This window comes from Ciceribacter sp. RN22 (assembly GCF_024054295.1).
In the GTDB taxonomy this organism is placed as follows: Bacteria; Pseudomonadota; Alphaproteobacteria; order Rhizobiales; family Rhizobiaceae; genus Allorhizobium; species Allorhizobium lividum.
Map to the genome: position 1 here is coordinate 176,587 of NZ_JAMXLD010000001.1, position 57,469 is coordinate 234,055.

Below are 57,469 nucleotides of genomic sequence, written 5' to 3' on the forward strand. Positions count from 1 at the left end.
ATGCCGAGCATCAGGCCTTCGCCGCGGATCTCCTCGACGACATCGGGGAAGCGGTCATGGAGTGCCGCCAGTCCCTGCCGGAAGACCAGCGCCACGTCGCGCACATGCTCCAGAAAACCATCGGCGAGAATGACGTCGAGTACGGCATTGCCGACGGCCATCGCCAGCGGATTGCCGCCGTAGGTGGAACCGTGCGTGCCGGCCTTCATTCCGGAAGCAGCTTCCGCCGTGGCAAGGCAGGCGCCCAGCGGAAAGCCGCCGCCGATGCCCTTGGCAACGGCCATGATGTCGGGCGTGATGCCCGCCCACTCATAGGCAAAGAGCTTACCCGTGCGACCGACACCCGACTGAACTTCATCAAGGATCAGGAGAAGCCCCTTGTCGTCGCAGAGCTGGCGAAGTGCCCGCAGGAACTCGTTGGACGCAGTACGGATGCCGCCTTCACCCTGCACCGGCTCGATAAGGATCGCGGCCGTGTTCTCGGTAATCGCCTCCTTTACCGCCTCGATGTCGCCGAAGGGTACCTGGTCGAAGCCCGGTGCCTTGGGTCCAAAACCTTCGAGGTACTTCGCCTGCCCCCCTGCGGCGATCGTCGCAAGCGTGCGGCCGTGGAAGGCACCTTCGAAGGTGATGATGTGGAACTTTTCCGGGTGCCCCTTCGAGAAGTGATAGCGGCGCGCGGTCTTGATCGCGCATTCCAGCGCCTCGGCGCCCGAGTTGGTGAAGAACACCTTGTCGGCGAAGGTCGCCTCCGTCAGCCGCTTGCCGAGCGTTTCCTGGCCTGGAACCTCGTAGAGGTTCGACAGGTGCCAGACCTTTTCGGCCTGTGACGTCAGCGCATCGACGAGATGCGGGTGGGCATGCCCGAGCGCGTTCACTGCGACGCCGGCCGCGAAATCGAGATATCGCTCACCATTTTCCGCGATAAGCCAAACCCCTTCGCCGCGCTCGAAACGCAGAGGCGCGCGCAGGTAGGTTTCGTAAAGCGGCGTGGCTTCAGCCATGGTGGAACAGCTCCTTCGCAACCGATCGATGTGAACACGGACCTTCCGGCGTCCCGCAGAAAAGTCCCCGGAAAAATCAAAAATGCCGCCTTTCGGCGGCGGTTGGCACTATCGGCATTTCCCGCTGTGCTGTCAACAAAACTGCGACACGCAAAGGATTTTTGTGATGCGCGAGCGCCTTTCACAGCTTTGATTCTCGCGGCCGGCGAAAGCCAGCAAGTTGGGGAAAACTTGAAAATCGATTCCGCTTGATTCGTCCGACTCTTGTCACGGAGTCAGCGCCACACTAGGTTAAATTTACATTAAAAGATTGCATGCGGCAGAAGTAGTCACCGAAAGTATCGAGGAAGTCTTGTTTTGGATTCGTCCGAAGCAACGGAGACGGATTCTGCCGTTAATATCGCGATGGCGGAGATAATGGCATGAACTGGACAGATGAGCGCGTCGAAAAACTCAAGAGGCTCTGGGCCGAGGGCCTGAGCGCAAGCCAGATCGCCGCACAACTCGGCGGCGTCAGCAGAAATGCGGTGATCGGCAAGGTGCATCGCCTCAACCTGCCGGGACGCGCGAAGTCCGGCGGCGGCACGGCACCGGCTCGTACGCCGAAACGTCCGGCACCGGCCCCTCGTCCCTCAAACTTTGCTGCGCGCGTCCCCGCCCGCGCAAACGCCCGTCCGGTAGGCGGAGCGATGCTGAAGGAAGAGGGCCAGATCGATGCCCTGGAGGAAATCCGCGCCGTTCCGGCCTCGAACGTCGTGATACCGATTTCCCGCCGGCTTGGGCTCACCGAACTCACCGAACGCACCTGCAAGTGGCCGATCGGCGATCCGATGAGCGACGAGTTCCACTTCTGCGGCTGCGAGTCACTCGATTCCTCGCCGTACTGCAAGTATCACGCCAAGCTCGCCTATCAGCCGGTCTCCGAGCGCCGCAAGGCGGACCGGTAAGCTTCTGGCCGGAGAAAACGAAAACGGGCCGCGCGGCCCGTTTTTTTGTGCGTGATGTAATTGGAAATCAGGCTTCCATCGAGTATCCGGCGCCGCGCACGGTGCGGATGACATCCTGCATGTTCGAGAAGTTGAGCGCCTTGCGCAGACGTCCGACGTGGACGTCGACAGTACGTTCGTCGACGTAGATGTCGTGCCCCCAGACGCCATCCAGCAGCTGCGAACGGGAGAAGACACGGCCCGGCGAAGTCATCAGGAACTCCAGCAGTCGGAATTCCGTCGGCCCGAGGCGGACCTCGCGGCTCTTGCGATGAACCCGGTGGGTTTCCCTGTCGAGTTCAATGTCGCCGCAGCGAAGAACGCTCGAGAGCATTTCGGGACGGGCACGCCGCAGCATCGCCTTGACGCGCGCCATCAGCTCCGGCGTCGAAAACGGCTTGACGACGTAATCGTCGGCGCCCGTGGCCAGGCCGCGCACGCGTTCGCTCTCCTCGCCGCGCGCCGTCAGCATGATGACAGGCAGGCGTTCGGTCTCCGGTCGCATACGCAGCCTGCGGCAGAGTTCGATCCCCGAGACGCCCGGCAGCATCCAGTCCAGAAGCAGGAGGTCTGGAACCCTTTCCTGGAGGCGCAGCTCTGCTTCGTCGCCGCGCAGAATCGTCTCCACCTCGTAACCTTCGGCCTCAAGATTGTAACGAAGGAGTACGCTCAGCGCCTCCTCGTCTTCGACTACCACTATCCTTGGCTGCATCGCTCACTTATCCTCTGCAGCGGCATCATTCGGTGACCGCGCCGACGTCCGTCGTCAGGTCTTCCTTCGGACGCTCGCCTTCGGGCTGGGCCCCCGTGGTCATGTAGTAGATGGTCTCGGCGATGTTGGTGGCGTGGTCGCCGATCCGCTCGAGGTTCTTGGCGCAGAAGAGAAGATGCGTGCAGCTCGTGATGTTGCGGGGATCTTCCATCATGTAGGTCAGCAACTCCCGGAACAGGGAGGTATAGACAGCATCGATCTCGTCGTCGCGATCGCGGACGGACTTCGCCTTCTCCGCCGAACGCGTCGAGTAGACGTCCAGGACTTCCTTCAGCTGCACGAGGGCAAGTTCGGAGAGGTGCTCGATGCCGCGAGCGAGCTTGCGCGGGATGCCCGCGCTCTGCACCGCCATCGCCCGCTTGGCGTTGTTCTTGCCGAGATCGCCGACCCGCTCCAGGTCGCTGGCGATCTTCAGCGCGCCGATGATCTCGCGAAGGTCGCTGGCGACGGGTTGGCGACGGGCGATCGTGATGACGGCCTTGTCACCGATTTCGCGCTCGGCTGCGTCCATAATGACGTCGTCGGAAATCACCTTGTGCGCCAGAGCAGCGTCCCCGTGGACCAGAGCGCGGACGCTGTCGCCCACCATCTGCTCGGCGAGTCCGCCCATCTCGGAGATGCGGCGCATCAGGTATTTCAGTTCCTCGTCGAAGGCGGAGTAGATATGGGTCGATGACATGTCGTGATCCTCGAATGAGTGCGTCTGCGCGGTTGGACGGGGCGTCAGCCGAAGCGGCCCATGATATAGTCCTGCGTGCGCTGATCGTCGGGATTGGTGAACATCTTGTCGGTGTCGTTTTCCTCGACGAGTTCGCCGAGATGGAACATGGCCGTGCGCTGCGACACGCGCGCCGCCTGCTGCATCGAATGCGTGACGATCACGATGGTGTAGTTCGCGCGAAGTTCGTGAATGAGTTCCTCCACCTTTGCCGTCGCGATCGGATCGAGTGCCGAGCAGGGCTCGTCCATCAGGATGACCTCGGGACTGACGGCGACGGCGCGGGCGATGCACAGACGCTGCTGCTGGCCACCCGACAGACCTGTGCCAGGAGCGTCGAGGCGATCCTTCACCTCGTTCCAGAGGCCGGCTTTCTGCAGCGCCGACGAGACGATGTCGTCCAGATCCGATTTCTTGCGAGCAAGCCCGTGGATGCGCGGTCCGTAGGCGACGTTTTCGTAGATGGACTTCGGGAACGGGTTCGGCTTCTGGAACACCATGCCGACCTTGGCGCGCAGCTGAACCGGGTCCACCTTGGGATCGTAGATGTTCTCGCCGTCGATGGAGATGTGCCCCTCGACCCGGCAGTTGGCGATCGTGTCGTTCATGCGGTTGAGACAGCGCAGGAATGTCGATTTGCCACAGCCGGACGGACCGATGAAAGCGGTGACCGAACGCGGCGGAATCTCGATCTCCACGTCCTTGATGGCGTGCTTATCGCCGTAGAACACCTGGACCTTCCGGGCCGAGATCTTCGCTTCATTCATTGTTGCAGCCTTCGTCGTGATCGTCATTGTGGTCGGCATGTTACTCATTGTCAGCCCTCTTACCAACGGCGCTCGAAACGGCGGCGAAGAATGATCGCGATCAGGTTCATCATCAGGAGGAATACGAGGAGCACGATGATCGCACCGGATGCGCGCTCCACGAAGGCGGGGTCACCGCGCTGCGTCCAGTTGTAGATCTGCACGGGGAGAGCCGAGGCCGGATCGAAGAATCCCTCGGGCGGGGCGGCCGGAAATTCGCGCACGAACGCGACCATGCCGATGAGCAGCAAGGGAGCGGTCTCTCCGAGCGCGCGCGCCAGTCCGATGATCGTTCCCGTAAGAATGCCGGGCATGGCAAGCGGCAAAACATGATGAAACGTCGCCTGCATCTTCGAGGCACCGACGCCGAGTGCTGCGTCGCGGATCGACGGCGGCACCGCCTTGAGCGCAGCGCGCGTAGCAATGATGATGGTCGGCAGCGTCATCAGCGTCAGTACCAGGCCACCCACGACAGGCGCCGACTGCGGCAATCCAACGAAGTTTATGAGAACCGCCAGCCCCAGAATGCCGAACACGATGGAGGGTACCGCTGCGAGATTGGCGATATTCACCTCGATGAGGTCGGTGAACTTGTTCTGCGGCGCGAATTCCTCGAGATAGATCGAGGCTGCGACGCCGAGCGGCAACGAGAGCACGAAGACGATGAGCATCATGTAGGCGGAGCCGATGATGGCGACGCCGAGACCCGCTGCCTCCGGACGCGTGTCCGAGGCGTCCGGTGCCGTAAAGAAGGACCAGTTGAAGTTGGTCGTCAGGATGCCTGCTTCCTTCAGCCTGTCCGCCAACGCCAACTGCTCGGGCGAAATGTTGCGGTCGAGCTTGGCGCTCTCCATCGTCACGCGCCCCTTGTAGTAGCCGTCGATTCGCCCCGCAGCGAGAAGATCGAAGCGGACGGTCCGACCGATGGCCGAGGGATCGGCGAGAACGAACCTGCGCAAATCGGCCGGCGCCTCCTTGGAGATCAGCTCCGCGGCGGTCTTGGCACTGACCCCGTCACCGGCGATGCCCTTCTCGGTCATCGCATCCTGAAGAGCTTTCTGGATCAGTGGCGCATAACCGAAAGTCGATACCTTGGCGATCGCCTCCGGATTGCGGTCGCCCGCCTTGTCCAGCTTCGCGGGGTCGAGGAAAATGTCGAGAGAGACATATGTCTGCTGGAAGGAAGACATGCCGTTCGACAGGATCGACGCAAGCAACCCGACAAGGGCGACGATGCCGATGACAACGGCGATGCGGCCCATCATGCGGAAACGCGCTTCGGCGGCATTGCGTCGGCGGGTTCGTGCGTCGGCAGCAAACAGCGACTTGCTACAGGAATCGGCGGACGAGGCGCCGAATGCGGAAACGTCGGTCATTCGTACTGCTCCCGGTATTTGCGCACGATGTAGAGGGCCAGCACGTTCAGCCCAAGTGTCAGGACGAAAAGGGTGAGACCGAGGGCGAAGGCGACCAGCGTCTCGGGACTTGCGAATTCCGTGTCACCCGTGAGCTGGCTGACGATCTTCACGGTGACCGTCGTCATTGCCTCGAAAGGGTTGAGCGACAGTCTGGCGACGGCACCCGCGCCGAGCACCACGATCATGGTCTCGCCGATCGCGCGGCTTGCGGCCAGCAATACGGCACCGACGATCCCGGGCAGAGCGGCCGGAAAGACGACCTGCTTCACCGTTTCGGACTGCGTGGCGCCGAGAGCGTAGGAGCCGTCGCGCAGCGCCTGCGGAACAGCGTTGATAATGTCGTCGGACAGCGAACTCACGAACGGTATGATCATAATGCCCATGACGATGCCCGCCGTCAGCACTGAAGACGACGAAGTTCCGAGGCCGAGAGGCTGTGCGATCCAGTCGCGCAGAAACGGTCCGACGGTGACAAGCGCGAAGAGGCCGTAGACGATCGTCGGGATGCCGGCGAGGACCTCGATTGCGGGTTTCACCACGCTTCGCACGGAGGGCGCGGCATATTCGGCAAGGTAGATCGCAATCATCAGGCCAAGCGGCACGGCAACGACGAGCGCCACGAGGGAAATGTAGAAGGTGCCCCAGAGCAGCGGCAGGATACCGAGTTCCGAACCGCCACGAAATTGCGGATTCCAGACAGTCGAAAAGAAGAAGTCCTGCGCCGAATAAATCCTGAAGAAAGAATAGGTCTCGAAGAACAGCGAGGCGATGATGCCGATCGTCGTGAGAATGGCGATCGTCGACGCCGAAACAAGCACGGCGCGCACGAAGCGCTCGCTGATGTTTCGGGCGCGCAGATCCGGCGTGATGCGGCGATACGCCCAGAGAGCAAAGCCTATCGACAATGCAAGGGCCAAGGTGCCGGTGACGATGGTGCCGGTCTTCGCGATCTGACGATAGGTCTTCGCCGCTTCGAATACCGGCGGCGGCACGTCGCTGCCCAGCGCCACGCCGACTTCGGCCAGAAGAGTCCGTACGTTGGAGACATCCGCACGCATCTGCGAAAGCTCGCTCTCGCTCATCCCACCGCGTGCGAGCACCGCATCAAGACCGTCTGCGATCCGGCGAACGTCGGCCATGACGAGGCTACGCGCGCCACCTTCGGGGATAGCGCTGTCCGGGATCATGCCGGTGACGCGCGTTTCGATGAGGAGAGGCTGCACGACCAGCCATGCGATAAGCACGACCAGGGCGGGGAGGGCCGCAAAGAGTGCGACGGTCTGCCCATAATAGCCGGGAAGAGAATGGAGTCTGACACCACCCTTCGCCGCGAGATCCATCGCATGTCGCCGACCGAGAAAATAGCCGACGAAGGAAATCGCCGCCACGACAAGGATAATGATGCCCGGACTCATCTCGCCAGCAACCTCCAGAAAGAGCAAGACCGGTGGCGCGATCACCGCGCCACCGGTCGGTTTGGATTAGTTCAGGGCACCCATCGGCGTGCGGGCCTTCACGGCCGCCTGCGTCTTGGCGAGTTCCGGGTCGGATACCAGACCGTAGGCCGCCAGCGGACCGTCCGGGCCAGCCATCTCGTCGGAAACGAAGAACTCGATGTATTCCTGCAGACCAGGGATCACGTCGAGGTGGGCGTTCTTCACGTAGAAGTAGAGCGGACGGGAAACCGGATACTCACCCTTGGCGATCGTTTCAACGGACGGCATTACACCGGACATCGTGGCGACACGTAGCTTGTCGGTGTTGTTCTGGTAGAAGGACAGACCGAAGACGCCGATGGCGTTCTTGTTGGCATCGATACGAGCCAGCGTCTCAGTGTAGTCACCGTCGATATCAACCGAAACACCGTCGGTGCGCAGCGCCATGCAAGCCTTCTCGGCCGCCTTTTCATCGCCGCCATTGGCTACCTTGAGTGCTTCCAGGGCACCGTCTTCCTTGCAGCCGTCGACGATCACCTTCTCGTCGAAGACTTCGCGGGTGCCGTGCTTGGTGCCCGGAATGAAGGCAAGAATTTCCTGATCCGGCAGGTCAGCACGGATCTCGTTCCACTTCTTGTATGGATTGTCGACGAGCTGGCCATCCTTGACGACCTTTGCCGCCAGCGCCATGTGCCAGTCGGCCGGCGTGAAGGCGAACTCGGCACCATTGATGTCCGAAGCAAAGACGATGCCGTCGTAGCCGATGCGGACTTCCTGGATGTCCTTCACGCCGTTCTGGGCGCAGAGGTCGATGTCGGACTGCTTGATGCGCGACGAGGAGTTGGCGATGTCGATGGTGTTTTCGCCCACGCCTTCGCAGAGCTTCTTGCGGCCGGCACCCGAACCGCCGGACTCGACGACCGGGGTCGGAAAGTCGGTGTTTTCACCGAAGGCTTCGGCAACGATCGATGCGTAAGGCAGAACGGTCGAAGAACCGGCAATCTGAATCTGGTCACGAGCGGCAGCAGCGCCGGCAAAAGCAACCGAGGCGACCATGGCTGCCAGGGAAAGTTTCAGGGTGTTCATTTCAATCTCCCGTGAGTGGGCTAGTGTATGGATGCAGCCGCAAACGGCCTCACCGTCCCCGTGCATCAGCAGCACGTTCATACTCACTGTTACCCTTCCCTTTTATGTCACTTCGATGAAAGATTTGTGACATATTAAATGTTTGATATAAAAAGATATTTTTAGTGTTCCTCACCTTTCAGCCGTGCTTTTATGTCAAAAACGAACGGTGAAGTCGGTACCCTTGCCCATTTCCGAGCGAACGATCAGTCGCGCACGGTGGCGCGTGAGGATGTGCTTGACGATGGCAAGGCCGAGGCCAGTGCCTTTCTTGGAGCGGCTGTCCGCGACGCTAACCCGGTAAAAGCGCTCCGTCAGACGCGGAACATGCTCGACCGGGATTCCCGGGCCGTGGTCGACGACGCTCACTTCAACGGGAACGCCCTCACCGTGACGGAGGTAGACGTCGACGACCTTACCCTCTTGCCCGTACTTGCAGCCGTTCTCGATGAGGTTCTCGAACACCTGCACCAATTCGTCGCGGTCGCCGAGAACTTCGACCTTGCCCTCCGGCAAATGCAGGCGGATATCAACGCCGAGGTCCGTGGCGAGCGGCGCCAGCGAATCCCGCACGTGTCCCAGGACGGGGACGAGATCGACCTTCTGGTCCGGCGCGATATGCGCCTTGAGCTCCAGCCGCGAGAGCGACAGGAGATCATCGACGAGCCGGCTCATGCGTGTCGCCTGGTCCAGCATGATTGCAAGGAAGCGTTCCTGCGCCTTCGGGTCACCCCGGGCGGGGCCCTGGAGAGTCTCGATGAAGCCGCGGAGCGAGGCGAGCGGCGTTCGCAGTTCGTGGCTTGCATTGGCAACGAAGTCGCTGCGCATCCGATCGAGCCGACGCAGTTCGGAAACATCGCGAAACGACAGCAGGAAGAGTTTCGGCCGCGCATTGGCGAGGTTCTCGACCTGTGTCGAACGGACGATATAGACCCGTTCGGATGGCAGCCGTTCGGAATGTTCGATCTGATTTGGCTCGCCTGTCTCGATCGTCTCGCGGATCATGTCGAGGATGCCGGGCGAGCGCCAGCGGGTGGAAATGTGAAGACCCGGCGACAACGAACCGAACGCCTTTTCGGCGGCCTTGTTCTGGGCGAGCATGTTTGCATCACCGTCGATCACCACAACCGGCAGATCGAGCGCTCCGAGAACGGCCTCCATCTGCGGGAGTGTGGCTTCGCCCGCCTGAACCGGCTCTGCCTGCGTCTCCGGCAGACGTGGAGGAGAAGGCTCACGAAGGATTACCGACAAGAGCGAAACGAGCCAGAGGACGAGGGAAAACAACGGCTGCGCCCCGGCAAAATAGGAGGCCGCCGCGACCAGGGCCGCCGCAGCCAGGAAACGCCAACCGGCACGCAAACGCGACGCCACCACTTTCAAAGCACCGCGATCTTCAGCCACGCAGCCCTCGTCCACCACTTCCGGGAACACACAATGCCCCTGATAAATGCAATTCATGACAGATGTTTACGGGCTCTGCCACGGTCACCGGTGGATATCCCCCGCCGATGGCATCCGGCTGTCGCTTGTATTGGCGGCGCGAATATGTCCTCACTACAGCATCTCCGGTCGCGACGAAGGGAATGCCGATGATGACGCAAGCAGAAAGCCGTGCGGTAACGCTCAAGATCGGTGACAAGGAAAGGATCTTCGACATCGACGACCCGCACCTTCCAGACTGGATCGACGACAAGTCGCTCGCCTCCGGACATTATCCCTATGACAAGAAGCTCGACGAGGATGATTACGAGAAGGAGCTGCAGCTCCTGCAGATCGAGCTCGTCAAAGTGCAGTTCTGGCTGCAGAAGACCGGCAACCGGGTGATGGCCCTCTTCGAGGGACGGGATGCGGCCGGCAAAGGCGGCACCATCCATGTGACCCTCTCTTACATGAACCCCCGCTCGGCACGCTCGGTCGCGCTGACGAAGCCCACGGAGACGGAGCGGACCGAATGGTATTTTCAGCGCTATGTGCCGCACTTCCCGAGCGGCGGAGAATTCGTGCTCTTCGACCGGTCCTGGTACAACCGTGCGGTCGTGGAACCCGTCATGGGCTTCTGCACGGAAGGAGAATACGAGAAGTTCCTGAAGCAGGTGCCACATTTCGAGAAGCTGATCGCCGCCGACGGCATCCACTTCTTCAAGTTCTGGCTGGACATCGGCCAGGAGATGCAGATCGAACGTTTTCACGACCGGCGCCACGACCCGCTGAAAATCTGGAAGCTCTCTCCGATGGACATCGCCGCACTCGGCAAGTGGGACGACTACACCGACAAGCGCAACCGGATGCTCGAGGCAACCCATACCGATCATGCGCCGTGGACGATAATCCGAGCGAACGACAAGCGCCGCGCCCGGCTGAACGCCATCCGTCACATCCTCACCTCGATAGACTACGAAGGCAAGGACGAGGAGAAGATCGGCAAGATGGACAAGAAGATCATCGGCAAGGGGCCGGACTTCCTCGCCGGCTCCTGAAGAACGGCGCGCGGCGCCCGATGTTTTCGGCAATCACTGTCCCGGCAGGAGGCGCACGGAGTAGAGATTGATGCCTTCGCCACGCCCCCCGAGGCCGGCGTTCAGAAGGAGTCGGCCGGGGGTTGCCGGCGCCATGGACTTGTCGAAGCTTACACGGAAAAGCACGTCCATCTTCTCCGTATTGACAGTGAAGCGGTGACGGGCGCAGTCGCCCAGCCTTCCGAAATCGCATTCCACGGCGATCTGCACCGGCTCGTCGCCGGCCGCCTCGACAGTCAGCGCGAAGGTCGAGGTCTTGCCCGCCATTTCGCGAAGCGCGTCGGTCGGCACCGTGATCTCCACATTTCCGTCGGCATCCGCCGAACGCGAAACGACATTCATCGCCGTGCCGTCACGAGCGGTGACGACGTCGACTGCGGCATTGGCACGCGGCCGGATCGCATCAATACGCTTCGGCTCGAACACCTCGATCCATTCGTCGGAAAAGCCGTTGCGGGTCTCGAGCGGTTTCGGTTCCTGGGTGCCGGTGAAATCCTCCTCCACGGCCTGGGGCGGGGGATTGGGGACGCTGGTATCCCGCTCCGCCTCGCTCAACATGAGGCCAGAGGTGTACACCCACCATGCCCCCGTACCGATCGCTCCGAGGAGGACAGCGAACATGAAGAGCCGCGCAAAAAAGCCACGTCGCTTTTTCCGCGGGCGGATCGGCGCTTCGGGACGTATCTCCATCGCCGCACCCGCGGTCCGCACCTCTCCCCCGTCCATAGGAGTATCGACGCTTTCCGTCGTGCTATGCGGACGCTCGGCCCGCAAATCACCGAAATCCCCCGCTGCTGCGGGGCCATCGCGGCGCTCGCCCCAACCGGGCTCGACCGCGGGCGTTGCCGGCTCCCGGATTGCCTCCACCGTCGGAGCTGGTGAAGGTTGCGGCATGACGGCTGCTTCCGGTGGTTGCGGACGCCTCACATCGGAATCAACGGCCGGGAGCCGCCCGCGTTCCTCCAGCTCGATCGCGTGGATCGTCGCCTCGAGCTTGTGTCGCTGCTGGGCGATGATCTCGGGATCCGTGATGCCCTGCTTCTGCAGCCCGGTTTCCAGCGCGTGTCGCGCCGACTGATAGATCCGGGCACGCGTCTCCGCATTGGCGCGATCCGATCGCTCTAGAGCGTTCCTGATTGCCGCTTCCAATCCGTTCACTGGCATCCCTCATCGATCGGCAATCGGGGCCGGTCCCGTTGCTGTTGCATAGCGATTCGGTAACGGCTGCCCCGCCGATCTGCAAGGCCTCGCATCCTGCGGAGGAACGATACTCAGAAAAAAGTGGCTTAGTTTCGGCTAATGCGTCGTCGACGCTTCCAAGAAGGCACCAGCGCCACCTATGCCGCGGTCGGCGTCCATAGCGTGACGCTGGTGGCCCAGGATCAACCGCATGCAATGGTCTTTTCCATCTCTCCATCCTCTGCTAAGTAAATTGACGTTTCCGTAAACGTAAAACAATCCGAGGTTTTTCATGGCACTTCCCGCGGTCCTTTCCGAGAACCTTCGCCTCCCGGTGATAGCCTCGCCGCTCTTCATCATCTCGCATCCGGAACTGACCCTTGCGCAGTGCAAGGCCGGCATCGTCGGTGCATTCCCGGCGCTCAACGCCCGGCCCGAGAGCCAGCTCGACGAATGGCTCGCCATGATCACCGAGGAGCTTTCGGCCTACAACGCGGCACATCCGGATCAGCCGGCAGCACCCTTCGCGGTCAACCAGATCGTCCACACCTCGAACAAGCGGCTCGAACACGACCTGATGATGTGCGTGAAGTACAAGGTGCCGATCGTCATTTCCTCGCTCGGGGCAGTGCCCGAGGTGAACGCGGCCGTGCATTCCTACGGCGGCATTGTCCTGCATGACGTCATCAACAATCGCCACGCCAATTCGGCGATCCGCAAGGGTGCCGACGGGCTGATCGCCGTCGCGGCGGGAGCCGGCGGCCACGCGGGAACGCTTTCGCCCTTCGCGCTGATACAGGAAATCCGCGAGTGGTTCGACGGGCCGCTATTGCTTGCCGGTGCCATTGCTACCGGAGGCGGCATTCTTGCCGCGCAGGCGATGGGCGCCGACATGGCCTATATCGGCTCCCCCTTCATCGCGACGACGGAAGCGCGCGCCTCCGACGCCTACAAACAGGCCGTGGTCGAGGCGCAGGCGAACGACATCGTCTACTCGAACTATTTCACCGGCATTCACGGCAATTACCTGAAATCCTCGATCCGCGCGGCCGGCATGGATCCCGACAACCTGCCAGTCGCCGACCCGTCGAAGATGGATTTCGAAAAGGCTGCCACCGGCGCCAAGGCCTGGAAGGACATCTGGGGCTGCGGCCAGGGTGTCGGTGCGGTGAAGGCGGTCGAGCCGGTCGCCACCGTCGTGGACCGACTCGAGAAAGAGTACAAGGCGGCCCGCACCCGTCTCGCGCTCTGACCCTGCCGAGGAGCCCGGCTAAAAACGGAAAACGCCTGGAGGAGAAAATCCCGGCTTGAAATTCCCGCGCGATGCTTGTATCAGCGCGCACAGATCGACGAACCGCGCCAGACGCGGTTCGCCTTGGCCGCTTTAGCTCAGTCGGTAGAGCACATCATTCGTAATGATGGGGTCACGTGTTCGAGTCACGTAAGCGGCACCACTTTTCCAATTTCTTCGAGATTGATCCGCCAAAGAGCATCTTGGCACTCAGACGCCAGTGCGACACTTTCCGAGCACCGAAGCAGAGGATATCCTTTCCGCTGACCGCCGAGCCGCACATTGCGGCAAATATTCCCGGCATGTTGCTGAACGAGACCGGCATGGCACAGCTCGCCAGGTACGGCGACTTCGGCGGGCAGGAGAAATTCCGCCGACATTACGACAAACACTAATGACGCTGGAAAAGGCCGGTATCGGGAGACCGGGCTTCCGCTCACCCGATATCACATCAGTTGCGGCCCCCGCCGTACGCAAGACATGGTCGGCGGAGGCTGCACTGTGTCGTAACGCTCAGCGGTAGAAGTCCGAACGGCCGACGCTTTCGTAGACGAAGCCGTGGTCGGCGACATGCGCCGGCGAATAGATGTTGCGCAGGTCGACCAGGACCGGTGCGTTCATCAGGTCCTTCAGCTTGGGGAAGTCGAGGACACGGAATTCTTCCCATTCCGTAATGATCACCAGCGCATCGGCTTCGTGCGCCACGCTCTCGGCGTCGTCGCGATAGTCGATCTCCGGCATCAGTTCGCGTGCCGTTTCCATGCCTTCCGGATCATAGGCCTGCAGCAGCGCTCCTTTGTCGAGCAGCGCCTGGACGATCGAGAGCGCAGGAGATTCCCGCACGTCGTCGGTGTCGGGCTTGAAGGTCAGCCCGAGAATGCCGATCGTCTTGCCGCGGACATCGCCGCCGACCGCTCTTTCGACCTTGCGGGCCATGGCACGCTTGCGGGTCTCGTTGATGCCGACGATCGTTTCGATGAGACGGATCGGCTTGTTGTGGTCCTGGGCGGTCTTCACGAGCGCCAGCGTGTCCTTCGGGAAGCAGGAACCGCCATAACCCGGGCCGGCATTCAGGAACTTCCGACCGATACGACTGTCGAGGCCCATGCCCAGCGAAACGTCCTGGACGTTCGCCCCGACCTCCTCGCAAAGATCGGCGATCTCGTTAATGTAGGCGAGCTTCAGCGCGAGGAAGGCATTCGCCGCATACTTGGTGAGTTCGGCGGTGCGGCGCGAGGTGAAGACCACCGGGTGCCTCTCGGAATCGAGCGGGCCGTAGACCTCGGCCATGACCGCTTTCGCGCGATCATCATTCGATCCGACGACCACGCGGTCCGGGGCCATGAAGTCGGCGATCGCCGCCCCTTCCCGCAGGAATTCCGGATTGGAAACGACGGCAACGTCGGCATCCGGATTGACCTCGCCGATGATCCGCTCGAGGTGATCACCAGTGCCGACCGGAACGGTCGACTTGGTGACGAGAACGGTGAAGCCGCGCAACACTTCAGCCACTTCGCGCGTCGCGGAATAGACGTAGCTCAGGTCCGCATGGCCGTCGCTCTTGCGCGACGGCGTGCCGACCGCGATGAACACCACGTCCGCATCCGCGACGGGGCCGGCAAGTTCCGTCGTGAAGTGCAACCGCCCGGCAGCCACGTTGCGGGCGATCATCTCCTCCAGACCGGGCTCGTAGATCGGAACCTCACCATTGTTCAGCCGGTCGATCTTCGACGTTGCCTTGTCTATGCAGACCACGTCGTGCCCGAACTCCGACAGGCAAACTCCAGAAACCAGACCGACATAGCCGGTACCAATGATCGCTATCTGCAAGATGCACTCCACTCTTAAAGGGTCACCCGGGTGCCGGTATTGCCGCGAACCGCAACGACGGCCGGCGGAGTTCCGGCCTCAAACCAAAATTCCGGACGGTCGCACGGTGTCTGGATTAGCGCAACTGAACGGGAAAACCAAGCATTAGCGCCGGAGTATAAGCCTTTCGGGCTAGCGCGTACGGACTGGTCGTGAGGCACGACAAGCATCGGGATTCGAACGGAAAAGACAACGGCGAGGACCCACCGGGCGGTGCCGCCCTAAGCCCAATTTGCTAGAGAGGAGAAAGGGCCGCGTCGCCCATCGTGGAGAGGACGATCGCTGCGTGCGGCCCGCCTGCGGAACCGCGCGGCAGCGAATGCAAATAACGCCCGGCGGGAAACAGTCCATCTCGTTGACGTTTACGTCAATGTTAGATAGACGTGTTCTGTCTTGAACGGCGAGAGCAAAGGCATAATCTCGCGGTTGGGCGACGAGGAGGAAATGCACGCCGCCCGCGCGGGTGAAGCGTGATGCATACTACCGGGGAGGAAAAGCATGTCGGACGTATCAACCCGCCGCAGTGGCCACGCAGCGGAGAAGATTTGGCTCGCTTCCTACCCCGAAAGCATCCCGGCCGAAATCGCGCCGCTGGAACATGCCTCGCTCGGAGCCCTCTTCGAAAGCAGTTGCCGAAAGTATGCCGACCGGCTTGCATTTTCAAGCATGGGCCGGGGCATGACGTTCCGCGAGCTGGACGCCCAGTCGCGCAAGGTCGGTGCGTGGCTTCAGGCGCAAGGACTTGCCAAGGGCGACCGCGTTGCCGTGATGACGCCGAACATCCTGCAGAACCCAGTAACGGTCTACGGCATCCTTCGTGCGGGCTTCGTCGTCGTCAACGTCAATCCGCTCTATACGCCGCGCGAACTCGAACACCAGCTTAAGGACTCCGGCGCCAAGGCGATCTTCGTACTGGAAAACTTTGCCCATACGGTTGAGCAGGTCTTGCCGCACCTGCCGCTGAAGCACGTGGTGGTCGCGACCATGGGCGACATGCTGGGCCTCAAGGGCCACATCGTCAACTTCGTCGTCCGCAAGGTCAAGAAGCTGGTGCCGGCCTGGTCCATCCCGCAGCACAAGAGCTTCCGGCAGGTTCTTGCCGAAGGTGCCCGCCAGACGTTGAAACCTGTGGAGGTGAAGGGTAGCGACGTTGCCTTCCTGCAGTATACGGGGGGCACGACCGGCGTTTCGAAGGGCGCAACACTCACGCACGCGAACCTGCTCGCCAACAAGGAGCAGATCATGGTGTGGCTCGAGGCGATCTTCGCGATCAAGCCGCGGCCGGAGGTCATGACCTTCATCTGCGCCCTGCCGCTCTACCACATCTTCGCGCTTACCGTGAATTCGCTGATGGGCATCGCGACCGGCAGCCACAACGTGCTTATCGCCAATCCGCGCGACATTCCGGCCTTCGTGAAGGAATTGCAGCAATACAAGGCGCATGTCTTTCCGGGCCTCAACACGCTTTTCAATGCGCTGATGAACAATCCGGATTTCCAGAAGCTGGACTTTTCCTCGCTGCTGCTTGTGCTCGGCGGCGGCATGGCGGTGCAGCGGCCGGTTGCCGAGCGCTGGCTCCAGATGACGGGGTGCCCGATCAGCGAAGGCTACGGTCTCTCGGAAACCTCTCCGGTGGCAACCGTCAACCGGCTCGATTCCAGAGAATTCTCTGGCATGATCGGCCTGCCGCTTCCCTCGACAGAGATCGAAATCCGCGACGAGGACGGCAGAACCCTGCCGGTCGGCGAAGTCGGCGAGATTTGCATTCGCGGTCCGCAGGTCATGGCGGGCTACTGGCAGCGACCGGAAGAAACGGCCAAGGTCATGACTGACGACGGCTTCTTCCGGTCCGGCGACATGGGCCTGATGGACGAACGCGGCTATGTGAAGATCGTCGACCGCAAGAAGGACATGATCCTGGTCTCCGGCTTCAACGTCTATCCGAACGAGATCGAGGAAGTGGCGGCGATGCATCCGGGCGTTCTGGAATGCGCGGCGATCGGGATCCCCGACCAGCATTCCGGCGAGGCCGTCAAGCTCTTCGTCGTCAAGAAGGACCCACAGCTCACCGAAGAGGCACTGAAGGCGCATTTCACGGCCAACCTCACGAACTACAAGCGCCCGCGCTACATCGAATTCCGGAGTGAACTGCCAAAGTCGAACGTCGGCAAGATCCTGCGCCGGGAACTGCGTGACGGAAAATAAATCGATTGAAATAAGGGAGTGTCCCGGCCTCCCCGTGTCTTGATCCGGTCTCACGCTGCTAATAAGGTCCCGGCATCGTCGTCGAAACAGGGACATTCCGATGCAAGCCATCATCGACAAGCTGACGAGCACCGTCGCGGTCACCCGTGCCGAAGACCTTCGTGCCGCCTTTGCCGCCGATCCGCAGCGTTTCACGCGCTTCAGCGTGACGCTCGGCGATTTGCTGATGGACTTCTCCAAATGCGCTGTCAACGACGAGGTTCTCGATCTGCTCGAGGAGCTAGCGGCCACGGCCGGCATTGCCGAAAAACGGGATGCGATGTTCGCCGGGGAGAAGATCAATTTCACCGAAGGACGCGCCGTTCTGCATACGGCGCTGCGCAACCGCTCCAACCGCCCCGTTCTGATCGACGGCCGCGACGTCATGCCGGACGTCAACGTGGTGCTCGCGGCGATGGGACGTTTTGCGGAAGGTCTCCGCAGCGGCCGTATTACTGGCGCGACCGGCAAGAAGATCACCGACGTCGTCAACATCGGGATCGGCGGATCCGATCTCGGCCCAGCCATGGCAACGCTGGCGCTCGCCCCCTATCATGACGGACCTCGCCTGCATTTCGTCTCCAATGTCGACGGCGCACACATCGCCGACACGCTGAAGACCCTCACGGCGGAAACCACACTCTTCATCGTCGCCTCGAAGACCTTCACGACGATCGAGACGATGACGAACGCCCGGACGGCACGTCGCTTCGTCGCTGGCGCGCTCGGCGAGGAGGCAGTCGGCCATCACTTCGCCGCTGTCTCTACAGCCCTCGATGCGGTCGCAGCCTTCGGTATTTCGGAGGATCGCGTCTTCGGCTTCTGGGACTGGGTCGGCGGTCGCTATTCCGTCTGGTCAGCGATCGGCCTCTCTCTGATGATTGCGATCGGCAGCGAGAACTTCGGCCATTTCCTCGATGGCGCCCATGCGATGGACAACCATTTTCGCACGGCCCCACTGCGGGAAAACCTGCCGATGCTGCTCGGCCTCATCGGTTTCTACCACCGCAACGTTCTCGGCCACGCTTCGCGCGCGATCCTGCCCTATGACCAGCGGCTCTCCCGCTTCGCCGCCTATCTCCAGCAGCTCGACATGGAATCGAACGGCAAGAGCGTAACAGTCGACGGCAAGCCGGTCGCCGGCAATTCCGGTCCGATCGTCTGGGGTGAACCCGGCACCAACGGCCAGCATGCCTTCTACCAATTGCTTCATCAGGGAACGACCGTCGTGCCGGTCGAATTCATGATCGCCGCCAACGGCTTCGAACCGGAGCTGCGTCATCAGCATGAGCTCTTGATCGCCAACTGCCTTGCCCAGTCCGAAGCCTTGATGAAGGGCCGCACGCTCGCCGAGGCGAAGGCCCAGCTCAAGGCGAAGGGCGTGAGCGAGGCCGAAGCCGAGCGCATTGCGCCGCATCGGGTCTTTTCCGGCAACCGTCCCTCGATCACCTTCGTCTACGACCGGCTCACCCCGTTCGCGCTCGGCCGGCTGATCACTCTTTACGAACACCGTGTCTTCGTCGAAGGGGTGCTCTTCCGCATCAACTCTTTCGATCAATGGGGTGTGGAACTCGGCAAGGAACTCGCGACCGCGCTGCTTCCGGTGGTCGAGGGCAGGACGGCCCCTTCCGGCCACGACAGTTCGACGGCGGGGCTGGTCAAGGTCCTGCTCGATGGCGCGCGGCGTTGAAAGCTATGACGCAGTGGTACATTGCGGCACCGCCGTCAGACCTGCCTTCTTCAGGATCGCCCTCAGATCGACGCCGCGCATAATCGGCAGATACTCGCTGCCGGCGCTGGGTTGAAGCCAGATATCCAGCGGCAGTGGCTTGCCATCGGCCGGAAACGGCTCGCTCCAGCAGCCACCGGCGAGGCTAACGGAAATATTGCCGCTGCCGCGGCGCCCGGCTTGTTTCACATCGCGGACCTCCTGCTGGAATTTCAGGACGGCTTCGACCTCGCGGGGGGCAAGGCCAAGCGCGATCACCTGCTGCCCGGACTGCAGGGGCGGCAGGGACTGCAACACGGCGGCGTTGCCGGGCATGATTTCCAGATCATAGACTTTGGAACTGGCGAGCGTTCCCGTTTCCGCCCAGCCGAATCCGAGACGCGCATCGCCCGCTTTCAGCCGCAGCGCAGCCGGCGCAACGAGCGCGACCCGGAATTGCCCGGGGTCCGCGTCGAGTGGTGAAAGAGCGGCCAGCTTGGCTGCGCTGGAGATCCCGCTCGGCATGCAGGAGGGCAGTCCGACTATGGCGGACGTAATGAGTGCGAGGGTGGCGAAAGCCTTCTTCATGAAATCTCCATTGCTCGATTGACGAGAAATAATTATTGTAATACGATAATTTTTGCAACCCACACAGCAAGAGATTTTCCAATGGCCCCGAGTCCCCACGTCCGCATCAAATCGATAAGCCGGAAAATGAAACTGTTGATCGTGCTGGCGGCGGCAGGCCTCGTGTCGGGGTCGGCTTATCTCACGTGGATATTCGTCTTCGACATCGGAAGACTGAAAGAACTGGTCATTCACTACCCTCTCTCCGGCATCGAACCGGTGACCCTGACAAGCTATGCGCTTGGAGGGTTGGCCATCATCGCTAGTGCGAACGCAATCCTGATCGGCACGGCCATATGGACGCTCTGGACAATGTTCGACCATTTCGAGAAGGGCGAAATCTTCGCAGAAAGGAGTGGCGTCCTTCTGCGCCGCACTGGTTATCTCGCGCTGATCGGAGGCTTTTCGGGTTTGCTATCGCGCACGCTTGCGGTATTGGTGGCCACCTATGAAAATCCGCCGGGACAGACGATGCTCTCCGTCGGGATTTCCAGCACGGATATTGGATTGTTGATCCTCGCCGGACTTCTGTTCGTCCTCGGCCATATCATGGTGATCGCGACCGGGATCGAGGAAGACAACCGGAGCTTCGTTTAACGCATGCCGATCGTCGTGAACCTGGATGTGATACTGGCCAAACGGAAAATGCGATCGAAGGAACTGGCCGAGATCGTCGGGATCACCGAGCAGAACATCTCGCTGCTGAAATCCGGAAAGGTCAAGGGCGTACGGTTCGACACGCTGGAACGGATCTGCCAGGCGCTCGAATGCCAACCAGGCGACATTCTCGAGTATCGGCCGGACGTCTGACCCGCAGTCAGAAGACGGGCGGCGAAATCACAGTCCGATCTCTTGGGCGAAAGGTGGATTTGCGCCAGCGCGCGACACGGTGACCGCCGCTGCCTTTGCCCCAAGTGCCAGCGCAGCTTCGACGGCCTTCCCGTCGATTGCCGCGACCTTCTCCTTGGTCAACAGGCCCTGCATCTTCAATGAGGCGAGAATGCCGGCGTCGAACGTATCGCCGGCACCGACGGTGTCGACCACCGTCACGCGCTCGCTCGGCACGGAGACCTTGAACCGATCCGTATAGCCGGTCGCGCCCTCCGCACCGCGGGTGATGACGACGAGCTTGGCGCCGAGACCGAGCCAGTGGCCGGCAAGCTCGTCATGACCGCCCGAAAGTCCGAACCATTCGAGATCCTCGTCGGAGAACTTGATGATGTCGGCCATAGCCGCCATGCGGTTGAGGCGTGCGGCATGGGCCGCCTTGTCCTTGATGAAGCCCGGACGGATGTTCGGATCGAGCGAGATGACGCGGGTCGCGTGTTCGCGCGCCATCAGCGCCTCGTAGGTCGACCCGCAGGGCTCGGGGATCAGGCTGATCGCGCCGAAATGCAAGGCCTCGCAATCGTCACCGAGGGAAGGCAGGTCGCTTTCGGTGATCATCCGGCCCGCAGTGTTCTCGTCGTAGAACGCGTAGGTCGCCTGCCCGTTGACGAGCTTGACGAAGGCGATGGTCGTCGGCCGCGGCAGCGTCGCGCAATAAGAGAAGTCGACATTGCTCGACTTCAGCGTCTCGCGCAGAATGTCGCCCATCATGTCGTCGGAGAGGCCCGTGAAAAAACCGGTCGGAATACCGAGCCGTCCGAGCGCGATCGCCGTGTTGAAAATCGCGCCACCGGCATAGGGAGCGAAACCCTTTTCGCCGAGCGTGGTTTCGCGCGGAAGCATGTCGATAAGCGCTTCGCCGCAACACAATATCATACAAGCCTCCCGCTCGCCCTTGACGTTTCAATCGATTTAAAGCAATCCGCCCGGGATTGCCAGCCCTTCGTCAGGAAAGTGAGGCGACGCCGCCGTTGCGCGCCGACCAGGCGAGTGGCGCATCGAGGAAGGCTTCGACCTCGGCGAGGGTGTTCTCGTCGAAGAGCTTCTGCGCACGCGCGACGGCAAGGACCTCGCGCCAGGTGGCAATGTAATGCAAGGTGACGTTGCCGTTGACGAAACGCTCCTTCGCCTCGGGGAAGATCCCGTAGAAGAAGAGTGCGATCCCGTGCTCGACGACACCACCGGCTGCGCGCACGGCATCGATGAACTTGAACATGCTGCCGCCGGCCGTCGTCAGGTCCTCGATCACCAGCACCCGCGCGCCTTCGGGCATATGGCCCTCGATCTGGGCATTGCGGCCGTGGCCCTTGGGCGCCTTGCGGACATAGATCATCGGCAGGCCCAGACGGTCGGCGAGAAGCGCAGCAAAGGGAATGCCTGCCGTCTCGCCGCCGGCGATGCAATCGAACTGCTCGAAGCCGGCATTGCGCATCACGGTCGCGGCGGCGAAATCCATCACCGCCGAGCGGATGCGCGGATAGGAGAGCAGTTTGCGGCAGTCGATATATACGGGGCTCATCATGCCCGAGGAGAGCTTGTAGGGCTTGTCGGCGGAGAAGTGCACCGCCTTGATCTCCCAGAGCATCCTGGCCACCAGTTCGGCCATCACGGCCGGTTCGGGAAATGTCGTCTGAATCATGCGCCCGCTCCTTGATCGTCCTCATCAGGCGAATAGCAGCATGCATCGGTGGATGCTAGATAGTGCCGCCATTCAGGGGGAAACGTTGGTGCGGGTTTCCACCGTTTCAACCCTGTGCAGGAAGTCGGCCATTTCGACCCGGTTACGGCCGTTGCGCTTCGCCTGATAGAGGGCCGCATCGGCGAGGCTGAGAACTGCGTCGAAGCTGTCCGTCTCCTGCGTGCCGAAGGCAATGCCTGCGCTCACCGTGCATCGCAGCACCGCCTCCCCGATGCGGATTTCGCGCGCGGCGAAGCTTCGGGCGATGTCGCCTGCCACACGTTCGGCGCGGCCCGGCAAGATGTTGGCGAGTATGACGGCGAACTCCTCTCCCCCGAGACGAGCGACAGTCTGCTGGCCCCCGGTTCCGGTCGTCAGCTCCTCCGCAAATATCCGGATGACCGCATCACCCGTGGCGTGGCCGTGCTCATCGTTGATCGATTTGAACCGATCAATGTCGAAGACGACGACCGCCGTCCTCGATCCGACCGGGCGGCCAGCGACGTGGTCGAAAAGCGCCCGGCGATTGAGAAGCCCGGTCAACGCATCGGTATTGGCCTCGTGCCGGTGGCGCGCGGCCAGCCGCCACTGATGAAGCGCCAGCGACAGCGCGCCGATACCGGACATGCTCGCAATGCAAATCGCAATATTGAGATCTTCCGCCCAATTGTCCGGTGCATGGCCAAGAACCCACTGGCGTTTCTGAATCAGCACCGCGGCGCACAGCACGAAGGAAATTCCGCTGAGAACATAAAGGAAAACCATTCCGGTAAGCGGCCCCGGCGCCTCCGCACGCGCGCGCCAATATTGCCATCCCGTGCCGATCAGGAGTAGCGCGGCCGCCGCATTCATGAAAATGAAGCCCAATCCATCCAGCCCGCCGAATATCAGTGGCAGCCCGGGCACAATGGTGGTGACCGAAAGAATGATCGATCGCGTCCAGGGAGTTCGACCCGTCCGGAACTGTAGGGAACTCGCGTAGATCATGCTGAAGCCGATCATCAGAAAGGTGTACGCTAAAGACGCCCTCAGAAGACCCGCTTCCAGCGTGTAGGAACTGTAGACAAAAATACCGATGACGATGAAGAACAGCGCGACGACCAGGGTCAGCAGGAAGGAATCCGTACGACGCGATACCCAGGTTCCCAGAAGGGTTACCATCAGACAGGTCGCGGAAAAACCCAGGGCGAGCAGAAGAGAATTATAGTCAAGCATCATGCCAAGCGCTCTCTTCTGCGTGAAACCGCCACCGATCTGCCTTGACGAAGGCTAACCGCCGGTTCTCTCCAAAAGGTTACCCGGATCGTGACAATCCTGGCAATTCGCGGTCAATTCAACGGACCCGCCAAAATAGGGGGAACATCGGATCGAAGACCGTCACCGGACCCGCTCCCGTCTCGATCTTGGCAGGGAAGACGACCGGTTCGTCACCCTTCTCCAGCGTGATCGTTTCCTCGTTGGCGGCAAGGCCGTACCAAGCCGGCCCGTTCAGCGACACGAAGGCTTCGAGCTTGTCGAGCGCTCCCTCCTGCTCAAACACATGGGCAAGGCAGCTCACGGTGTTCGGCGCACAATAGATGCCGGCGCAACCGCAGGCGCATTCCTTCGCCGGATCGACGTGGGGTGCGGAATCGGTGCCGAGGAAGAAGCGAGGATCGCCTGACGTCGCCGCCGCCCGCAAAGCCAAGCGATGGCTCTCGCGCTTGGCGACAGGCAGGCAGTAGTAGTGCGGACGAATGCCGCCGACGAGGATCGCGTTGCGATTGATGATCAGGTGATGGGTCGTGATGGAACCGGCAAGATTGGCGTTCGAGGAGCGGATGTAGTCGACGCCGTCGGAGGTCGTCACGTGCTCCATCGTCACCTTCAGTTCCGGCAGGCGCCGCCGCAGCGGATCGAGTACCGTCTCGATGAAGACGGCCTCGCGGTCGAAGATGTCGACCTCCGGTGAAGTGACTTCGCCGTGGACGCAGAGCGGCAGGCCGATCTTCGCCATGCGCTCCAGGACCGGCATCACCTTGTCGAGATTGCGCACGCCGCTCGCCGAATTGGTGGTCGCACCGGCGGGATAGAGTTTCACCGCCGTGATCAGCCCACTGCGCTTGCCCTCCTCGACGTCGTCGGGATCGGTCTCTTCCGTCAGGTAGAGGGTCATCAGTGGTTCGAAGCTGTGACCCTCCGGAAGCGCATCCAGAATACGGTTGCGGTAATCACGCGCATCGACCGTCGTGACGACCGGCGGCACGAGGTTCGGCATGATGATCGCGCGGGCAAAATGCCGGCTCGTGTCGGCGATCACGCCGCGAAGCATGGCGCCGTCACGCAGGTGCAGGTGCCAGTCGTCGGGGCGGCGGATGGTGAGCGATTGCATGGCGTGCCTCCGGCAGGTGTCGTCGGGCCGTCGATACCACGACCAGCCCACCGGTCAATCCCGCATTTCGCCCGTCAGAAGCCGGAGGCCGAGGCGATAGCCGAAAGCGCCTGTTCCTCACGATCCTGTTGCATGATCTCGTAGATTTTCGGAAGGGCGCGCTCGAAGGCCGCCACGCACTGCGGATCGAACTGCGAGCCGGCGCGACCTCGGATGTGCTCGACTGTGCGGTCGAACGACCATGCGGACTTGTAGGGGCGCTCGGTCGTGAGCGCGTCGAAGTTGTCGGCGATGCAGACGATCCGGCCGGCGATGGGGATCGCCTCACCCGACAGCCGGTTCGGATAGCCCTGCCCGTCCCAGCGCTCGTGATGGCTGACGGCGATTTCCGAGGCGAGCTGCAGCAAGGACGAATGGGATTGCGCGAGGATATTTCCGCCGATCTGGGCATGCGCCTGCATCTGCCGATACTCGGCCTCGGTGAGGCGGCCCTGCTTCAGGAGCAAGGTATCGGGCATGGCGGCCTTGCCGATGTCGTGCATCGGGGCGGCAAGACGGATGTCGTTGCAGAGCTGCTCCGGCAGGCCGAGCTCGACGGCGATCGCCTCGGAATAGGAGGCGACACGCGACGTATGGCGAGAGGTGTGCGGATCCTTGTATTCGGCTGCCAGCGTCAGCCGATGAATGATCTCCTGCTCCCGCTGGCGCAGTTCCGCAACGGCCCGATCGACTTCGCGGCGAAGCCATTCTGCCTGATCCGCCAACTGCTTGCGCGCGCGCGAAAGGCTTACGATGTTCTGCACGCGCGCCTGGAACTCGATCGGGTTCACCGGCTTCGTGAGGAAATCGATCGCCCCGGCATTCAGGGCCGCCATGCGCGTCGTCATGTCCGTATCGGCAGTGATGAAGATCACGGGAACGTCGGCATATTTCTCGAAGCGCACGATCTCCGTGTAGAGTTCCACACCGTTATAGACCGGCATCTGATAGTCGATGATGGCGACGTCGAAATCGAGGTCCGGCAGGGCCGACAGGACCGCGTCGGGGCCTGCGAAAGGCACGGCCTCGCACTGGTCGAGTTTCGCGACGAGCTTCGTCAGGAGCTTGAGATTTGTATTGTTGTCGTCCACCAGCAGAATGCGCATCGTCGCCTCCTTGGCCGTCAGGCCACAAGCTTGAACTTCAGGGTTTCCAGTTCGTCGGTCAGCCGATCCACGTCATCGAGATTCGGCTCTGTCTTTCGCAGTGCACTCGCCTTTCCGGCAATATCGTTGAGGCCGACGTTGATCGCAGCGCCCTTGATCGTGTGCAGCACCCGGTCGACGTCTTGCGGGCTCTCCTCACGGATGGCCTGACGCAGTTCCAGTACCAGGCTTGCGGCGTCATCAAAAAAGGACGCGATCAGTTCCTGGAAGACATCCTCTCCGAGGGCCTCCACCAGTTCCGACTGCCGTTCGCCATCGAGACCGTCGATCGGCAGCGGCGCCAGCACCGGAATGTCGACAGCCTCCAGATCAGGGAGGCCCGTGTCATACGGCTCGGCCTTGGCATTGTCTTCGACCGTTGCCTCCGAAAGTCTCGTGATCACGTTGCGCAACCTCTTCATGGTGATCGGTTTGGCCTCGAACCCCATCATCCCGGCTTCGAGGCAACGACGACGATCGTCATCCGAGGCGTTCGCCGTCATGGCGACGATCGGGGTCCGTCCGTTCAGGCTCCCAGCGGTAATGCGGCGGGTTGCCTCGATCCCGTCCATCACGGGCATCTGCATGTCCATGAAGATGAGATCGAACGTTTCGTTCTCGCAAAGACGCACTGCCTCGGCGCCGTCGTTTGCGACGGTGACGTTCTGGCCGAGCCGCTCCAGGAAACGCCGTGCCACCTGCTGGTTGACGCGGTTGTCTTCGACCAGAAGGATGCGTTTGCGCGGCAGACCCGCCGCCGCATCCTGAGCGGCCCCGTGCCTCATCACCTCGTCCCGGTTGACCGCGATCACGGCGATCTCGAACCAGAAGATGCTCCCGACGCCCACCGTGCTGCTCATGCCGAGTTCGCCACCGAGCTTTTCGACGATCTGCTTGCAGATGGTGAGGCCGAGACCCGTGCCGCCGTATCTGCGGCTGATGCTGGCATCGACCTGCGAGAACGGCTGGAAGAGCTTGGCGAGGCCCGCCTCATCGATACCTATGCCGGTATCTTCGACTTCGAAACGCAGCATCAGCTTGCCGGTGCGATAGAACTCACGAATGCGAAGAGTCACCGTCCCCTTGCTGGTGAATTTCACCGCATTGCTGAGGAGGTTGAGCAGAACCTGACGCAGTCGCGTCGGATCCGTGCGGACATAGTGGGCATCGAGCGCATCGGGTATGTCGAGAACGACGGCATTGCCGTGATCAGCCGCTCGTCCGCGAATGATGTTTGCAGTCGTTTCCGCAAGTGCCGAGATGTCGACAGCCCGCTCTTCGAGTTCAAGCTTGCCATGCTCGATCTTCGCATAATCGAGGATTTCATTGATGACCTCGAGCAGTGCCTCACCTGACGAGCGGATCGTCTTCACGCTCGAAAGCGCATCCTCGGGAAGCTCCGAATACTCGAGCAGTTCCGCCATGCCGAGGATCGCATTGAGCGGCGTGCGGATCTCGTGCCCCATGGTCGCCATGAATTGCGACTTCGCCCGGTTGCCGGCGTCGGCCGCTTCATAGGCTTCGGTGAGTTGCCGCGTCACCACCTTGAGTTCGCGACCGGTCTGTCGCACGGCTCCCAACTGCCGGCGCAGGGTGACAATCAGGAAGATGACCGAAGCGAGCAGCAGAATGAGCATCGCGGCGGCGCTCCGCCCCAGATCAAGCACAGCGGCCCGGTTTTTCTCGCGCGCAACACTCTGTCCGGCATGCACCCGGTCCAGCAGCTGTTCGACCTGAACTGAGAGCGTGGATAGCGTCATGTCGAGATGCGCGAACTGCGCGCCGGCTTCAGGACCATTCCCGAGATTCGAAAGGATCCGTTCCGCGCCGGCCAAACTATGGACGACCGACTGGTAAAGAGCCTCCGTCGCTGTGTCGCGAGCGAGGGATAGCTCGCCAAGCGTCCGAGCAACCTGCGCCAGCGCCTCGAGCCGAACGCCGATCTCATCGGTGTGAACGGCCAGCGACCCGCCGCTCCTGATCTCCGTGACGTCATGCGCCAGAGCGCGGACATCGTGCTCGAGCTGGACAACGGACCAGAGAGCATCCTCGCGAGCATCATCATAGAGCAGCTGAAAATGACGAGAGATATCGACGAAAAGTGCGATCAGAACGATAAGCAGGACGACAGACAGGACCTGGAGGATGGTCGCAGTGTCGGTGGCTCTCCGCAATATCCGACTGCCAACGCTCGCCGCGCCTCCCATCGACGCCTCTCAGCCGGCTGCCGCTGGGATGGAAGACCGGACCCCCAGATGGGCGATCAGGAGATTGCGGAAGGCCACCGCTTCCACGGGCTTTGTCAGGAATGCCGTCACGCCCGCCTCGTGAGCCGCCTCCTGCAGCTTCGGCTCCTGATCTGCCGTTACCATGACGATCGGCACGCCGTCGTAGCGCTCCATCATCCTGATCTTGCGAACAACCTCGAGGCCGGTCATGCCGGGCAGGATCTGATCGACGATCAGCATCGAGAAAAAGGTGTTGTGGCAGAGTGCAAGGGCCCGTCCGGCATCGCTCTCGACGACGATTTCGTCATCGGTGACCTTCTTGGCCAGATGTTTAAGGATCATCGCGTTGGTCGCGTTGTCTTCGACGATCAAGATGGGCATGGCTTCTCTGACACCCTTTCCTTCTTTGTTGCGGCCGGTTCGGTTCGCCAGATCGCGTCAGGCGATACGGTCGAGCGGAAGACCTCCGCGGATATCCGGTTGGTATCAGCCGCGAACTGAAATTGCCTGAAGCAAATTCTTCGAATTTTACCGGTCGGTTCGCCTGTTGCGACGAGAGCGAGTTGCCTCGGCAAGACGGCCGGCAAGGGCGATGACTCGGCAACGCGAGATGCAGTTGCGGTTTTGTGAAAAAAGATCAGAGATTGGCGATCACGAGATCGGCGGGGCGGCTCTGCCTGAGCACGCGACGACCGTTCGGAAGGTCGTTTTCACCGACCTTCGCCGCGATTTCCGCGGGCGCAAGGCCATAGCCCCGCCAGCGGTCGGCGAGGCGTTCGGCAAGCACGTCTTCGGGGACGTTGAGAAAGACGGAGAGGTCGAAAAGGCCGGCGAGCCCCGACCATGGCGCCTCGTCGAGCAGCAGGTAGTTGCCCTCCGCAACCACGATGCGGTGGGAGGGCGAGATCACGCGTGCGGCGGCAATGGCAATCTCGCGGCTACGGTCGAAGACCGGGACGAGCACCTCACCGCCGGCGCGGATCGCACGGACAATGTCGATGAAACCACGAACATCGAAGGTCTCGGGCGCGCCTTTGCGGGGAAGAAGCCCCTTCTCCTCGAGCACTGCATTGTCCATGTGGAAGCCGTCCATCGGCAACACGACGGCCGTTTCACCGCGCCGGCCGAGCGCATCAACGAGCGTTTCCGCGACCGTAGACTTGCCTGCCCCCGGCGGACCTGCAATCGCGACCAGAAAGCGGGCACGTGCTGTCGCCCGCCTGATGATCTCGTCTGCGACGTCCGCCAGGCTCGGCGTCATGCAGCCATTTCCGCGTCAGGCGCCGGGCGCGCACCGGTCATGAAGGCGACCGCGTCGGCCATCGAATAGTCGCCGGGCTTGATGACGCAGAGGCGCCGCCCGAGCCGATGGATGTGGATGCGGTCGGCCACCTCGAATACATGCGGCATGTTGTGCGAGATGAGCACGATCGGCAGACCGCGGGAACGCACCTCAAGAATAAGCTCGAGCACGCGCCGGGATTCCTTAACCCCGAGGGCGGCCGTCGGCTCGTCCATGATGACGACCTTCGATCCGAACGCGGCGGCACGGGCCACGGCAACGCCCTGACGCTGACCACCGGACAGCGTTTCCACCGCCTGGTTGATGTTCTGGATCGTCATCAGTCCGAGTTCGGTGAGCTTGTCGCGGGCGATCTTTTCCATCCGCTTGTGGTCGAGCATGCGGAACACGGACCCGAGCGGCCCCGGCCGTCGGATTTCGCGACCGAGGAACATGTTGTCGGCGATCGAGAGTGCCGGCGACAGCGCGAGGTTCTGGTAGACCGTCTCGATGCCGGCGTCGCGCGCCTCCATCGGCGAGGAGAAATGCACCGGCTTGCCTTCCAGCCGAATTTCACCCTCGTCCGGACGAACGGCGCCCGAGATCGCCTTGATCAGCGAAGACTTGCCGGCGCCGTTGTCGCCGATAACCGCGAGGATCTCGCCCGGGTAGAGGTCGAAGTCAGCGTTATCGAGGGCAGTGACACGGCCGTAGCGCTTGACGAGGCCGCGGGCGGTGAGAATTGCTTCCTTTGCCATCAGCTTGCTACCTTTCTGATCCACTGGTCGACAGCGACCGCCGAGATGATGAGAACGCCGGTCAGGAAGACCTTCCACTGCGGATCGGCGCCGAGCATGTTGAGACCCATGGAGACGACACCGACGATCATCGCGCCGATGAGCGTGCCGATGATGGAGCCGCGCCCGCCGAAGAGCGAGATGCCGCCGATCACCGCTGCCGTCACGGCCTGAAGATTGTAGTCGGTCACGGCGGCGGACGGCGAAATCGAACCGTTGCGGCCGATCGAGACCCAGGCGGCGATCGCTGCGATCACACCTGCGAGCGAATAGGCGCCGAGAAGAACCCTGTCGGTCCGAATACCAGAGAGCTTGGCGGCCTCCGGATCGTCACCCACCGCGTAGAGATGCCGGCCCCAGGCCGTATGGTTGAGGGCATACCACAAGACGAGGACCAGGATGACCATCGTCACCACGCCGATCGTGAAGACGGCGGAGCCGATCTTGAAGCTGTTTCCGAAGAAATGCAGGAGAGGGGCGTTCGCCGCGACATCGGTTTCGCGAATGGTCTCGTTGGCGGAATAGATGAAGTTCGTCGACATGACGATGTACCAGGTGCCGAGCGTGACGATGAACGGCGGCAGCTTCACCTTGGCGACGAGGAAGCCGTTCAGGAGACCGCACAACCCGCCCGCGACGAGGCCGGCGAGGATCGCGACCGGCGACGGCAGTCCGTAGGTGACGGCAAAGTTGCCCATGATGACTGCCGAGATGACCATGACGACCCCGATCGACAAATCGATGCCCGCCGTCAGGATGACGAGCGTCTGGCCGGCCCCGAGAATGCCGACGATGGCGATCTGCTGGAGAATGAGCGTCAGCGTATAGCTCGAGAAGAACTTTCCGCCGATCGTGACGCCGAAGATGATGATGGCCGAAACGAGCACGATGAACGGCACGGCGGCCGGCGTCGAGTGCAGGAAGTGCTGTACCTTCCGAAGTAAGGACCTGTCCTCGAACGCGGCGATCGATTGGTCGCTCTTGTCGAGAACCTTTTCGAATTCCTGGATACTTGCCATGTGAACCCTCCCGTAGGGACCCGGCGCTTATTGCTTTCCGGTTTGAAAAAGGGCGGCCGAGACCGCCCTTCAATTTATTGTCGACCTAAAGGATCAGGGCATCAACCCCAGCACTTGTTCAGGCCTTCCTTGGTGTCGATGGACGGGACGCCTTCGGCCGGCTTGTCGGTGACCAGCGCAACGCCGGTGTCGAAGAAGTCCTTGCCTTCGGTCGGCTGCGGCTTTGTACCGTCCTTGGCGAACTTGGCGATGGCTTCGATGCCGAGCGACGCCATCAGCAGCGGATACTGCTGGGAGGTCGCACCGATCTGGCCTTCGGCAACCGCCTTGACGCCCGGGCAACCGCCGTCGACCGAGACGATCAGGACGTCGTTTTCCTTGCCGACAGCCTTGAGCGCCTGATAGGCGCCGACGGCAGCCGGTTCGTTGATCGTGTGGATGACGTTGATTTCGGAGTCCTTCTGGAGAAGGTTCTCCATGGCGGTACGGCCGCCTTCTTCGTTGCCGTTCGTCACATCGTGGCCGACGATGCGCGCATCATCTTCGTCACCGATCTTGTTCGGATCCTTGGGATCGATGCCGAAGCCGATCATGAAGCCCTGGTCGCGCAGGACGTCGACCGTCGGCTGGGACGGCGTCAGATCAAGGAAGCCGACCTTGGCATCCTTGGCCTTGTCGCCGAGGGTCGCCGCAGCCCACTGGCCGATGAGCTTGCCGGCGAGCAGGTTGTCGGTCGCGAAGGTGGCGTCGGCGGCATCGAGCGGCTCGAGCGGCGTGTCGAGAGCAATCACGAGAAGGCCGGCGTCACGTGCCTTCTTTACCGCCGGAACGATGCCCTTGGTATCGGATGCGGTGAGCAGAATGCCCTTTGCGCCGTCCGCGATGCAGGACTCGATTGCTGCGACCTGGCTTTCGGAATCACCGTCGACCTTGCCGGCATACGCCTTCAGCGTGACGCCCAGTTCCTGGGCCTTGGCGGTCGCGCCTTCCTTCATCTTGACGAAGAAGGGGTTGGTGTCGGTCTTGGTGATGAGGCATGCGGAAACGTCTTCGGCACGTGCAGGCGCCGCGAAGACGACGCCGAGGGCCAGAGCCGACACGGCGGTTGCGATCAGAGATTTCTTCATTTCTTCCTCCCGAGATTATTCAGCGGCCGTCTCCGGCCATACGACAAAACGAATGGGTCCGGACGCGATCTTCGCGCCCGTTGGTGGCTCGAAGGGTCAGTGCAACTTTCCTCCGAGGCCATTAAGAACACCGAGGCGCGGCCCTGTCAATAAATAAATCCAATTGAATTATTAATTGGATGTGACATGCTGGGGCGAATAATGCATGAAGCGGGAGGGAACTCGGTCGGAAAGGAGGAGCGGCCATGTCATCTACCGAACAACCGGCGCCCAGGTCCGACCTTCCTCAGATGGTGAGTGCGGGCGGTGGAGCCAACCAAGTGCGCGTACGGGCCTATAACGAGCGGCTCGTGCTTTCGCTCGTGCGCCGCCAGGGTGGCATTTCGAAGGCTGATATAGCCAGGCAGACGGGGCTTTCGGCACAGACGGTATCCGTCATCATGCGGGCGCTCGAGAAAGACGAGCTGCTCGTCCGTGGCAAGCCGATCCGCGGCAAGGTTGGGCAACCGTCGGTGCCGATGTTCCTCAACCCGGATGCGGTCTTCTCCTTCGGCGTGAAGATCGGCCGCCGCAGCGCCGATCTGATCCTGATGGATTTCGTTGGAAAGATCAGGCTGCAACTCCATCGCACCTACCGTTATCCGGAGCCGCGGGAGATTCTCGCCTTCATCGTCAGCGGCATCGCCGAACTCGAGACGCGAATGTCACCCGAACAGAGAGCGAATGTCGCGGGCGTCGGGATCGCCGCCCCGTTTGAACTGTGGAACTGGGCCGAAGAAGTCGGCGCGCCCCAAGGCGCCATGGACACGTGGCGCAATTTCGACCTCCAGGCGGAGGTCGCCGGCCGCGCACCCTATCCGGTCTTCCTTCAGAACGACGCGACAAGCGCCTGCGGCGCCGAACTGGTCTTTGGCCTCGGTTCTCGTTACCCCGACTTCGTCTACTTCTACGTCGGCTCCTTCATCGGCGGCGGAATCGTTCTGAATTCGACTGTCTTTGTAGGGAAAACGGGAACGGCAGGCGCTATCGGCCCCCTCCCCGTCCGGAACAAGCACGGCGAAACAAAACAGTTGCTCGAAATCGCATCGATCTTCGTGCTGGAGAACCTTCTGCAAGAACGAGGCATCGATCCGCAGCCGCTATGGTATGCCGCGACCGACTGGATCGACTTCGGCGAGCCGCTGGAAATCTGGATCCGCGACAGCGCCGACGCCATTGCCCAAGCCACGGTCGCTGCGTCCTCGATCATCGACTTTTCCGCAGCGGTTATCGACGGTGGCTTCCCCGATTGGGTACGTCGCCGTCTGGTCGCCGCCGTCAACGAATCTTTCGGACGCCTGGATCTCCAGGGCATTCAGGTGCCCGAGATCGTCGAGGGCGTCGTCGGAAGTCAGGCTCGCGCGATCGGCGGCGCAAGCCTGCCGATCTTCGCCCGCTATCTCACAGACCAAACAGTGCTATTCAAGGAAATCGAACATGCTGAAGGGACTTGATCCGCTTCTCGGACCCGATCTGCTCGCGACCCTTCGGGGCATGGGCCATGGTGACGAGATCGCCATCGTCGACGGCAACTATCCCGGCGTCGAACACGCCCGCCGCCTCATCCGCCTCGATGGCCACGGACTGGTGCCGGTGCTCAACGCGGTCCTCAGCGTGTTGCCGATCGATGATTTCGTTCCGGAGGCGATCTTCCGGTCGACGGTCGGCCCGGATCGCGACCGGCTCGATCCCGTGCACAGCGAGATCCTCGATTGCTGCAGCCGACACGAACCGCAGCGGAGCGTGACACCGCTCGTCGGAAGCGCCTTCTACGAACGCGTCCGCGCCGCCCACGCGATCATTCAGACGAGCGAGCCTCGCCTCTATGCCAACGTGATCCTGCGCAAGGGCGTGATCTATCCCTGAATGAGGAGGAGGCGGTCCCAGCGACCGCCGCTTGCCGTTTACCCGCGCGGCTTGCCGATCTCCCCGGCGGACGGTCCCCAGACATCCGTGAGGGCAAAGCCTTCGGCAAGGGGATCGAACGGATCGAGCGCCACCTGCGTCAGGCCGAAGGTGAAACCCCGCCCGGTGATCGTCGGGATGATGGCCGGCCTTCCCGCGACTTCCGTCACCGCCGACAGTCCGACCTCGAATTCCGAGCCGATGATCGACCGCGACTTGAAGACGTCGCCGACCTTCGCCTTGCCGCGGGCGTGAAGCGTCGCGAGATTTGCCGAATTGCCGGTGCCGCAGGGCGAGCGATCGACACGACCGGGCCACATGGTCGTGCAGGTGCGGATCGCACCGTCCGGATCGATGTCGCGGAACATGACGTAAGCGACGCCCGAAATCGCCGGGATTTCCGGATGCACCACGGGAATGGTGCGGTTGATCAGCTCCTTCAGGATCATGCCGGCTTCGACCAGGGTGCGGGCGTTCGCCTTGTCGATCGTCGTACCGATCTGGCGGACATCCACCAGCGCGTAGAAGATGCCGCCATAGCAGAGGTCAAGCGTGATGCGCCCCCATTGCTCCGTGTCGATCCCGACATCGAGTTCATGCACGAAGGATGGCACCATGGTGAGTTTTACCTTCTCGCAGCGTCCGTCGCGGCAGGTCGCCGTCGCGCGGACCAGGCCCGCCGCGGTATCGAGCGTGACGACCGTCTCCGGCTCCTTCATCTCGACGATGCCCGATTCCAGCAGCGCCGTCGTCGTGCAGATCGAGTTCGAGCCGGAGCTTGCGTGCGCCTGATCCGGCTGCAGGATCACGAACCCGGCATCGGCCTCCGGATGCTTTGCCGGGAGCAACAAATTGACCGAGCCGATCGGAGCACCGCGCGGCTCGAGCACGAGGAAGCGGCGGAGTTCCTCACCCTTGGGATCGGTGTTCAGCCAGTGCAACTGCTCGGCGATCGTCTCGCCCGGAATTTTCGGCACGCCTCCGATCGCCAGCCTGCCGATCTCACCCTCGCAATGGACATCCAGCAACTGGATCGTGCGTTTCCATCTCATCGTCTCTGCTCCAATCAAGCGTGGCGGTTCTACCGTCAAAAGCGGGTGATGCTGTAGGGTTTCATGTCGACCGGCGGCGGCGCTCCGGTCATCATATCGGCGATGAGCCTTGCCGTCGTCGCCGAATAGGTCAAGCCGAGATGACCGTGCCCCGTCGCGTACCAGACGCCGGGCACCCGCGACGACGCCGAGATGATCGGCAAGGTATCGGGGAAGGCGGGGCGGTGTCCCATCCACTCACTCGTCTCCTCTGCCTTCAGGCCCGGTAGCGCGCGTTGGGCGTGACGAACGAGAATGCGGGCGCGCCGATAGTCGGGCGCGGCGTCAAGGCCGGCGAGCTCGACATTGCCGCCGACGCGGATACCGCCCGCGGTCGGGGTCACCATGAAGGCGCGTTCCGGCCAGATGATCGAGTGGCGCATGGAAATCCCCGGCGCCATGATCTGCGTGTGATAACCGCGTTCGGTCTCGAGCGGGATCGGCTCGCCGAGCCGGGCGGCAAGAGCGCGCGTCCGGACACCGGCGGCGAGCACGACATCCGACGCAGCGAGCCGGGTTCCGCCAGCAAGGACGACGTCCGCGCCGCCGCCGCGTCGCTCCACCCGTTCGACCTCGCCGGAAAGGACGATGCCACCGGCTTGCCTGAAGGCGTCGACGAGCTTCAACACAAGCTGATACGGGTCGCGGATCGAGCGGTTTGCCGGCAGCAACACGGCCTTGGCGATATGCGGCGACAAGGCCGGTTCGAGGTCGCGTATTGCTTTCCCGGTCAACACCTGATGGGTAAATCCGTAATTTCCCATGAGCGTAATGTGATCGCGATCGGCGGCAAACTCCGCCTCGGTCTCGTAGATTGCGAGACAGCCCTCGTCAGTCAGCATGTCCCGGGCGCCGATGGCTTCGAGCATCGGCTTCAGATCGTCGAGTACGCGGGCACAGAGGCTGGCACCGGCCGCCTCGATCGCGGCGACCCGCGAAGGACGTCCGGCAAGAATGAAGCGGAGGAACCACGACGTCATCTTGGGTGCGTAGGAAGGTCGCAACCAGACCGGGCCTTCCGGGTCTAGCAGCCAGCGCGGGATTTTCCTCCATGTCGCGGGACGCGACACGGCCATGAACTCGGACACTGCGATGCTCGCCATGTTGCCGAAGGACGCGCCTAGCCCCGGCTGGTCGCGATCAATCAGCGTCACTTGGCGACCACGCCTCTGAAGTTCGAATGCGATCGCCGCGCCGACAATACCGGCTCCGACAACAACGGTGGTCTTGCTCATGCCGTTCGGTCCCCTCGCCCCGGAAATGCCCGGCGAACACTCCGCGCCGGCCCAACCAATGTGATATATCAGTTTGGGAAAAATGCCACCGGTTTTCTCGGGGTGCGACGCCTCATCACACAAGCCCACGGTTCGGCGACGCAAACACACGGAGCGCTACGCAAGGGCAAACGTCATGATCTGGAGGAATTAGGCGAGACTCTTCGTTCTCACGGGAAGCGGAAACGACCTACTTTGCGGCCGTGGCACCCAGCGAATTGCCGACCGAGCCGATCGTGCCCTCGGCACTCTGCCCGAAGAGAATCAGTTGACGGCCGTAGCTTCGGCGCGTGCGCGGATCGAAGATCGAGATCGGCGCACTGATGACGGCACCGGCCGCCTGCCCGACTGTACTGGTTGCGCCGACGGTCACCGCGGCGAGGCCTTCTCCGAGCCCCACCTGCGAGTCGGTGATGGTTTGCCCGGCTACCAGCCTCTGACCGATCAGACGTACAACCTCCGGGCTTTCCGCGAACTTGCCGTGATTCAGCTGATCCTCGGCCTTGAGCTCCGTGAGATCGATCACCGTGATACCGGCGCTCTCGAGCTCCGATCTATACGGCTCCTTGCTCGGATCGATACGTCCGAGCCGCTCCACATTGCCGGAGAGGTGCTTGGAGAGTGTCAGCGCCCGATCATCGCGCGAGACGAAGAGTGTGAAATGCGGGGCATCCTTCTGCAACGCGCGGAATTGCTGCGCGAAAACGTCGACGTCGAGATCCGGCGCGGCGAGAATGACATTGTTGATCTTTGGATGGACGCGGCCGTCGCGGATCGCCATCTGGCGAAGCGACTCGACGGCAAGCCACGTGCCCATGGAGTGCGCCATGACGGTTACGTCCGCCACGTCCGGATGACTGGCGATACGGGTGAGCAGGTCTTCGAGCGCATCGCGGGAATAGTTGGTGCTTTCGCGATCGTAGGCGTAGTCGAAAATGTTGCCGCGCGACGGCCAAGTAAACACGACCGGAACGACTTCGGCGCCGGAATCATGGACGATCTGCGCGAAACGATAGACCGAATCCTCGTAGAGATTATTGAAACCGTGTACGAAGACGAGCACGCGGCGGCTCGTGACCTTGTGCTTGCGCAGCCAGGTCTTGGCCTCCTCATCCGAATCGAGCGGGTCGACTGCAGCGGTCGCGAATTCCCGCGAGGGATCCGGCGGCAGACGTTTCGGCCACTGAACCTGTCCGACCTTGCGGTTCTTCTCCGGCGGGATAGAGATCGTGACGGCGTCCATCATCAGGCCGCTTCCCCGTTCGCCGGTGAACAGGATCGCCTTGTCGTCAGACGGCGCGCGGGTGGTCGCAGCGATGAGGTCCACCCGGCTTGCGCCATCGGCCCTCGCATCCACGGGCTCCATGACGCCGATCGGCCGACCGGCACAGCCGGCAGTGACGAGACAAACAGCGAGCCAACCGATGAATCCGGAACGAATCCGCGCACTCCAGTGAGCCGCCGGAGGGGAAATTCCACCTTCCTCCAATCGCGTTCCGATCAATACGCGGTCCCTTTACGAGCTATCAAGGCTCGCAGGCGTACAGCGGATCACAGGGCGAGGCCAGCGCTTTCTTGCCGCAGACGCGGCTGTCGAAGTCCCGTCAGGCGCCCTGCGCCATCTGGGTATTGGCCCAGTCGACGATCTGCCGCGCGGACATCGCACCCGAGACCCGCGCGATCTCTCGACCGTCCCGATAGAGCAGCATCGTGGGAATGCCCCGAATGCCGAGCCGTCCGGCGACGTCAGGATGATCTTCGGAGTTCAGTTTCATCAGACGCATGGAGGGTTCCAGAACCTTCGCCGCCTCCGCAAAATGGGGCGCCATCATCTTGCAGGGACCGCACCAGGGGGCCCATACGTCGACGAGAACCGGCACCTCGCTGCGGGCGATCTGCTTTTCGAACATTGCGGGATCCGCCTCGACTGGATGCCCTTCGAATAGTGCTTCCTTACAGGCGCCGCAGCGCGCCTCGGCGGCCGGACGCCCTGCCTTCGTCCGATTGACGGCGCCACAATGCGGACAAACGATTTGCCGATCTTTTTCCATGCTATATGTCTCCTTCAAGGCGCCAGATACCCGGCAGAGGCGCCTGCGATAGTTGACATTATATTCACAATGACGTAGATACGCAAGAATGAAGCTTAACCCTGATTCCATGCAGAATGCCGCAGACGACGCCAGTGAGCTGTTGAAGGCGCTCGCCAACCGGCATCGGCTTCTTATTCTCTGTCAGTTGATCGACGGCGAACGCTCGGTCGGCCAGCTCGCCGAATTCCTCGGCATTCGCGACTCGACGGTCTCGCAGCATCTGGCGCTCCTGCGTCGGGACCGCATCATCAGCGGCCGGCGCGATGGACAGACGATCTGGTACCGGATCGAAAGCGAACCGGCACGCAACGTCATCGGTGCGCTCTACAACACCTATTGCTCGGTCTGAATGTTGCAGACCTTGTGCGGCGCCCCTCAGGCGGGGCGCATGGTGCCGCGGTCACGCAATGCCAAATGCCAGGAGAATGCCTCCTCGAGGATGTGCGGCGTATGGCCGCCGCGCTGGCGGGCGCGAAGGTAGTAATCCCGAAGCACGTCTCGATACTCCGGATGAACGCAGTTCGCGATGATCACCTCCGCACGCTCGCGCGGGGCAAGGCCGCGCAAATCGGCAAGTCCCACCTCCGTCACCAGCACATCGACGTCGTGCTCGGTGTGATCGACGTGGCTCACCATCGGCACCACGCTTGAAATGGCGCCGTTCTTGGCAATCGACTTGGTGACGAAGATCGACATGAAGCCGTTTCGCGCGAAATCGCCCGAGCCACCGATGCCGTTCATCATGTGGGTGCCGCCGACATGGGTGGAATTGACGTTGCCATAGATGTCGAATTCGAGCGCCGTATTGATGCAGATGAGGCCGAGGCGCCGGATGACTTCCGGATGATTGCTGATCTCCTGCGGCCGCAGGATCAGGTGATGCTTGTACTCGGCAAGCCGCGGCAGTACCTTGCGATACATCTCCGAGGAAAGCGTAATCGACGACCCCGAGGCGAAGCCGAGCTTCCCGGCATCGAACAAGTCGAAGGTCGAGTCCTGCAGGACCTCGGAATACATCTTCAGGTCATGGAAGGGTGAATCGACGAAGCCGTGCAGCACCGCATTGGCAATCGTGCCGATGCCGGCCTGCAACGGTTGCAGCTCATAGCCCATCCGCCCCCGCTTCACCTCGTTCAACAGGAAGTCCGTCAGATTGCCTGCGATCGCGCGGGTGTCGTCATCCGGCGGCTGGATAGTCGCCGAGCTGTCGTGCTTTTCCGAGACCACGATCGCGACGATCTTCTCCGGCGGTACCGGAATGAACGGCAGACCGACCCGGCTTTCCGGGGTAACGACCGGGATCGGCATACGGGCAGGTCGACGGGTCGGGATATAGATGTCGTGCAGCCCCTCGAGTGTCACTGGCTGCGAGAGGTTGATCTCGACGATCACCTTGTCGGCCAGGATCGCGAAGCTTGCGGAGTTCCCGACCGACGTCGTCGGTACGATGCCGCCATGCTCGGTGATGGCCACCGCCTCGACGACTGCTACGTCGACTGGAGGGATCTGATTTGTCCGCAACTGCTCGACCGTTTCCGAGAGATGCTGATCGATGAACATGACCTCGCCGGCATTGATGGCCTTGCGCAGGCCTGGGTCCGACTGGAACGGCATGCGCCGGGCGAGCACATGGGCTTCGGCGAGGGTCTTGTCGAGGTCATTTCCGAGCGAGGCGCCGGTCATCAGCGTGATCTTCAGCGGGTCCTTGCGCGCCCGTTCGGCAAGCGCAAGCGGGACTGCCTTCGCCTCGCCGGCTCGGGTAAACCCGCTCATGCCGACCGTCATGCCGTCCTTGATGAGGGCTGCCGCTTCATCGGCGCTGACGACCCGATCGAGCAGCGGCTTATGTCGGATCCGTTCACGCAGCATGATGTCTCCTCGTCCAGATGCGGGACGGGCAGTCTCGTCCCATGAGTTGCGGATGGCTTAAAGGCGTGGACGCCGCTGTTGCAATCATTCTTCAGTCGCATGCGACGCGCACCTGACATGCGAAAAACGCATACCGCAACAATAACCCGCCCCGATCCGACACCGTATGGCTCTTGAATTTCCGACGAGAAGGGAATCGAGATACCGATGGTTCCGCAAGACGGTTCTGATCGGAGCGACCGATGAGCAGCACTGCACAGGACAGGCCCTACTGGACGAGAGACGGCGACGAGTTGGCTGGTGCTTTGGGCTCTGGCGCCGGCGGCCTCACCACATTGCAGGTGGAGGAAAGACTTGCGCAGATCGGGTCGAATTCGATCGAGGACACCGCCAGGGTCAGCACCATCCGGTTGCTGCTACGCCAATTCGAAAGCCCGCTCGTTCTAATCCTGGTCTTTGCGGCGATGGTCTCGATGCTCCTGCAGCAGTGGGTGGATGCCGCCATCGTCGTCGCGATCGTGCTCGGAAGCTCCCTCCTCGGCTTCTATCAGGAGAACCGGGCCTCGCAGGCGGTCGCGGCACTGAAACGTCGCCTGACGCTCACCTGTCGCGTCGTGCGGGACGGCATCGAGCAGATGGTGCCGGTCTCCTCGGTCGTCCCTGGCGACATCGTGCTGCTCTCGGCGGGCAACCTGATCCCTGCCGACGGTCTCGTGCTCGATGCTGCCGACTTCCTGGTCAGCGAAGCGGCAATGACGGGCGAATCCTTCCCCGTCGAGAAGCGGCCGGGAAAGGTCGGTGCCGACGTGCCGATCTCCGCGCGAACCAATGCCGTCTTCCTCGGTGCCTCCGTGCGCAGCGGCACGGCGAGGGTGCTTGCCGTGAGAACCGGGAGGCAAAGTGAGTTCGGTGCCATCGCCGCAAGACTCCGCGGGAGACCCGGAGAGACGGACTTCGCCCGTGGGGTGCGCCGGTTCGGTTACCTGCTGATCCGCGTCATGGTGCTGATCGTACTCTTCGTACTGACCGTCAATCTGCTGCTCGACAGGCCCGTGACCGAATCGCTGCTCTTCGCCGTCGCGCTTGCCGTCGGCCTCTCGCCAGAACTGCTGCCGGCGATCATCACAGTGACACTTTCTGCCGGCGCCAAGACCATGAGCGAACGTGGCGTCATCGTTCGCCGGCTCGAAGCGATCGAGAACTTCGGCAGCATGGACATCTTCTGCACCGACAAGACGGGCACGCTGACGGAGGGAACGGTCGTACTGCATGACGCCGTCGATGCCGATGGTCGCCATTCCGACGAGGTTCTGCAGTTTGCTTTCCTCAATGCCTCTTTCGAGACGGGAATCGAGAACCCGATCGATGCCGCGATCATCGCGAAAGGCGAAAGGACGAACCTGACGACCTCCGGCTACTCGAAGATCGACGAGATCCCTTATGATTTCACCCGGCGGCGGCTGACCATCGTCGTCGAAAGCCCTGCCGGTTCTTCGCAGCGCCTGATCGTCACCAAAGGAGCCTTCGACAACGTGCTCGCCGCCTGCACCTCCGTCTCGCGGAGTGGCGCGACGATCCCGCTGGACGACGATCTGCGGGATGAACTGGCCGATTTCCCCAAGACCCGAGGGGCCGAAGGCTACCGCGTGCTGGCGATTGCCACCCGCGAGGCGGGCGTGAAGGCAGATTATACCCGCGACGACGAAGCCGGGATGACGCTGCGCGGCTTCCTTGTGTTCGAGGACCCGCCGAAGGCCGAGGCGAGGAAGACGATCGAGGATCTCGCCGCACTCGGCATACGCATCAAGGTCATCAGCGGCGACAACCGCTTCGTCACTGCTCACGTCGCGCAGGTCGTCGGCCTCAACCCGGCCGGCATCCTGACCGGCGACGAGATCGCGAGACTGAACGACGAAGCCCTGTGGAATCTGGCCGCGCGCACCGACCTCTTCGTCGAGGTCGATCCGCAGCAGAAGGAAAGAATCATCCGCGCACTGCAACGGACGGGTCACTCGGTGGGTTACCTGGGCGACGGCATCAACGACGCTCCGGCGCTGCACGTCGCCGACGTCGGTATCTCGGTGGAGCAGGCGGTGGACGTCGCCCGCGAGAGCGCCGACATCATCCTTCTCAATCGCGACCTCGACGTGCTGCGCTCCGGTATCGAGGAGGGCCGGCGGACCTTTGCCAATACGTTGAAATACATCGCGATCACCACCAGCGCCAATTTTGGCAACATGGTCAGCATGGCACTCGCGACACCGCTGCTGCCGTACCTGCCGCTCTCGGCCAAGCAGATCCTGCTCAACAACTTCCTCTCCGACATGCCGTCGATCGCGATTTCGAGCGACAATGCCGATCCGGAACAGGTCGCCACGCCGCAGCGATGGAGTATCCATGACATCCAGCGCTTCATGGTGGTGTTCGGGCTGATCAGCTCATGTTTCGACATGCTGACCTTCGCCACCCTGCTCTTCGTCTTCCACGCGAGCGAGGCGACGTTCCAGACGTCGTGGTTCATGATCTCGCTGCTGACCGAACTGGGCGTCGTTCTGGTGCTGCGCACCCGCAAGCCAGCCTGGCGAAGCAAACCAAGCTCGCTGCTTCTCTGGTCGACGATCGCCGTCTCCGGCGCGACGCTCACCATCCCCTATCTCGGAACACTGGCCGGGGTGTTCGATTTCGTGCCACTGTCTACGGCGCAGATGGGAGCGGCGATCCTGATCATCGCTGCGTATCTGGCGGCCACGGAGCTCGCGAAACAGCACCTGTTTCGCCCGCGGACGAAAGGGCGCCGACGCCGGCTTGCGTGAACACGCAACGGCAAGCGCGCGGCTCGCAAGATCTTCGAGTTTTCAAGGAAAGAATGGCGCGCCGCGCCGGGTGATGATGAGAACTATGTCTACGCTATAGTCCTCCTTTTGATCCGGGCGCTTATGGTCGACGTTGGCTCCCGTTCCTCATTACCCGAATGCGTGATGAATGCCGGGCAGGATGCGCGCGAGATGGTTGAACTCGGTCATGTCGTGAACCGACATTTCATAGGCCGTCATTTCCGCAATCTGCTCGTTGAAGCCAATCTTTTGCAGCATTGCCGGAGCCTTCTCCGCATTGGCGAACCGCGACATGTCCGCATGGGCCCCGATCCAGTATCGGCTCAGCAGTTCCATGCCGGCACTTGTATCGCGGGCAATATGGACCATCAGCGTGAACGGGATATCGGGCGCCGGCGTCGCATAGCACACGGCACTGGCGCTGGCGGTGAAGCCTTCTCGCGCCAGGGCCTGGGCGTCGAAGCCGAGCGCCGCCGGCTCGGAGAAATGGATGATGGCGTCGAGACGGCTGGGTCCGATCCATTCCTGGATGCGATTGGGATTGTTGAACAGCCGCTTCTCGTAGCTCAGCGATGTATCCTTCAGGCGAGATGGGTCGGCGACGCTAGTGTCGATATGCGCCTGGGGGAACCAGAGCATGTAGCGCTCCTTTTCGAGGGGATGCCAGGTAAACCACCACTTGAACATGTCGGTGGTGACGCCGGGCATGACGATGCGGCTTTGCGCATAGGCCATCTGGCCATCAAGAACCGCATAGCCGTTGTCTTTCGTCTTGAAGGACGGGTCGATCAGACGGTTGAGGTTCTGCGCGCTCGGCGTGGGCACCTCGCCGGGGTCGAGCGGTCCGAACTGGACGGCTTTCGCCGACGCCGAGGGGACCGAGAGATCCGTGTCGAGATAGGGCGCATAAGGGGTGGCGCCCACGGCCTGCTCATTGGCGGTGCGCTGCTTCTGGCATTCCAGGGAAAGGTATGTGACAGCGCTCCAGTCCCCGTAGACGTCGCGATGCGCTGCGGGTTCGGCGGCGGACGTCGCCTGCGCCGGGTCAGAATGGGACAGGATAGCGGCAGACGTGGTTCCGACGATTGCGGCTGGGGCGCTTTTGAGAAGGGTGCGACGGGACAGCGTGAGGGTCATGGCGAGCTCCTTGGGAAAATTCGATGCTTGACCCTGAAACTACGCCATGCTCCTCATTAATCAAATCGATCTGGCACATGACGGAAATCGACATGACTGATATCTCAAACATCGATCTCAACTTGCTGATCTCGATGGAGGCCCTCCTGGAGGAAAAGAACGTGTCGCGCGCGGCGCGGCGCCTTTCTCTCGGTCAGCCTGCCATGAGCCATAATCTGGCGCGCCTTCGGCGCTTGCTGGGGGACGAGTTGCTGGTGCGAAGTGCGGGCGGCATGGTGCCGACGGAAAAAGCCGTCAGTCTCGAAGTCGAGCTTCGCGCGACCATGCGGAAGATACGCATGCTGTTTGAGGAGCAATTGCCGTTTGATCCTTCAACAGCGCAAATGTCCTTTCGGCTTGGCGTGACCGACAGCGCCGAAGCAATCCTCATTCCCGCAGTCTCGGCCTTGCTGCTTGAAAAGGCGCCCGGCGTCACGCTCAAGTTGATCCCCATAGACGGGGTCGATGTCGCCGATGGTCTGGAGACGGGCGTATTCGATCTCGCCATCGGCACCTTCGCCGGGGGAAGAAGCTACCACAAGCAACGCGTGATCTATCACGAAGGGTATCATACGGTTTTCAATGCCGCCCTGGTCGCCATCGGTGAAGCGATGACGCTTGATGACTACAGGCGTTATCCGATGGTGGTGGTCGAGGGACCGGACGGAGACGCAATCCTCGACGCGTTGGGACGTCTGGACGTGTGGCCGCACATCGCTCTGCGAACGCCCCATCTGCTGACGGTGCCTTCTATCGTTTCCCAGGCGCCGATGATCGCCGCCGTCCACACCCAGGTGGCGGAACGTTTCGCCGAGCATTTCGACCTGTCCGTCAGGCCGCTTCCGGAAGAAATCCGCCTTTCGCCTGCAAAGCTGATGCTGATGTGGCATGCGGCCAGCGACAAAGCCCCTGCACACCGCTTCTTGCGCGATCTCGTCGTCGAAGGGCTCAGATGTCTGCGTGGGAGAAGACTATAGGCTCCCGCTCTCGCGATTTTTTTCCGCTTCCTGCGAAAATGATGGCGATATAGCGGCGCTGGTAAAGAGAAATGGCGCACCCGAAGAGATTCGAACTCCTGACCCCCAGATTCGTAGTCTGGTGCTCTATCCAGCTGAGCTACGGGTGCGTGCCGTGCCGGCGTGTCACCGGCTGCGTGGCGATCCTCTAAAGCGTGGCGCGGAGGATTGCAAGCGAATTTCAGAAAAATCCGTCATTTTCGCATTACAATCCTGCCATGTGTTTGTTTTTGCATGAAATACGGCCTCATGCCCGGGCCCGCCAGTCGTCGAGGGCCACTGGCCGGTCAGGGATCTCGATCCTGAAAAGCGTGCCCGGTCCGGGCTTCTCGACAAGTGCGATGGTGCCGCCGTGGGCCAGCACGAGTTCCCGGGCGATCGCCAGACCGAGCCCCGTTCCACCGGATCGCGCGGCACCGCGAAAAGCGGCGAAGAGATTTTCTCGCGCCTTGCGCGGCATGCCGGGGCCGGTGTCGTCGATGGTGATAGAAACCACACTGCCGACCCGCTGCGCCGTGAGCGTCAGCCGCCGGACGACGTCGGGATCGCCTATTCCATAGCCCGCCAGCGCCTGGATCGCGTTGCGGCAGAGATTGTGGATCACACGGAAGAGCTGTTCGCTGTCAGCATCCACCTCCAGGTCGGCAGCCACCATGTCCACGAATTCGATGCCGCTTTCCGGATCGATCGCGAGGATGTCCCGCACCTCCTGACAGAGGACGGCAAGCTGAATACGCCGCCGGCGCGGCTCGGCCTCAGCCGCCTGGCCATAGGCCAGCACTTCTCTCGTATAACCGACCGCCCGGTCGATCGTGCGCAGGAGCTTCGGCGCGAAACTCTTGACCATCGGATCCTCGACATCCGCGAGGCGGTCGGACATCAGTTGTGCCGATGCGAGAATATTGCGCATATCGTGATTGATCTTGGAAACGGCGAGCCCCAGATCGGCGAGGTTCTTCTGTTGCTTCAGGGTTCGGTGCAACTGCTCCTGCATCATCGAGAGATGCCGGGAGGCGACCGCGAGCTCGTCGCCGCCCTTGTCCGGCACGAGAATACGCGTGGGATCTTCCGGGTCCTCCGTGAATTCTCGCATGCTGCAAGTGAGACGTCGGACCGGGCGGATCATCATCCGGTTGATGGCGAGATAGATGAGGACGCCGGTAATCACCGAAATAATCAGCGAGACCGTGACGAGATACCTCGCGAAGGAGAGCATCGCCTTGCGCAGACTGTCCTCGGAAAGGACGAGCTCGATTTCGATGTCGCTTTCGCCGACGGGTCCATAGACGCGGAGGATACGGTCGCCGCCGAAGAACAGCGTGTAGAGCGCATCGCTCACCGAACCGAGCGGATGGACGTTGGCCAGATCGAACTGGGCATCGACCTTCGGTGGCATATTGTCGACGACAAGAAGGCGCGAGGTCCCGTCCTTGCGCAGCACGATCGCCTTGGTGCCCGTCGCCATCAGCGCCTCGTCCTGCAGCGCCCGCGGCAACTCGATAGGCTGCAGCCCGTCGATCACGACGCCCGCGGCAGCCGCGGTTCGCAGTCTATCCTCCAGCCAGCGCAAGCGCATCGTGGCGATCGAGGGCGCGAAGATCAGCACCTCGGCAATCAAGACAAAAATGATCGTGAGCCAGAGGAGCTTGCCCGACAGTCCCTGAAAGAAGCCGGGAACGATCCACGGCTTCGGCGCGCCCTCGTCAGGTCCCGTCCGCATTTCGTCTGGCATCGGCTTCTCCTTGCCGCTGATCTTACCGCCGGTAGAAAGCCCCGGGGTGCATACATAGGATAGATCGAGAGGAAGAAAAAGATAAGCAGTGCCGAAAGAACGAGGCCCGCTATCGCTGCAATGTCTGCACGAAAGGGCCGCGAGCTACGCCCGCGGCCCAATGACACTTGTTATCCGACGCTCTAGGGACGATCAGAATTCTTCCCAGTCGACGTCCTGGGCGACCGCCGCCGCACCGCCACCGAAGGCGCGGGCGACGCTCCCCTGCATTTGCCGTGCCGGAGAGGCAACGGGCTTGCGCGGGGCGCTCGACGCGGCCGCCTGCATGCGAACCGGTGCCGGCGCATGTACCGGCGGCGTGGGGGCCGCACTCCCCCTTGCGCCGTCTGCAAGACGGAAGTGAGCGACAAGCGCGGCGAGGCCATCCGCCTCCTCCGAGAGCTTGTGGGTCGCTGCGGAGGTTTCCTCGACCATTGCGGCGTTCTGCTGGGTAACCTGATCCATCTGGTTGATGGCGGTGTTGACCTCCTGCAGGCCGGTCGACTGCTCCTTCGCTGCGGTCGCGATCGAATGGATATGGTCGTTGATCTTCAGCACCCGGCTCTCAATCTCCGAGAGAGCCTCTCCGGTCTTCTGGACGAGCTTGACGCCGCCGGACACTTCCTCGCCCGACTTGGTGATGAGCGCTTTGATATCCTTGGCGGCGTTCGCCGAACGCTGCGCAAGCTCGCGCACCTCCTGGGCCACGACAGCAAAGCCCTTGCCCGCCTCTCCGGCGCGAGCCGCCTCGACGCCAGCATTCAGCGCCAGCAGATTCGTCTGGAAGGCGATCTCGTCGATCACGTTGATGATCTGAGAGATCTCGCGGGAGGCCTGCTCAATGCGCCCCATCGCCTCGACAGCCTCGCCGACGACCATCGCCGACTGGGCGGCACTGCGGGTCGCTTCGCTGACCATCGCGCTCGCTTCCTGGGCCCTTTCGCTCGAGCCACGAACGACGACTGTGATCTCGTCAAGAGCCGCGGAGGTTTCCTCGAGAGCGGCGGCCTGCTGTTCCGTACGCTTGGCGAGATCGTTGGTGGCCGACATGAGCTCATCGGCATTGCCGTCGATGAGGTCGGTCTTGCCGCGGATGTCGATCATCATCTGCCGCAACCGGTCGACGGTGGCGTTGACGTTCACCTGCAGCTCGGCGAAGGCGCCCCGGAAGTCACCATGCATGCTCTGAGTCAGATCCCCTGCCGACAGGCTCGCCACCACGCGGCGCGTCTCCGCGACGCCGGCGTCGACCGCCGTCAGAAGCGCGTTGATATTGGCCGCGAAACGATCGAGATTGGCATCGTCGTAGCGCTTTTCGATCCGCCGGCCGAAATCGCCGTCGGCCGCAGCGGCCACCACCACCGACATGCTGGACTGCAGGTCGTCGCTCTTCGCCCGCATGGCCGCTTCCTGCGCGTTGAGGCGCTGGACCGCAAGTCCGTTCTGCTTGAAGATTTCGACCGCGGCCGCCATCTCACCGATCTCGTCCGCACGCCCGGCATAAGGAATGTCGACGCCGTAGTCTCCATCGGAGATCTTCTTCATGGCGTTCGTGACATTTCGGATCGGTCGGCTGAGCTGATTGACGGCGACGAACATGCCGAAACCGGCGCCACCGGCGACAGCCACGAACGTGACCCCCGCGATCAGCATCAGCATGAAGGTCTGAAACGACTTGAGCGATGCCGTGATTTCCTGAAGCGCGGCCTTGTCCTGTTCGACGACCGCATCGATATCGGCCTGGAATGCCTTCCGGTTGGCGCGGTTAGCCTCGTTGTTGCCCTGTTCGTTGGCCGCCTTCGGCTCAACCTTCGTGCCGAGACGCGCGGTCTCGGTACGGAACGTGCGGAATTCTGCTGCCTTTCCGACCATCGCGTCGAACGCGGCCTGCTGTTCGGCCGGAACGAGCGGCTTCCAGGCGGCAATCACACCGTCGATCTCGTCGAGATTCTTGAGGAGCCCTTTCGCAAAGGAACCCGCCTTCTCGGTCGTCGGAGCGGCGTAGATCCCACGCGCTTCCATGACCACCGCCGTCACCACCCTGTTCATATGCTCCCCGAGGTAGACTCGTTCGGAAACGGTACGCAACGCTTCTGCCCTTTGGGCATACTGGTTGGTGACGTAGACGCCTATTACCCCGATGACGACAGCTGCGGAACCCAGCATGCCCACAAGAGAATAAATCTTGCCGCCAATTTTCACGAATATAACTCCTCTCCAATAATTCTGGGCGAAAACCCATCGAATTATGGGGATTTTATACACGCGGCATTAATGAAGTCTTTCGCGCCTATTGTGCGGGTGCGAAGACGTACTTCTTCCTCAGGATGCAAGAGGAAGTTGAAATTTCAGTTCTATTTTTGGTGCAGCAATTATCTACATCCCTTGATGGCGTCCGGCCGGTGCATTTACCTGGGGCTGCAAGAAAAGCCGATCCTGCCGGAGGCTCGCACCAAGCTACGCGGCAACCGCGCAACCGATTGACTCTCGGGGTCTTCGCCCGTATAAGCCCCCCGCACGCCCGGAGATACTTGCCCGCTCACGCGGCAGATCCGCCGTGCGAAACTCCAACGCTCTTGCAGAAATGCAAACCCAAGAAGGGCCGCACACCGCGGTATTAAATAAATGAAGCGTACCTACCAACCTTCCAAGCTTGTTCGCAAGCGTCGCCACGGTTTCCGTGCGCGTATGGCCACCAACGGCGGCCGCAAGGTTCTCGCCGCACGCCGCGCTCGCGGTCGCAAGCGTCTTTCGGCTTAAGGCCGGACGTGCCCGATCCCAGGAAACGGGCGAATGACGTCTGATGAACCAACAAAAACTGTCGGGCGGCTGAAGAGCCGGCCGCAGTTTCTTGCTGTCCGCGAAGGCGAGAAGCGCCGCGGCGGCCTTTTTCTCCTCGAAGTGCTCGATCGCAATGAGCCCGAGGGCGAGCCGAGAGTCGGCTTCACAGTCACCAAGAAACATGGCAATGCCGTCGAGCGCAACCGTATGCGCCGCCGCCTCAAGGAGGCTGTGCGCGTGAAGGCGGGGTTTGCAATGCAGGCGGGACATGACTATGTGGTTGTCGCCCGGCGGGACGTACTGTCGGCGTCCTTTGAAGAGCTCACGGAAGAACTGGCCGAACGGATCGAAGCCAGGCCGAAACACAAGCGGTCTTCCCAGACCCGTTCCAGGAAAGTGTGATGGAAAACAAACGCAATTACTTCATCGCGATTGCCCTGTCCGTGCTGATCGTGCTCGCCTGGCAATTCTTCTATATGAATCCGAAGATCGAGGCACAGCGTCAGGAGCAGGCACGCATCGCCGAACAGGCGAAGACGGCCCCGGCCGGAAGCGAAAGCCCGGCGGAAAAGCCATCGGCGGGAGCCCAGGTTTCCGGCGCCCTGCCGGCGTCCGGCCAGGCTGGCGCGACTGCTACCCGCGAGGAAGCCATCGCCAAGACAGCCCGCGTCGCGATCGACACACCTGCACTTTCCGGCTCGATCAATCTGACCGGCGCCCGTTTCGACGACCTCAAGCTCAAGGAATACCGCGAAACCGTCGATCCGCAGAGCCCGATCATCACTCTCTTCAGCCCGGCCGACACGAAAGACGGTTACTTCGCCGAACTCGGCTACATTGCCGGCGAAGGCGCTGGCACGGCTCCCGGACCGTCGACCGTCTGGACACTGGCCGAGGGCGACAAGCTGACCCAGGCGACGCCGGTCACGCTCTCCTTCACCAATGAGGCAGGTCTGACCTTCACCCGTAAAATCTCCGTCGACAAGCATTACATGCTGACGGTCGAGGACGCGATCAAGAACGGCAGCGCAACGGCCGCCTCGGTTGCGCCCTACGGCCGCATCACCCGTTACAACAAGCCGACAACCCCTTCTGTCTACGTGCTGCACGAGGGCTTTCTCGGCGTGATCGGCGCGAATGGCAGCCTTATCGAAGAGAAGTACGGCAACGTCGAAAAAGAAGGCGTCACGAACGACAAGGCAACCGGCGGTTGGATCGGCATCACCGACAAGTATTGGGCAGCGGCTCTCGTGCCGCCGCAGTCGATCGCCTACGACTCCCGCTTCTCGCACTTTTCTGATGGCCAGCCGCGTTATCAGGCCGACTTCAAGAATGACGCCGTCACCGTCGCCCCCGGGCAGGAAACCAGCCTCAAGACGCTGGTTTTCGCCGGCGCCAAGGAAGTGCGCGTGGTCAACGGTTATGCACTCGACGATTCCTGGTTCGGAACACTCTTCTCCAGTCTGCGCGGCGGCGATTCCGCCGATGTACAGAGCTATCAGGTCCCCCGATTTGACCTCCTGATCGACTGGGGCTGGTTCTGGTTCTTCACCAAGCCGATGTTCCAGCTGATGGACTTCTTCTTCCGCCTGGTCGGGAATTTCGGTGTCGCGATCCTGCTGACGACGATCGTGGTGAAGCTTCTCTTCTTCCCGCTCGCCAGCAAGCAGTATGCTTCCATGGCCAACATGAAGCGCATGCAGCCGAAGATGGAAGAGCTCAAGGCCAAGTTCGGCGACGACCGGATGGGCCTGCAGCAGGCGACGATGGAGCTCTACAAAACGGAGAAGATCAATCCGGTGGCCGGTTGCTGGCCGGTACTGCTGCAGATCCCGGTCTTCTTCGCACTCTACAAGGTCATCTACGTCACGATCGAGATGCGGCACGCGCCTTTCTTCGGCTGGATCCGCGACCTTTCGGCTCCCGATCCGACGACTTTCGTCAATCTCTTCGGGCTTCTGCCGTTCGACGCGCCGACGTTCCTGCATCTCGGCATCTGGCCGATCATCATGGGCATCACGATGTTCCTGCAGATGCGCATGAACCCGACGCCGCCCGATCCGACCCAGGCCATGCTGTTCAACTGGATGCCGCTCGTTTTCACCTTCATGCTCGGGAGCTTCCCCGCCGGACTGGTGATCTACTGGGCCTGGAACAACACACTGTCGATCCTTCAGCAGTCGATCATCATGAAACGCCACGGCGTGAAGATCGAACTCTTCAACAACCTGAAATCGCTGTTCCGGCGAAAACCACAGCCAACCAAGTAAGACACCAAGAAACTCCGGAGCTCCCTCCGGAGTTTTTTTGTACACGCACCCGAGATCGATATGAGCCTCAACACGCTTTCCCCGGATACTGCCGTCAACGATATCCGCAAGGAGCGTGTCGGCGCGCTCCTGGTGTTCGGATCGGCATTCTTCTGGAGTTTCGGGGGCGCCATAGCCCGCTTTCTCGATGTGACCGACAGCTGGACTATCGTCTTTTGGCGCAACTTCTTTGCCGCTGTCTTCCTGATTGTCTTCATGGTGCTGCGCGACGGACCGCGAGGCACCGTCGCCCTCTATCGCAACATGGGTTGGCCGGGCTTTGTGGTTGCGGGCACATTTGCCACCGCGACGACCTGCTTCATCATCGCGATCGGCTACACCACCGTCGCCAATGTCGTGCTCCTGCAGGCAGGCGTGCCGCTCTTCGCCGCGCTGATGAGCCGGCTTTTCTTCGGTGAGAGAATCACGACACTGACTTGGAGTGCCATCGCGGCGGTCATCGCCGGCGTCGCCATCATGGTCTCCGGTTCATTTACCGGGGCCGTCTCGCCGATCGGGGATGCGCTGGCCCTGACGATCGCCATCGTCTTCGCCGCGACAACCGTGATCACCCGCCGGTACACCAATGTCCGCATGACGCCGGCCGCGTCTCTCGGGGCGCTTGTCGCCTGTGCAGTCGCGGCGACGCAGGCAGGCACGCTGCTCGTTCCGCTCGACCAGCTCGCACTGCTCTTCGTGTTCGGGACATTCAATCTCGGCCTCGGAATGGCGCTCTTCGTCACCGGCGCACGGCTGATCCCCTCGGCGCTCGCCGCCCTGCTCGGCACGGGCGAAATGATGCTCGCCCCGGTCTGGGTTGCGGTCATTCACGGCGAAATACCGAGCGAGCGCGCCATCTGGGGCGGGCTGGTCATCCTCGCCGCGCTCATCACCTATCTCGGCGCAGAATTCCGCAGGCAGCAGGCGGACCGGCACTGATCCAGGATAGCCTTTCTTCTTGACATCCCAGGCCAAAACCCGGAAGCCAGTCCGCTACGAACGAGAGACGAAGACGGAAGCCATGGCCGAGAACACCGCGACAAACGAAAAGCCGCTCTTCGGCAATCCGTGGATCTTCATTCGCGGCGTCCCGTCGATGAAATTCCTGCCGCCGGAAGGTCCGCTGGAGATCGCCTTCGCCGGGCGCTCGAACGTCGGCAAGTCGTCGTTGATCAACGCGCTTGTAGGGCAGAAGGGGCTGGCTCGGACGTCGAACACGCCCGGTCGGACCCAGGAGCTCAACTACTTCGTTCCGGACGGCTACAGCGGCGAGGCGGGTGACCTGCCTCCGATGGCATTGGTCGACATGCCGGGCTACGGCTACGCGCAGGCCCCGAAGGAACAGGTCGACGCCTGGACCAAGCTCGTCTTCGACTATCTGCGCGGCCGCTCGACGCTGAAGCGAGTCTATGTGCTGATCGACGCCCGGCACGGCATCAAGAAGAACGACGACGAGGTGCTCGACCTTCTCGACAAAGCGGCGGTCTCCTACCAGATCGTGCTTACAAAGATCGACAAGATCAAGCAGGCGGGCGTCCCGCGTCTGATCGCCGAAACCGTGGAGAAAATCCGCAAGCGGCCGGCCGCATACCCGGAAGTGCTGGCGACGTCTTCGGAAAAGGGAAGCGGTCTGGACGACTTGCGTTCGGCCATCCTCAATACCATCGGCCGCCGCGGCTGAGATGGCAAACAGCAGCTTCTCCCCCTCAGGGCCGGCTGTGAATTACGCCCTTTGCGATCATCGGCCCTGTCATCTTGCCGGTCAGCGAACCGCCGTAAGGTTCCATGCTGACCGCAAGCACGGCCTTTTCAACGAGCTGATCGCGTAGTTTGACCGGCACGAGGACATCACCGCCACCATCCGCCGGCAGAACACCGAGGGAAACCGCCTGATCCCCGCTTCCCATCAGCCAGAGCTCCAGCGACTTCGGCGCCGTCGTCGTACGCGCCGCCGGTGCGAGCCTGATCTTCCCGGTCATGCGGTCGTAACGCGCAGACAAGCCCGTAGCCTCGTTCGATCCCGTCATCTCCGCGACAAGGGTGTTCTCCGGCGCCTGAAACGGCCAGAGGCCTGCGCTTGCCGTAACAAACGCGGCGAACGCTGCGAAACCTGCCAAGGCCAGCGAACGCCACAAGCTCAGAGAGTTCCAGAGACTCGCGGCAAACCCTGAAAACGAAAGATCTGCGAGCGTTGCAGACCCATCGAAACGCGGAAAAACGGTCGGGGCACGTCTTCCCTCCGCACCATATCCCTCATCGATACGGGACAGGTTGCGCTCCCAGCGGCGAACCACCGCCGCGAAGGGTCGGTCGTGACGCAGCCGCTCCTCGACCTTCGCACGTTCATCGGCCGCGAGCACCCCGAGGACGTACTCGCCGGCAAGGACTTCGTCGCGGGATCGGTCTCCTTTGCTCTGATCGGGCGTCGTCATCGATCCATCGGTTCTCGGGTTGACATGCCATATGGCACGAGCCGCGTGCCGCGCCACATTCGGTCGCAGGCGAAACACGCACGGCCGCAAGCGCTACCTGGCACGTTGAAGAATCCAATTCTTCGCCGTGGCTGTCAATCGGTTTGCCACCTTGCACCGCCGCGCCACGCGGGCCGGTGTCTGCATCGCCTGCCGGCTCCAAGTTTTTCGCGCGATTATTCCCTCGGACCCGAACTTGCGCTACAAGGCCGCGATCCAACAAAAAGGATGTCCCATGACCGCCTCCGACAGCGAAATCCAGGCACGCCTCCTCGCCCAGGCGCTGCCCTTCATGCAGCGCTATGAAAACAAGACGATCGTCGTGAAATACGGCGGCCACGCCATGGGCAATCCCGAGCTCGGCAAGGCATTCGCCGCGGATATCGCCCTGTTGAAGCAGTCGGGCGTCAACCCGATCGTGGTCCATGGCGGCGGGCCGCAGATCGGCGCCATGCTGAACAAGATGGGCATCGAATCGCGCTTCGAAGGCGGACTGCGCGTCACCGACCAGAAGACGGTCGAGATCGTCGAAATGGTGCTGGCAGGCTCGATCAACAAGGAGATCGTCGCCCTCATCAACCAGACCGGCGAATGGGCCATCGGGCTTTGCGGCAAGGACGGCAACATGGTTTTCGCCGAGAAGGCGAAGAAGACGGTGACTGACCCCGATTCCAATATCGAGCGCGTTCTCGACCTCGGCTTCGTCGGCGAGGTGGTGGAAGTCGACCGCACCCTGCTCGACCTGCTTGCCAAATCGGAGATGATCCCTGTCATCGCACCGGTAGCGCCCGGCCGCGACGGCCACACCTACAATATCAACGCCGACACGTTCGCCGGAGCCATCGCCGGGGCGCTGCGCGCCACGCGTCTCCTCTTCCTCACGGACGTTCCGGGCGTGCTCAACGGGAATGGCGAGCTCATCAAGGAGCTATCGGTCGCCGAGGCGCGCGCGCTCATCAAGGACGGCACGATTTCCGGCGGTATGATCCCGAAGGTCGAGACCTGCATCGACGCGATCAATGCCGGCGTGCAGGGTGTCGTCATCCTGAACGGCAAGACGGCTCACTCGGTGCTGCTCGAGATCTTTACGGAAGGTGGCGCGGGAACGTTGATCGTTCCCTGATCCGCGGCCCTATTGAGGATCGCCCAGGGCGAAGAGGCCGATCGGCCGCATCTGTCCCTCGTGGCGCAGGAGCCATTTCTTGCGCCATAGCCCACCACCGTATCCGGTCAGGGAGCCGTCGGCCCCTATGCAGCGGTGGCAGGGTATGACGATTGCGATAGGGTTGGCTCCGTTCGCCTTTCCGACGGCGCGCACCGTTTCCATGCCGCCGACCGCGCGGGCGATGTCTCCATAGGAGCAGGTCTCGCCGAGCGGCACTTTGAGAAGCTCGTCCCACACGTTCTTCTCGAACTCCGAACCTTCCGGCGCGAGCGGCGTGCGGAACGATGCCGACTTGCCGGCAAAGTAATCCTCGAGTTCGGCGCGGATCTGGTCGATCAGCCGATTACGTCCGCAAACCACCGGCCGACGTGACTTCGCCTCCAGCGAAGCGAGCGTCGTTTCACGTCCCGTCGCCTCCCGAAATTCGAGAAAGCGCAGGTCGGTGCTGTCCGCTGCCGCGACCATGTCGCCAAGCGGCGTCTCGAACCATTCGGCAAGAAGCGGTTCCGTGGTGGCCATCGATCCGTCCCCGGTTGCCGAAACAATTTAGGAAGCGTGTAAACGACTGACAACCCGAAACCGGCGGAGATACGTCAGCCGAGGACGAGGATCAGCACGCCGAGGACGACGAACAGGCATCCGGCGAATTCGAGAACGGTGATCCGCTCCCGGAAGATGAATACCGACGAGGCGAAGGTGAACAGCATCTCGATCTGCGCCAGCGCCTTGACCACGGCGACCTGCTGCAGCGTCATGGCCGTGAACCATCCGAAGGAGGCGGTGGCGCCGACGAAGCCGACCAGAAGCGCGACCGGTGCTGCCTTCCCGACCCGGCGCAGTTCTTCGCGATCGCGCAAGGCCATCCAGACAAACATGGAGAACGCCTGCATCAGGATGACCATCACCAGCGTATAGCCCGCCTGCATCATCGAGTCCGGCGCCGGCAGGCTGGGCGCGAGCGACAACGAGGCGGCGCGATAAGCAATGCCGGAAACGCCGAAGAAGAGACCGGAAAGAAGCCCCACCAAAGCGGTTCGGCTGACGACCGCACGTAGGAGCGTTCGTGCGGCAAGTTCCGTCCGCGCAACGGAAATCAGCACGACGCCGACCACGGAGACGGCGATCGCGATCATCACCGACCCGGAAATCCGTTCGCCGAAGAAGACGAGTGCGAGCAACGCCGCCTGCGCCGGTTCCGTTCGCGAATAGGCAGTTCCGACGGCAAAGTTCCGGAAGGAAAACAGGTGTACGAGCAGGAAGGTCGCGGCAATTTGCGCGAAGGCCCCGACGACCGCCCAGAACCAGAATCCGGCGTTCGGGGCCGGAAGCGGCCGCCCAAGACCGAAGTGCAGGATGCCGAGATAGACAAGCGCGAAAGGCACGCCGAAGCCGAAGCGCACGA

At 62.0% G+C, this 57,469-nt stretch carries 51 protein-coding genes, 2 tRNA genes and 1 pseudogene (2 of these 54 running past the window's edge); 20 read left to right on the forward strand and 34 right to left on the reverse strand.

Annotation, left to right across the window (positions count from 1 at the left end; genetic code table 11):
- A protein-coding gene (locus tag NHF53_RS00875) for an aspartate aminotransferase family protein (RefSeq protein ID WP_252832733.1) crosses the window boundary here: on the reverse strand, positions 1-1,004 show its 5' portion. Its footprint begins 202 nt before the window's first position; the window shows 1,004 of its 1,206 coding nt (coding positions 1-1,004); its start codon is at positions 1,002-1,004; the stop codon falls past the left edge of the window.
- A gap of 422 nt (positions 1,005-1,426) precedes the next feature.
- On the opposite strand from NHF53_RS00875, the gene NHF53_RS00880 reads away from it, so the two are divergent.
- Positions 1,427-1,951 (forward strand): GcrA family cell cycle regulator, encoded by a 525-nt coding sequence (locus NHF53_RS00880; protein WP_114362432.1) that lies wholly within the window; start codon positions 1,427-1,429, stop codon positions 1,949-1,951.
- Between the two features lie 67 nt (positions 1,952-2,018).
- Here the strand turns inward: NHF53_RS00880 and phoB are convergent, their stop codons facing one another.
- The 7 genes from phoB to phoR all read right to left on the reverse strand — a co-directional run bounded on the left by phoB (position 2,019) and on the right by phoR (position 9,723).
- Positions 2,019-2,702 carry a phosphate regulon transcriptional regulator PhoB gene (phoB, locus tag NHF53_RS00885; protein WP_112685502.1) on the reverse strand — a complete coding sequence of 228 codons (684 nt, stop codon included), beginning with the start codon at positions 2,700-2,702 and terminating at the stop codon, positions 2,019-2,021.
- A 25-nt stretch (positions 2,703-2,727) separates the two neighbouring features.
- Complete coding sequence (phoU, locus tag NHF53_RS00890; RefSeq protein WP_112685504.1) at positions 2,728-3,441, reverse strand: phosphate signaling complex protein PhoU; 714 nt, start codon at positions 3,439-3,441, stop codon at positions 2,728-2,730.
- A gap of 44 nt (positions 3,442-3,485) precedes the next feature.
- Positions 3,486-4,274: a phosphate ABC transporter ATP-binding protein PstB gene (pstB, locus tag NHF53_RS00895; protein WP_252834870.1), complete on the reverse strand. Its 789-nt coding sequence runs from the start codon at positions 4,272-4,274 to the stop codon at positions 3,486-3,488.
- 32 nt (positions 4,275-4,306) lie between these two features.
- Positions 4,307-5,662 carry a phosphate ABC transporter permease PstA gene (pstA, locus tag NHF53_RS00900; RefSeq protein WP_256481249.1) on the reverse strand — a complete coding sequence of 452 codons (1,356 nt, stop codon included), beginning with the start codon at positions 5,660-5,662 and terminating at the stop codon, positions 4,307-4,309.
- Positions 5,659-7,119, reverse strand: a complete 1,461-nt coding sequence (pstC, locus tag NHF53_RS00905; protein ID WP_252832734.1) for a phosphate ABC transporter permease subunit PstC — start codon at positions 7,117-7,119, stop codon at positions 5,659-5,661. The genes pstA and pstC overlap by 4 nt, the downstream gene beginning before the upstream one ends.
- Before the next feature lie 66 nt (positions 7,120-7,185).
- Complete coding sequence (locus tag NHF53_RS00910) at positions 7,186-8,226, reverse strand: substrate-binding domain-containing protein (protein ID WP_252832735.1); 1,041 nt, start codon at positions 8,224-8,226, stop codon at positions 7,186-7,188.
- Between the two features lie 195 nt (positions 8,227-8,421).
- Positions 8,422-9,723: a phosphate regulon sensor histidine kinase PhoR gene (phoR, locus tag NHF53_RS00915; RefSeq protein WP_374590973.1), complete on the reverse strand. Its 1,302-nt coding sequence runs from the start codon at positions 9,721-9,723 to the stop codon at positions 8,422-8,424.
- A gap of 131 nt (positions 9,724-9,854) precedes the next feature.
- Between phoR and ppk2 the strand changes: the two genes are divergently transcribed.
- A complete protein-coding gene (gene ppk2 / locus NHF53_RS00920) occupies positions 9,855-10,742 on the forward strand; it encodes a polyphosphate kinase 2 (RefSeq protein WP_252832736.1) in 888 nt (295 codons plus the stop codon).
- Positions 10,743-10,775: 33 nt separating this feature from the next.
- Here the strand turns inward: ppk2 and NHF53_RS00925 are convergent, their stop codons facing one another.
- Positions 10,776-11,939 carry a hypothetical protein gene (locus NHF53_RS00925; protein WP_252832737.1) on the reverse strand — a complete coding sequence of 388 codons (1,164 nt, stop codon included), beginning with the start codon at positions 11,937-11,939 and terminating at the stop codon, positions 10,776-10,778.
- A gap of 313 nt (positions 11,940-12,252) precedes the next feature.
- Here NHF53_RS00925 and NHF53_RS00930 point away from each other — a divergent pair, with 313 nt between their 5' ends.
- The 3 genes from NHF53_RS00930 (at position 12,253) to NHF53_RS00940 (ending at position 13,646) form a co-directional block, all read left to right on the forward strand.
- Entirely contained in the window at positions 12,253-13,212 is a 960-nt protein-coding gene (locus NHF53_RS00930) for a nitronate monooxygenase family protein (protein ID WP_114362426.1), read from the forward strand.
- Positions 13,213-13,338: 126 nt separating this feature from the next.
- Positions 13,339-13,414 (forward strand) — tRNA-Thr (locus NHF53_RS00935).
- Positions 13,415-13,454: 40 nt separating this feature from the next.
- The gene (locus NHF53_RS00940; protein WP_252832738.1) at positions 13,455-13,646 is read left to right on the forward strand and encodes a hypothetical protein; all 192 of its coding nucleotides are present in this window, start codon (positions 13,455-13,457) and stop codon (positions 13,644-13,646) included.
- A 118-nt stretch (positions 13,647-13,764) separates the two neighbouring features.
- Here NHF53_RS00940 and NHF53_RS00945 read toward each other — a convergent pair whose 3' ends face one another.
- The gene (locus tag NHF53_RS00945) at positions 13,765-15,081 is read right to left on the reverse strand and encodes a UDP-glucose/GDP-mannose dehydrogenase family protein (RefSeq protein ID WP_252832739.1); all 1,317 of its coding nucleotides are present in this window, start codon (positions 15,079-15,081) and stop codon (positions 13,765-13,767) included.
- A gap of 537 nt (positions 15,082-15,618) precedes the next feature.
- On the opposite strand from NHF53_RS00945, the gene NHF53_RS00950 reads away from it, so the two are divergent.
- Both NHF53_RS00950 and pgi read left to right on the forward strand, forming a co-directional pair.
- A complete protein-coding gene (locus NHF53_RS00950) occupies positions 15,619-17,325 on the forward strand; it encodes a long-chain fatty acid--CoA ligase (RefSeq protein WP_252832741.1) in 1,707 nt (568 codons plus the stop codon).
- A gap of 100 nt (positions 17,326-17,425) precedes the next feature.
- Positions 17,426-19,054, forward strand: coding sequence for a glucose-6-phosphate isomerase (gene pgi, locus NHF53_RS00955; protein WP_252832742.1), 1,629 nt, complete (start codon positions 17,426-17,428; stop codon positions 19,052-19,054).
- A gap of 3 nt (positions 19,055-19,057) precedes the next feature.
- Here pgi and NHF53_RS00960 read toward each other — a convergent pair whose 3' ends face one another.
- Positions 19,058-19,660 (reverse strand): hypothetical protein, encoded by a 603-nt coding sequence (locus NHF53_RS00960; protein WP_252832743.1) that lies wholly within the window; start codon positions 19,658-19,660, stop codon positions 19,058-19,060.
- A gap of 126 nt (positions 19,661-19,786) precedes the next feature.
- Here NHF53_RS00960 and NHF53_RS00965 point away from each other — a divergent pair, with 126 nt between their 5' ends.
- Positions 19,787-20,296 carry a DUF2975 domain-containing protein gene (locus NHF53_RS00965; protein WP_252832745.1) on the forward strand — a complete coding sequence of 170 codons (510 nt, stop codon included), beginning with the start codon at positions 19,787-19,789 and terminating at the stop codon, positions 20,294-20,296.
- A gap of 3 nt (positions 20,297-20,299) precedes the next feature.
- Positions 20,300-20,509: a helix-turn-helix transcriptional regulator gene (locus NHF53_RS00970; protein ID WP_252832747.1), complete on the forward strand. Its 210-nt coding sequence runs from the start codon at positions 20,300-20,302 to the stop codon at positions 20,507-20,509.
- A gap of 27 nt (positions 20,510-20,536) precedes the next feature.
- On the opposite strand, the gene NHF53_RS00975 is transcribed toward NHF53_RS00970, so the two are convergent.
- From NHF53_RS00975 to NHF53_RS01025, 11 genes are all read right to left on the reverse strand, one after another.
- Complete coding sequence (locus tag NHF53_RS00975) at positions 20,537-21,463, reverse strand: carbohydrate kinase (protein ID WP_252832749.1); 927 nt, start codon at positions 21,461-21,463, stop codon at positions 20,537-20,539.
- A gap of 70 nt (positions 21,464-21,533) precedes the next feature.
- Positions 21,534-22,226: an orotate phosphoribosyltransferase gene (locus tag NHF53_RS00980; protein WP_114362407.1), complete on the reverse strand. Its 693-nt coding sequence runs from the start codon at positions 22,224-22,226 to the stop codon at positions 21,534-21,536.
- A 72-nt stretch (positions 22,227-22,298) separates the two neighbouring features.
- Positions 22,299-23,483, reverse strand: coding sequence for a GGDEF domain-containing protein (locus NHF53_RS00985; protein WP_252832751.1), 1,185 nt, complete (start codon positions 23,481-23,483; stop codon positions 22,299-22,301).
- A gap of 115 nt (positions 23,484-23,598) precedes the next feature.
- Complete coding sequence (pyrC, locus tag NHF53_RS00990; protein ID WP_252832752.1) at positions 23,599-24,636, reverse strand: dihydroorotase; 1,038 nt, start codon at positions 24,634-24,636, stop codon at positions 23,599-23,601.
- Between the two features lie 74 nt (positions 24,637-24,710).
- Complete coding sequence (locus NHF53_RS00995; protein WP_114362404.1) at positions 24,711-25,781, reverse strand: HD domain-containing phosphohydrolase; 1,071 nt, start codon at positions 25,779-25,781, stop codon at positions 24,711-24,713.
- Positions 25,782-25,798: 17 nt separating this feature from the next.
- The gene (locus NHF53_RS01000; RefSeq protein WP_252832754.1) at positions 25,799-27,994 is read right to left on the reverse strand and encodes an ATP-binding protein; all 2,196 of its coding nucleotides are present in this window, start codon (positions 27,992-27,994) and stop codon (positions 25,799-25,801) included.
- A gap of 42 nt (positions 27,995-28,036) precedes the next feature.
- Entirely contained in the window at positions 28,037-28,429 is a 393-nt protein-coding gene (locus tag NHF53_RS01005; RefSeq protein ID WP_252832756.1) for a response regulator, read from the reverse strand.
- A 256-nt stretch (positions 28,430-28,685) separates the two neighbouring features.
- Positions 28,686-29,309: a nucleoside triphosphate hydrolase gene (locus NHF53_RS01010; RefSeq protein WP_252832757.1), complete on the reverse strand. Its 624-nt coding sequence runs from the start codon at positions 29,307-29,309 to the stop codon at positions 28,686-28,688.
- Entirely contained in the window at positions 29,306-30,088 is a 783-nt protein-coding gene (locus NHF53_RS01015) for an ATP-binding cassette domain-containing protein (RefSeq protein ID WP_114362400.1), read from the reverse strand. The genes NHF53_RS01010 and NHF53_RS01015 overlap by 4 nt, the downstream gene beginning before the upstream one ends.
- On the reverse strand, positions 30,088-31,146 hold the full coding sequence (locus tag NHF53_RS01020; RefSeq protein WP_252832758.1) for an ABC transporter permease: 1,059 nt from the start codon (positions 31,144-31,146) through the stop codon (positions 30,088-30,090). The genes NHF53_RS01015 and NHF53_RS01020 overlap by 1 nt, the downstream gene beginning before the upstream one ends.
- Before the next feature lie 101 nt (positions 31,147-31,247).
- Entirely contained in the window at positions 31,248-32,273 is a 1,026-nt protein-coding gene (locus tag NHF53_RS01025; protein ID WP_112685584.1) for a sugar ABC transporter substrate-binding protein, read from the reverse strand.
- A gap of 245 nt (positions 32,274-32,518) precedes the next feature.
- On the opposite strand from NHF53_RS01025, the gene NHF53_RS01030 reads away from it, so the two are divergent.
- A complete protein-coding gene (locus NHF53_RS01030; protein WP_252832759.1) occupies positions 32,519-33,766 on the forward strand; it encodes an ROK family transcriptional regulator in 1,248 nt (415 codons plus the stop codon).
- On the forward strand, positions 33,750-34,178 hold the full coding sequence (locus NHF53_RS01035; protein ID WP_252832761.1) for an RbsD/FucU family protein: 429 nt from the start codon (positions 33,750-33,752) through the stop codon (positions 34,176-34,178). Before NHF53_RS01030 ends, NHF53_RS01035 begins: the two co-directional genes overlap by 17 nt.
- A gap of 38 nt (positions 34,179-34,216) precedes the next feature.
- On the opposite strand, the gene NHF53_RS01040 is transcribed toward NHF53_RS01035, so the two are convergent.
- From NHF53_RS01040 to trxC, 4 genes are all read right to left on the reverse strand, one after another.
- Positions 34,217-35,269, reverse strand: coding sequence for a 4-hydroxyproline epimerase (locus NHF53_RS01040; RefSeq protein WP_114362395.1), 1,053 nt, complete (start codon positions 35,267-35,269; stop codon positions 34,217-34,219).
- A 35-nt stretch (positions 35,270-35,304) separates the two neighbouring features.
- Positions 35,305-36,543: an FAD-binding oxidoreductase gene (locus NHF53_RS01045; RefSeq protein ID WP_252832763.1), complete on the reverse strand. Its 1,239-nt coding sequence runs from the start codon at positions 36,541-36,543 to the stop codon at positions 35,305-35,307.
- 229 nt (positions 36,544-36,772) lie between these two features.
- Positions 36,773-38,023 carry an alpha/beta hydrolase gene (locus NHF53_RS01050; RefSeq protein WP_252834873.1) on the reverse strand — a complete coding sequence of 417 codons (1,251 nt, stop codon included), beginning with the start codon at positions 38,021-38,023 and terminating at the stop codon, positions 36,773-36,775.
- 163 nt (positions 38,024-38,186) lie between these two features.
- Complete coding sequence (gene trxC / locus NHF53_RS01055) at positions 38,187-38,744, reverse strand: thioredoxin TrxC (RefSeq protein ID WP_308218615.1); 558 nt, start codon at positions 38,742-38,744, stop codon at positions 38,187-38,189.
- On the opposite strand from trxC, the gene NHF53_RS01060 reads away from it, so the two are divergent.
- Entirely contained in the window at positions 38,722-39,024 is a 303-nt protein-coding gene (locus tag NHF53_RS01060) for a helix-turn-helix transcriptional regulator (RefSeq protein ID WP_114362392.1), read from the forward strand. The genes trxC and NHF53_RS01060 overlap by 23 nt on opposite strands.
- 26 nt (positions 39,025-39,050) lie before the next feature.
- Here NHF53_RS01060 and NHF53_RS01065 read toward each other — a convergent pair whose 3' ends face one another.
- Positions 39,051-40,544 carry an acetyl-CoA hydrolase/transferase family protein gene (locus tag NHF53_RS01065; RefSeq protein ID WP_252832764.1) on the reverse strand — a complete coding sequence of 498 codons (1,494 nt, stop codon included), beginning with the start codon at positions 40,542-40,544 and terminating at the stop codon, positions 39,051-39,053.
- Positions 40,545-40,786: 242 nt separating this feature from the next.
- On the opposite strand from NHF53_RS01065, the gene mgtA reads away from it, so the two are divergent.
- A complete protein-coding gene (mgtA, locus tag NHF53_RS01070) occupies positions 40,787-43,357 on the forward strand; it encodes a magnesium-translocating P-type ATPase (protein ID WP_252832765.1) in 2,571 nt (856 codons plus the stop codon).
- A gap of 150 nt (positions 43,358-43,507) precedes the next feature.
- Here mgtA and NHF53_RS01075 read toward each other — a convergent pair whose 3' ends face one another.
- Complete coding sequence (locus NHF53_RS01075; RefSeq protein ID WP_252832766.1) at positions 43,508-44,515, reverse strand: DAPG hydrolase family protein; 1,008 nt, start codon at positions 44,513-44,515, stop codon at positions 43,508-43,510.
- Positions 44,516-44,538: 23 nt separating this feature from the next.
- Here NHF53_RS01075 and NHF53_RS01080 point away from each other — a divergent pair, with 23 nt between their 5' ends.
- Entirely contained in the window at positions 44,539-45,531 is a 993-nt protein-coding gene (locus tag NHF53_RS01080; RefSeq protein ID WP_252832767.1) for a LysR family transcriptional regulator, read from the forward strand.
- A 72-nt stretch (positions 45,532-45,603) separates the two neighbouring features.
- Here the strand turns inward: NHF53_RS01080 and NHF53_RS01085 are convergent.
- The 3 genes from NHF53_RS01085 to NHF53_RS01095 form a co-directional block, all read right to left on the reverse strand.
- Positions 45,604-45,680, reverse strand: a tRNA-Arg gene (locus tag NHF53_RS01085).
- 137 nt (positions 45,681-45,817) lie between these two features.
- Entirely contained in the window at positions 45,818-47,302 is a 1,485-nt protein-coding gene (locus NHF53_RS01090; RefSeq protein ID WP_374590976.1) for an ATP-binding protein, read from the reverse strand.
- A 192-nt stretch (positions 47,303-47,494) separates the two neighbouring features.
- The gene (locus tag NHF53_RS01095; RefSeq protein ID WP_252832768.1) at positions 47,495-49,543 is read right to left on the reverse strand and encodes a methyl-accepting chemotaxis protein; all 2,049 of its coding nucleotides are present in this window, start codon (positions 49,541-49,543) and stop codon (positions 47,495-47,497) included.
- A gap of 423 nt (positions 49,544-49,966) precedes the next feature.
- Here NHF53_RS01095 and rpmH point away from each other — a divergent pair, with 423 nt between their 5' ends.
- The 5 genes from rpmH to yihA all read left to right on the forward strand — a co-directional run bounded on the left by rpmH (position 49,967) and on the right by yihA (position 54,112).
- Positions 49,967-50,101 carry a 50S ribosomal protein L34 gene (rpmH, locus tag NHF53_RS01100; RefSeq protein WP_078070738.1) on the forward strand — a complete coding sequence of 45 codons (135 nt, stop codon included), beginning with the start codon at positions 49,967-49,969 and terminating at the stop codon, positions 50,099-50,101.
- A gap of 33 nt (positions 50,102-50,134) precedes the next feature.
- The gene (gene rnpA / locus NHF53_RS01105) at positions 50,135-50,524 is read left to right on the forward strand and encodes a ribonuclease P protein component (protein ID WP_114362385.1); all 390 of its coding nucleotides are present in this window, start codon (positions 50,135-50,137) and stop codon (positions 50,522-50,524) included.
- The gene (gene yidC / locus NHF53_RS01110; RefSeq protein WP_252832769.1) at positions 50,524-52,392 is read left to right on the forward strand and encodes a membrane protein insertase YidC; all 1,869 of its coding nucleotides are present in this window, start codon (positions 50,524-50,526) and stop codon (positions 52,390-52,392) included. Before rnpA ends, yidC begins: the two co-directional genes overlap by 1 nt.
- Positions 52,393-52,452: 60 nt before the next feature.
- A complete protein-coding gene (locus tag NHF53_RS01115) occupies positions 52,453-53,370 on the forward strand; it encodes a DMT family transporter (RefSeq protein ID WP_252832770.1) in 918 nt (305 codons plus the stop codon).
- Between the two features lie 82 nt (positions 53,371-53,452).
- Positions 53,453-54,112, forward strand: coding sequence for a ribosome biogenesis GTP-binding protein YihA/YsxC (gene yihA / locus NHF53_RS01120; protein ID WP_114362382.1), 660 nt, complete (start codon positions 53,453-53,455; stop codon positions 54,110-54,112).
- Between the two features lie 25 nt (positions 54,113-54,137).
- Here yihA and NHF53_RS01125 read toward each other — a convergent pair whose 3' ends face one another.
- The gene (locus NHF53_RS01125; RefSeq protein WP_252832771.1) at positions 54,138-54,863 is read right to left on the reverse strand and encodes an anti-sigma factor domain-containing protein; all 726 of its coding nucleotides are present in this window, start codon (positions 54,861-54,863) and stop codon (positions 54,138-54,140) included.
- A gap of 274 nt (positions 54,864-55,137) precedes the next feature.
- Here NHF53_RS01125 and argB point away from each other — a divergent pair, with 274 nt between their 5' ends.
- Positions 55,138-56,025 (forward strand): acetylglutamate kinase, encoded by an 888-nt coding sequence (gene argB, locus NHF53_RS01130; RefSeq protein ID WP_114362380.1) that lies wholly within the window; start codon positions 55,138-55,140, stop codon positions 56,023-56,025.
- Between the two features lie 9 nt (positions 56,026-56,034).
- Here argB and NHF53_RS01135 read toward each other — a convergent pair.
- A pseudogene (locus NHF53_RS01135) lies at positions 56,035-56,568 on the reverse strand (methylated-DNA--[protein]-cysteine S-methyltransferase); the annotation flags it as partial.
- Positions 56,569-56,660: 92 nt separating this feature from the next.
- A protein-coding gene (locus NHF53_RS01140; protein WP_374590979.1) for an EamA family transporter crosses the window boundary here: on the reverse strand, positions 56,661-57,469 show its 3' portion. The gene runs 130 nt beyond the window's last position; the window shows 809 of its 939 coding nt (coding positions 131-939); its start codon lies beyond the right edge, outside the window; the stop codon is at positions 56,661-56,663.

Bases quoted from the DNA above. Each gene is read 5' to 3' on its own strand.
- NHF53_RS00880 (WP_114362432.1), top strand. From the start codon at position 1,427: ATGAACTGGACAGATGAGCGCGTCGAAAAACTCAAGAGGCTCTGGGCC.
- phoB (WP_112685502.1), bottom strand. From the start codon at position 2,702: ATGCAGCCAAGGATAGTGGTAGTCGAAGACGAGGAGGCGCTGAGCGTA.
- phoU (WP_112685504.1), bottom strand. From the start codon at position 3,441: ATGTCATCGACCCATATCTACTCCGCCTTCGACGAGGAACTGAAATAC.
- pstB (WP_252834870.1), bottom strand. From the start codon at position 4,274: ATGACGATCACGACGAAGGCTGCAACAATGAATGAAGCGAAGATCTCG.
- pstA (WP_256481249.1), bottom strand. From the start codon at position 5,662: ATGACCGACGTTTCCGCATTCGGCGCCTCGTCCGCCGATTCCTGTAGC.
- pstC (WP_252832734.1), bottom strand. From the start codon at position 7,119: ATGAGTCCGGGCATCATTATCCTTGTCGTGGCGGCGATTTCCTTCGTC.
- NHF53_RS00910 (WP_252832735.1), bottom strand. From the start codon at position 8,226: ATGAACACCCTGAAACTTTCCCTGGCAGCCATGGTCGCCTCGGTTGCT.
- phoR (WP_374590973.1), bottom strand. From the start codon at position 9,723: ATGAATTGCATTTATCAGGGGCATTGTGTGTTCCCGGAAGTGGTGGAC.
- ppk2 (WP_252832736.1), top strand. From the start codon at position 9,855: ATGATGACGCAAGCAGAAAGCCGTGCGGTAACGCTCAAGATCGGTGAC.
- NHF53_RS00930 (WP_114362426.1), top strand. From the start codon at position 12,253: ATGGCACTTCCCGCGGTCCTTTCCGAGAACCTTCGCCTCCCGGTGATA.
- NHF53_RS00950 (WP_252832741.1), top strand. From the start codon at position 15,619: ATGTCGGACGTATCAACCCGCCGCAGTGGCCACGCAGCGGAGAAGATT.
- pgi (WP_252832742.1), top strand. From the start codon at position 17,426: ATGCAAGCCATCATCGACAAGCTGACGAGCACCGTCGCGGTCACCCGT.
- NHF53_RS00960 (WP_252832743.1), bottom strand. From the start codon at position 19,660: ATGAAGAAGGCTTTCGCCACCCTCGCACTCATTACGTCCGCCATAGTC.
- NHF53_RS00965 (WP_252832745.1), top strand. From the start codon at position 19,787: ATGAAACTGTTGATCGTGCTGGCGGCGGCAGGCCTCGTGTCGGGGTCG.
- NHF53_RS00970 (WP_252832747.1), top strand. From the start codon at position 20,300: ATGCCGATCGTCGTGAACCTGGATGTGATACTGGCCAAACGGAAAATG.
- NHF53_RS00975 (WP_252832749.1), bottom strand. From the start codon at position 21,463: ATGATATTGTGTTGCGGCGAAGCGCTTATCGACATGCTTCCGCGCGAA.
- NHF53_RS00980 (WP_114362407.1), bottom strand. From the start codon at position 22,226: ATGATTCAGACGACATTTCCCGAACCGGCCGTGATGGCCGAACTGGTG.
- NHF53_RS00985 (WP_252832751.1), bottom strand. From the start codon at position 23,483: ATGATGCTTGACTATAATTCTCTTCTGCTCGCCCTGGGTTTTTCCGCG.
- pyrC (WP_252832752.1), bottom strand. From the start codon at position 24,636: ATGCAATCGCTCACCATCCGCCGCCCCGACGACTGGCACCTGCACCTG.
- NHF53_RS00995 (WP_114362404.1), bottom strand. From the start codon at position 25,781: ATGCGCATTCTGCTGGTGGACGACAACAATACAAATCTCAAGCTCCTG.
- NHF53_RS01005 (WP_252832756.1), bottom strand. From the start codon at position 28,429: ATGCCCATCTTGATCGTCGAAGACAACGCGACCAACGCGATGATCCTT.
- NHF53_RS01010 (WP_252832757.1), bottom strand. From the start codon at position 29,309: ATGACGCCGAGCCTGGCGGACGTCGCAGACGAGATCATCAGGCGGGCG.
- NHF53_RS01015 (WP_114362400.1), bottom strand. From the start codon at position 30,088: ATGGCAAAGGAAGCAATTCTCACCGCCCGCGGCCTCGTCAAGCGCTAC.
- NHF53_RS01020 (WP_252832758.1), bottom strand. From the start codon at position 31,146: ATGGCAAGTATCCAGGAATTCGAAAAGGTTCTCGACAAGAGCGACCAA.
- NHF53_RS01025 (WP_112685584.1), bottom strand. From the start codon at position 32,273: ATGAAGAAATCTCTGATCGCAACCGCCGTGTCGGCTCTGGCCCTCGGC.
- NHF53_RS01030 (WP_252832759.1), top strand. From the start codon at position 32,519: ATGTCATCTACCGAACAACCGGCGCCCAGGTCCGACCTTCCTCAGATG.
- NHF53_RS01035 (WP_252832761.1), top strand. From the start codon at position 33,750: ATGCTGAAGGGACTTGATCCGCTTCTCGGACCCGATCTGCTCGCGACC.
- NHF53_RS01040 (WP_114362395.1), bottom strand. From the start codon at position 35,269: ATGAGATGGAAACGCACGATCCAGTTGCTGGATGTCCATTGCGAGGGT.
- NHF53_RS01045 (WP_252832763.1), bottom strand. From the start codon at position 36,543: ATGAGCAAGACCACCGTTGTTGTCGGAGCCGGTATTGTCGGCGCGGCG.
- NHF53_RS01060 (WP_114362392.1), top strand. From the start codon at position 38,722: ATGAAGCTTAACCCTGATTCCATGCAGAATGCCGCAGACGACGCCAGT.
- trxC (WP_308218615.1), bottom strand. From the start codon at position 38,744: ATGGAATCAGGGTTAAGCTTCATTCTTGCGTATCTACGTCATTGTGAA.
- NHF53_RS01065 (WP_252832764.1), bottom strand. From the start codon at position 40,544: ATGCTGCGTGAACGGATCCGACATAAGCCGCTGCTCGATCGGGTCGTC.
- mgtA (WP_252832765.1), top strand. From the start codon at position 40,787: ATGAGCAGCACTGCACAGGACAGGCCCTACTGGACGAGAGACGGCGAC.
- NHF53_RS01075 (WP_252832766.1), bottom strand. From the start codon at position 44,515: ATGACCCTCACGCTGTCCCGTCGCACCCTTCTCAAAAGCGCCCCAGCC.
- NHF53_RS01080 (WP_252832767.1), top strand. From the start codon at position 44,539: ATGCTTGACCCTGAAACTACGCCATGCTCCTCATTAATCAAATCGATC.
- NHF53_RS01090 (WP_374590976.1), bottom strand. From the start codon at position 47,302: ATGCCAGACGAAATGCGGACGGGACCTGACGAGGGCGCGCCGAAGCCG.
- rpmH (WP_078070738.1), top strand. From the start codon at position 49,967: ATGAAGCGTACCTACCAACCTTCCAAGCTTGTTCGCAAGCGTCGCCAC.
- rnpA (WP_114362385.1), top strand. From the start codon at position 50,135: ATGACGTCTGATGAACCAACAAAAACTGTCGGGCGGCTGAAGAGCCGG.
- yidC (WP_252832769.1), top strand. From the start codon at position 50,524: ATGGAAAACAAACGCAATTACTTCATCGCGATTGCCCTGTCCGTGCTG.
- NHF53_RS01115 (WP_252832770.1), top strand. From the start codon at position 52,453: ATGAGCCTCAACACGCTTTCCCCGGATACTGCCGTCAACGATATCCGC.
- yihA (WP_114362382.1), top strand. From the start codon at position 53,453: ATGGCCGAGAACACCGCGACAAACGAAAAGCCGCTCTTCGGCAATCCG.
- NHF53_RS01125 (WP_252832771.1), bottom strand. From the start codon at position 54,863: ATGACGACGCCCGATCAGAGCAAAGGAGACCGATCCCGCGACGAAGTC.
- argB (WP_114362380.1), top strand. From the start codon at position 55,138: ATGACCGCCTCCGACAGCGAAATCCAGGCACGCCTCCTCGCCCAGGCG.